The 53,947-nt window shown below is 67.3% G+C and carries 58 protein-coding genes, 1 pseudogene and 1 riboswitch (2 of these 60 only partly in view); of the genes and pseudogenes, 28 read left to right on the top strand and 31 right to left on the bottom strand.

The features are described from left to right. The 5 genes from ACFW0H_RS16020 to ACFW0H_RS16000 form a co-directional block, all read left to right on the top strand. Positions 1-565, top strand: the 3' portion of a protein-coding gene (locus ACFW0H_RS16020) for a CbtA family protein (RefSeq protein ID WP_422914878.1). 152 nt of this gene lie to the left of the window's left edge; only the last 565 of its 717 coding nucleotides appear in the window; the start codon falls outside the window, past its left edge; it ends in the stop codon at positions 563-565. After that, positions 562-972 (top strand): cobalamin biosynthesis protein, encoded by a 411-nt coding sequence (locus tag ACFW0H_RS16015; RefSeq protein ID WP_422914877.1) that lies wholly within the window; start codon positions 562-564, stop codon positions 970-972. Before ACFW0H_RS16020 ends, ACFW0H_RS16015 begins: the two co-directional genes overlap by 4 nt. Continuing rightward, positions 969-1,739, top strand: coding sequence for a precorrin-4 C(11)-methyltransferase (cobM, locus tag ACFW0H_RS16010; RefSeq protein ID WP_422914876.1), 771 nt, complete (start codon positions 969-971; stop codon positions 1,737-1,739). Before ACFW0H_RS16015 ends, cobM begins: the two co-directional genes overlap by 4 nt. Before the next feature lie 97 nt (positions 1,740-1,836). Further along, complete coding sequence (locus ACFW0H_RS16005; RefSeq protein WP_422914875.1) at positions 1,837-2,721, top strand: sugar nucleotide-binding protein; 885 nt, start codon at positions 1,837-1,839, stop codon at positions 2,719-2,721. Continuing rightward, the gene (locus ACFW0H_RS16000; protein ID WP_422914874.1) at positions 2,714-3,643 is read left to right on the top strand and encodes an NAD-dependent epimerase/dehydratase family protein; all 930 of its coding nucleotides are present in this window, start codon (positions 2,714-2,716) and stop codon (positions 3,641-3,643) included. The genes ACFW0H_RS16005 and ACFW0H_RS16000 overlap by 8 nt, the downstream gene beginning before the upstream one ends. A 193-nt stretch (positions 3,644-3,836) precedes the next feature. Here the strand turns inward: ACFW0H_RS16000 and ACFW0H_RS15995 are convergent, their stop codons facing one another. The 5 genes from ACFW0H_RS15995 to ACFW0H_RS15975 all read right to left on the bottom strand — a co-directional run bounded on the left by ACFW0H_RS15995 (position 3,837) and on the right by ACFW0H_RS15975 (position 7,758). Next, a complete protein-coding gene (locus ACFW0H_RS15995) occupies positions 3,837-4,508 on the bottom strand; it encodes an OmpW/AlkL family protein (protein ID WP_422914873.1) in 672 nt (223 codons plus the stop codon). Positions 4,509-4,648: 140 nt separating this feature from the next. Further along, positions 4,649-5,167: a DUF3299 domain-containing protein gene (locus tag ACFW0H_RS15990; protein WP_422914872.1), complete on the bottom strand. Its 519-nt coding sequence runs from the start codon at positions 5,165-5,167 to the stop codon at positions 4,649-4,651. A gap of 7 nt (positions 5,168-5,174) precedes the next feature. Continuing rightward, positions 5,175-6,437 (bottom strand): ABC transporter permease, encoded by a 1,263-nt coding sequence (locus ACFW0H_RS15985; RefSeq protein WP_422914871.1) that lies wholly within the window; start codon positions 6,435-6,437, stop codon positions 5,175-5,177. A gap of 1 nt (position 6,438) precedes the next feature. Continuing rightward, positions 6,439-7,146, bottom strand: a complete 708-nt coding sequence (locus ACFW0H_RS15980) for an ABC transporter ATP-binding protein (protein WP_422914870.1) — start codon at positions 7,144-7,146, stop codon at positions 6,439-6,441. Positions 7,147-7,185: 39 nt separating this feature from the next. Next, positions 7,186-7,758 carry a DUF2796 domain-containing protein gene (locus ACFW0H_RS15975; RefSeq protein ID WP_422914869.1) on the bottom strand — a complete coding sequence of 191 codons (573 nt, stop codon included), beginning with the start codon at positions 7,756-7,758 and terminating at the stop codon, positions 7,186-7,188. Positions 7,759-7,862: 104 nt separating this feature from the next. Here ACFW0H_RS15975 and ACFW0H_RS15970 point away from each other — a divergent pair, with 104 nt between their 5' ends. Continuing rightward, positions 7,863-8,210 carry a hypothetical protein gene (locus tag ACFW0H_RS15970; RefSeq protein ID WP_422914868.1) on the top strand — a complete coding sequence of 116 codons (348 nt, stop codon included), beginning with the start codon at positions 7,863-7,865 and terminating at the stop codon, positions 8,208-8,210. Between the two features lie 98 nt (positions 8,211-8,308). On the opposite strand, the gene trxA is transcribed toward ACFW0H_RS15970, so the two are convergent. The 3 genes from trxA to ACFW0H_RS15955 all read right to left on the bottom strand — a co-directional run bounded on the left by trxA (position 8,309) and on the right by ACFW0H_RS15955 (position 10,554). Next, complete coding sequence (trxA, locus tag ACFW0H_RS15965; RefSeq protein WP_422914867.1) at positions 8,309-9,178, bottom strand: thioredoxin; 870 nt, start codon at positions 9,176-9,178, stop codon at positions 8,309-8,311. Between the two features lie 300 nt (positions 9,179-9,478). Further along, entirely contained in the window at positions 9,479-10,132 is a 654-nt protein-coding gene (locus tag ACFW0H_RS15960) for a class I SAM-dependent methyltransferase (RefSeq protein WP_422914866.1), read from the bottom strand. After that, positions 10,129-10,554 (bottom strand): YbaY family lipoprotein, encoded by a 426-nt coding sequence (locus tag ACFW0H_RS15955; RefSeq protein ID WP_422914865.1) that lies wholly within the window; start codon positions 10,552-10,554, stop codon positions 10,129-10,131. The genes ACFW0H_RS15960 and ACFW0H_RS15955 overlap by 4 nt, the downstream gene beginning before the upstream one ends. Before the next feature lie 112 nt (positions 10,555-10,666). On the opposite strand from ACFW0H_RS15955, the gene nrdR reads away from it, so the two are divergent. From nrdR to ACFW0H_RS15895, 12 genes are all read left to right on the top strand, one after another. Beyond that, a complete protein-coding gene (gene nrdR, locus ACFW0H_RS15950; RefSeq protein WP_280291946.1) occupies positions 10,667-11,131 on the top strand; it encodes a transcriptional regulator NrdR in 465 nt (154 codons plus the stop codon). Further along, entirely contained in the window at positions 11,131-12,234 is a 1,104-nt protein-coding gene (ribD, locus tag ACFW0H_RS15945; RefSeq protein WP_422914864.1) for a bifunctional diaminohydroxyphosphoribosylaminopyrimidine deaminase/5-amino-6-(5-phosphoribosylamino)uracil reductase RibD, read from the top strand. Before nrdR ends, ribD begins: the two co-directional genes overlap by 1 nt. A gap of 90 nt (positions 12,235-12,324) precedes the next feature. Further along, a riboswitch (FMN riboswitch) is annotated at positions 12,325-12,474 on the top strand. 219 nt (positions 12,475-12,693) lie between these two features. Further along, positions 12,694-13,356 (top strand): riboflavin synthase, encoded by a 663-nt coding sequence (locus ACFW0H_RS15940; RefSeq protein WP_422914863.1) that lies wholly within the window; start codon positions 12,694-12,696, stop codon positions 13,354-13,356. 17 nt (positions 13,357-13,373) lie between these two features. Beyond that, positions 13,374-14,468 carry a bifunctional 3,4-dihydroxy-2-butanone-4-phosphate synthase/GTP cyclohydrolase II gene (ribBA, locus tag ACFW0H_RS15935; RefSeq protein WP_422914862.1) on the top strand — a complete coding sequence of 365 codons (1,095 nt, stop codon included), beginning with the start codon at positions 13,374-13,376 and terminating at the stop codon, positions 14,466-14,468. 61 nt (positions 14,469-14,529) lie between these two features. Further along, positions 14,530-15,006, top strand: coding sequence for a 6,7-dimethyl-8-ribityllumazine synthase (ribH, locus tag ACFW0H_RS15930; RefSeq protein WP_422914861.1), 477 nt, complete (start codon positions 14,530-14,532; stop codon positions 15,004-15,006). Then, complete coding sequence (gene nusB / locus ACFW0H_RS15925) at positions 15,003-15,476, top strand: transcription antitermination factor NusB (RefSeq protein WP_422914860.1); 474 nt, start codon at positions 15,003-15,005, stop codon at positions 15,474-15,476. The genes ribH and nusB overlap by 4 nt, the downstream gene beginning before the upstream one ends. Before the next feature lie 23 nt (positions 15,477-15,499). Further along, positions 15,500-16,468 (top strand): thiamine-phosphate kinase, encoded by a 969-nt coding sequence (gene thiL / locus ACFW0H_RS15920; RefSeq protein WP_422914859.1) that lies wholly within the window; start codon positions 15,500-15,502, stop codon positions 16,466-16,468. Further along, a complete protein-coding gene (locus tag ACFW0H_RS15915; RefSeq protein ID WP_422914858.1) occupies positions 16,461-16,961 on the top strand; it encodes a phosphatidylglycerophosphatase A family protein in 501 nt (166 codons plus the stop codon). Before thiL ends, ACFW0H_RS15915 begins: the two co-directional genes overlap by 8 nt. Positions 16,962-17,025: 64 nt before the next feature. Beyond that, positions 17,026-17,679: a retropepsin-like aspartic protease family protein gene (locus tag ACFW0H_RS15910; protein ID WP_422914857.1), complete on the top strand. Its 654-nt coding sequence runs from the start codon at positions 17,026-17,028 to the stop codon at positions 17,677-17,679. 108 nt (positions 17,680-17,787) lie between these two features. Continuing rightward, entirely contained in the window at positions 17,788-18,402 is a 615-nt protein-coding gene (gene ribA / locus ACFW0H_RS15905; protein WP_422914856.1) for a GTP cyclohydrolase II, read from the top strand. After that, the gene (locus ACFW0H_RS15900) at positions 18,399-18,818 is read left to right on the top strand and encodes an MFS transporter (protein WP_422914855.1); all 420 of its coding nucleotides are present in this window, start codon (positions 18,399-18,401) and stop codon (positions 18,816-18,818) included. Before ribA ends, ACFW0H_RS15900 begins: the two co-directional genes overlap by 4 nt. After that, complete coding sequence (locus tag ACFW0H_RS15895) at positions 18,818-19,615, top strand: cobalamin-binding protein (protein WP_422914854.1); 798 nt, start codon at positions 18,818-18,820, stop codon at positions 19,613-19,615. The genes ACFW0H_RS15900 and ACFW0H_RS15895 overlap by 1 nt, the downstream gene beginning before the upstream one ends. Before the next feature lie 265 nt (positions 19,616-19,880). Here ACFW0H_RS15895 and dxs read toward each other — a convergent pair whose 3' ends face one another. Both dxs and ACFW0H_RS15885 read right to left on the bottom strand, forming a co-directional pair. Continuing rightward, positions 19,881-21,776, bottom strand: a complete 1,896-nt coding sequence (gene dxs / locus ACFW0H_RS15890; protein WP_422914853.1) for a 1-deoxy-D-xylulose-5-phosphate synthase — start codon at positions 21,774-21,776, stop codon at positions 19,881-19,883. Positions 21,777-21,880: 104 nt separating this feature from the next. Further along, positions 21,881-25,150, bottom strand: coding sequence for an acetyl-CoA carboxylase family protein (locus ACFW0H_RS15885; protein WP_422914852.1), 3,270 nt, complete (start codon positions 25,148-25,150; stop codon positions 21,881-21,883). Positions 25,151-25,345: 195 nt separating this feature from the next. On the opposite strand from ACFW0H_RS15885, the gene ACFW0H_RS15880 reads away from it, so the two are divergent. Beyond that, positions 25,346-26,245, top strand: a complete 900-nt coding sequence (locus ACFW0H_RS15880; protein WP_422914851.1) for a phosphatase PAP2 family protein — start codon at positions 25,346-25,348, stop codon at positions 26,243-26,245. 20 nt (positions 26,246-26,265) lie between these two features. After that, a pseudogene (locus tag ACFW0H_RS15875) lies at positions 26,266-26,394 on the top strand (oxidoreductase); the annotation flags it as partial. A gap of 302 nt (positions 26,395-26,696) precedes the next feature. Here the strand turns inward: ACFW0H_RS15875 and ACFW0H_RS15870 are convergent. From ACFW0H_RS15870 to ACFW0H_RS15775, 20 genes are all read right to left on the bottom strand, one after another. Then, entirely contained in the window at positions 26,697-28,280 is a 1,584-nt protein-coding gene (locus tag ACFW0H_RS15870) for an aldehyde dehydrogenase (NADP(+)) (protein ID WP_422914850.1), read from the bottom strand. Then, entirely contained in the window at positions 28,277-29,668 is a 1,392-nt protein-coding gene (gene abaF / locus ACFW0H_RS15865) for a fosfomycin efflux MFS transporter AbaF (protein ID WP_422914849.1), read from the bottom strand. Before abaF ends, ACFW0H_RS15870 begins: the two co-directional genes overlap by 4 nt. A gap of 170 nt (positions 29,669-29,838) precedes the next feature. Continuing rightward, entirely contained in the window at positions 29,839-30,756 is a 918-nt protein-coding gene (locus ACFW0H_RS15860) for a dihydrodipicolinate synthase family protein (protein ID WP_422914848.1), read from the bottom strand. A gap of 126 nt (positions 30,757-30,882) precedes the next feature. Next, positions 30,883-31,932: a trans-3-hydroxy-L-proline dehydratase gene (locus ACFW0H_RS15855; RefSeq protein ID WP_422914847.1), complete on the bottom strand. Its 1,050-nt coding sequence runs from the start codon at positions 31,930-31,932 to the stop codon at positions 30,883-30,885. A 1-nt stretch (position 31,933) separates the two neighbouring features. Then, positions 31,934-32,656 (bottom strand): amino acid ABC transporter ATP-binding protein, encoded by a 723-nt coding sequence (locus tag ACFW0H_RS15850; RefSeq protein WP_044873976.1) that lies wholly within the window; start codon positions 32,654-32,656, stop codon positions 31,934-31,936. Further along, positions 32,649-33,299, bottom strand: a complete 651-nt coding sequence (locus tag ACFW0H_RS15845) for an amino acid ABC transporter permease (RefSeq protein ID WP_422914846.1) — start codon at positions 33,297-33,299, stop codon at positions 32,649-32,651. Before ACFW0H_RS15845 ends, ACFW0H_RS15850 begins: the two co-directional genes overlap by 8 nt. A 10-nt stretch (positions 33,300-33,309) precedes the next feature. Then, positions 33,310-33,975 carry an amino acid ABC transporter permease gene (locus tag ACFW0H_RS15840; protein ID WP_422914845.1) on the bottom strand — a complete coding sequence of 222 codons (666 nt, stop codon included), beginning with the start codon at positions 33,973-33,975 and terminating at the stop codon, positions 33,310-33,312. 46 nt (positions 33,976-34,021) lie between these two features. After that, a complete protein-coding gene (locus ACFW0H_RS15835; RefSeq protein ID WP_422914844.1) occupies positions 34,022-34,843 on the bottom strand; it encodes an ABC transporter substrate-binding protein in 822 nt (273 codons plus the stop codon). Between the two features lie 366 nt (positions 34,844-35,209). Further along, complete coding sequence (locus tag ACFW0H_RS15830) at positions 35,210-35,956, bottom strand: AraC family transcriptional regulator (protein ID WP_422914843.1); 747 nt, start codon at positions 35,954-35,956, stop codon at positions 35,210-35,212. A gap of 8 nt (positions 35,957-35,964) precedes the next feature. Next, positions 35,965-36,324 carry a helix-turn-helix domain-containing protein gene (locus ACFW0H_RS15825; RefSeq protein ID WP_422914842.1) on the bottom strand — a complete coding sequence of 120 codons (360 nt, stop codon included), beginning with the start codon at positions 36,322-36,324 and terminating at the stop codon, positions 35,965-35,967. Continuing rightward, a complete protein-coding gene (locus ACFW0H_RS15820; protein WP_422914841.1) occupies positions 36,314-36,625 on the bottom strand; it encodes a type II toxin-antitoxin system HigB family toxin in 312 nt (103 codons plus the stop codon). Before ACFW0H_RS15820 ends, ACFW0H_RS15825 begins: the two co-directional genes overlap by 11 nt. Positions 36,626-36,718: 93 nt before the next feature. Further along, a complete protein-coding gene (locus tag ACFW0H_RS15815; protein WP_422914840.1) occupies positions 36,719-37,966 on the bottom strand; it encodes an FAD-dependent oxidoreductase in 1,248 nt (415 codons plus the stop codon). After that, complete coding sequence (locus ACFW0H_RS15810) at positions 37,963-38,199, bottom strand: (2Fe-2S)-binding protein (RefSeq protein ID WP_422914839.1); 237 nt, start codon at positions 38,197-38,199, stop codon at positions 37,963-37,965. Before ACFW0H_RS15810 ends, ACFW0H_RS15815 begins: the two co-directional genes overlap by 4 nt. Next, positions 38,196-39,317 (bottom strand): NAD(P)/FAD-dependent oxidoreductase, encoded by a 1,122-nt coding sequence (locus tag ACFW0H_RS15805; protein WP_422914838.1) that lies wholly within the window; start codon positions 39,315-39,317, stop codon positions 38,196-38,198. The genes ACFW0H_RS15810 and ACFW0H_RS15805 overlap by 4 nt, the downstream gene beginning before the upstream one ends. Next, positions 39,314-40,249 (bottom strand): 4-hydroxyproline epimerase, encoded by a 936-nt coding sequence (locus ACFW0H_RS15800; protein ID WP_422914837.1) that lies wholly within the window; start codon positions 40,247-40,249, stop codon positions 39,314-39,316. Before ACFW0H_RS15800 ends, ACFW0H_RS15805 begins: the two co-directional genes overlap by 4 nt. 114 nt (positions 40,250-40,363) lie before the next feature. Then, positions 40,364-41,251 (bottom strand): (2E,6E)-farnesyl diphosphate synthase, encoded by an 888-nt coding sequence (gene ispA / locus ACFW0H_RS15795; RefSeq protein WP_422914836.1) that lies wholly within the window; start codon positions 41,249-41,251, stop codon positions 40,364-40,366. Continuing rightward, positions 41,248-41,490, bottom strand: a complete 243-nt coding sequence (locus ACFW0H_RS15790) for an exodeoxyribonuclease VII small subunit (RefSeq protein WP_422914835.1) — start codon at positions 41,488-41,490, stop codon at positions 41,248-41,250. The genes ispA and ACFW0H_RS15790 overlap by 4 nt, the downstream gene beginning before the upstream one ends. A 214-nt stretch (positions 41,491-41,704) precedes the next feature. Further along, complete coding sequence (locus tag ACFW0H_RS15785; protein ID WP_422914834.1) at positions 41,705-42,463, bottom strand: sulfite exporter TauE/SafE family protein; 759 nt, start codon at positions 42,461-42,463, stop codon at positions 41,705-41,707. 336 nt (positions 42,464-42,799) lie between these two features. Next, positions 42,800-43,234: a 3-isopropylmalate dehydratase gene (locus ACFW0H_RS15780; protein ID WP_422914833.1), complete on the bottom strand. Its 435-nt coding sequence runs from the start codon at positions 43,232-43,234 to the stop codon at positions 42,800-42,802. 95 nt (positions 43,235-43,329) lie between these two features. Next, on the bottom strand, positions 43,330-45,033 hold the full coding sequence (locus ACFW0H_RS15775) for a sigma 54-interacting transcriptional regulator (RefSeq protein WP_422914832.1): 1,704 nt from the start codon (positions 45,031-45,033) through the stop codon (positions 43,330-43,332). A gap of 383 nt (positions 45,034-45,416) precedes the next feature. On the opposite strand from ACFW0H_RS15775, the gene ACFW0H_RS15770 reads away from it, so the two are divergent. The 7 genes from ACFW0H_RS15770 to ACFW0H_RS15740 all read left to right on the top strand — a co-directional run bounded on the left by ACFW0H_RS15770 (position 45,417) and on the right by ACFW0H_RS15740 (position 50,998). After that, the gene (locus ACFW0H_RS15770) at positions 45,417-45,671 is read left to right on the top strand and encodes a phenol hydroxylase subunit (RefSeq protein ID WP_422914831.1); all 255 of its coding nucleotides are present in this window, start codon (positions 45,417-45,419) and stop codon (positions 45,669-45,671) included. Positions 45,672-45,724: 53 nt separating this feature from the next. Next, entirely contained in the window at positions 45,725-46,720 is a 996-nt protein-coding gene (locus ACFW0H_RS15765) for an aromatic/alkene monooxygenase hydroxylase subunit beta (protein ID WP_422914830.1), read from the top strand. Continuing rightward, on the top strand, positions 46,717-46,986 hold the full coding sequence (locus ACFW0H_RS15760) for an MmoB/DmpM family protein (protein WP_422914829.1): 270 nt from the start codon (positions 46,717-46,719) through the stop codon (positions 46,984-46,986). Before ACFW0H_RS15765 ends, ACFW0H_RS15760 begins: the two co-directional genes overlap by 4 nt. Before the next feature lie 35 nt (positions 46,987-47,021). Further along, positions 47,022-48,548, top strand: coding sequence for an aromatic/alkene/methane monooxygenase hydroxylase/oxygenase subunit alpha (locus ACFW0H_RS15755; RefSeq protein WP_422914828.1), 1,527 nt, complete (start codon positions 47,022-47,024; stop codon positions 48,546-48,548). Between the two features lie 56 nt (positions 48,549-48,604). Further along, a complete protein-coding gene (locus tag ACFW0H_RS15750; protein WP_422914827.1) occupies positions 48,605-48,964 on the top strand; it encodes a phenol hydroxylase subunit P4 in 360 nt (119 codons plus the stop codon). A gap of 10 nt (positions 48,965-48,974) precedes the next feature. Next, the gene (locus ACFW0H_RS15745) at positions 48,975-50,036 is read left to right on the top strand and encodes an NADH:ubiquinone reductase (Na(+)-transporting) subunit F (protein WP_422914826.1); all 1,062 of its coding nucleotides are present in this window, start codon (positions 48,975-48,977) and stop codon (positions 50,034-50,036) included. Between the two features lie 74 nt (positions 50,037-50,110). Beyond that, entirely contained in the window at positions 50,111-50,998 is an 888-nt protein-coding gene (locus ACFW0H_RS15740) for a SphA family protein (RefSeq protein WP_422914825.1), read from the top strand. A gap of 571 nt (positions 50,999-51,569) precedes the next feature. Here the strand turns inward: ACFW0H_RS15740 and ACFW0H_RS15735 are convergent. Continuing rightward, a complete protein-coding gene (locus tag ACFW0H_RS15735; RefSeq protein WP_422914824.1) occupies positions 51,570-52,508 on the bottom strand; it encodes a class I SAM-dependent methyltransferase in 939 nt (312 codons plus the stop codon). 573 nt (positions 52,509-53,081) lie between these two features. Here ACFW0H_RS15735 and ACFW0H_RS15730 point away from each other — a divergent pair. Next, positions 53,082-53,947, top strand: the 5' portion of a protein-coding gene (locus ACFW0H_RS15730; protein WP_422914823.1) for an ArnT family glycosyltransferase. It continues 394 nt past the right edge of the window; only the first 866 of its 1,260 coding nucleotides appear in the window; it begins with the start codon at positions 53,082-53,084; the stop codon falls past the right edge of the window.

The raw sequence follows: 53,947 nt of genomic DNA, 5'->3' as shown, positions 1-53,947 counted from the left end.
GGACCATGAGCACGGTGGCGCGGCCGTGGCCCATACCCATGAACACAGCGACGAGGCCTGGGCGCCGGAAGACGGCTGGCAGCGCACCCTGTCCACCGGCGGCAGCAACCTGGTGGTGGCGGTGGGCTTCGCCCTGATCCTCGCCGGGCTGTTCAGCCTGCGCGGTCCGACCCGCGCCTGGCAGGGCGCGCTCTGGGGCCTGGGCGGTTTCGCCACCTTCGCCCTGGCGCCGTCCCTGGGCCTGCCGCCGGAGCTGCCGGGCACCGCCGCTGCCGACCTGGCCCAGCGCCAGGCCTGGTGGATCGGCACCGCCTCCGCCACCGCCGTGGGCCTGGCGCTGGTCGCATTCGGCCGCCACTGGGCGCTGCGTGTCGTCGGCCTGGCGCTGCTGGTGATCCCCCATGTGGTGGGTGCGCCGCAGCCGGAGGTGCATTCCAGCCTGGCGCCTGAAGCCCTGGCCCGTGAGTTCATCGCCGCGTCGCTGATCACCAACGCGGCGTTCTGGGCCGTGCTGGGCTGGGCCGCCGCCTGGCTCTACCAGCGTCACCCCGCGCCTTCCGCTTGAGGCTGGTCGCCGGGCTGGGCTGCCGCCGCGATTGCCCGGCGGACGAGTTGCAAGGCCTGCTGTTGCAGTGCCTGGCCGAGGCCGGCGCCTCCCTCCACGAGCTGGTCGCCCTGGCCAGCAGTGAAGCGAAGTCTGCAGAGCCGGGGCTGAAGGCCCTGGCCGAGCGACTGGGCCTGTCGCTGCAACTCCTGCCTGTGGATATCCTCAGGACCTACGAAGAACGCCTGAACCGGCCGTCCGAGAAGGTTCGGGACGTCACCGGCAGTCCGGGTGTCGCCGAAGCCGCCGCCCTGGCCCGGGCCGAAGCCCTGTTCGGCGGCCGGGCCGTCCTGCTCATCGACAAACGCCGCAGCGCCAGCGCCACTTGCGCCCTGGCCTGCATCCACCACGAGGCTGAACGGCCATGACGGTCTATTTCATTGGCGCCGGACCTGGCGATCCGGAGCTCATTACGGTCAAGGGCCAGCGGTTGATCCGTTCCTGCCCGGTGATCCTCTATGCCGGCTCGCTGGTGCCCGAAGCCGTGCTGGCCGGGCATGGCGCGGAACAGGTGGTGAACACCGCCGAATTGGACCTGGAGCAAATCGTCGCCCTGCTGGCCGGAGCCCATGGTCGGGGGCAGGACGTGGCGCGGGTGCATTCCGGCGATCCGTCCCTCTATGGCGCCATTGGCGAGCAGATTCGTCACCTGCGTCGACTGGGGATTCCCTACGAAGTGGTGCCGGGGGTGACCGCCACCGCCGCCTGCGCCGCACTGCTGGGCTGCGAGCTGACCCTGCCGGAGGTGTCGCAGACGCTGATCCTCACCCGCTACGCCAGCAAGACCCGGATGCCGGAGGGCGAGGCCCTGGGCGATCTGGCGCGCCATCGCGCAACCATGGCCATTCACCTGGGGGTGAGCCAGTTGGCGAAGATAGTCGAGGAACTGCTGCCGCACTACGGCGCCGATTGCCCTATCGCCGTGATCCACCGTGCCAGCTGGCCGGACCAGGAGCAGGTCACCGGCACCCTGGGCGATATCCTGCCCAAGGTGGCGGCGCGGGATTTCCGCCGCACGGCGCTGATCCTGGTGGGCGAGGTGCTGGCGGCCGAAGGTTTCGCCGACTCATCCCTCTATCGCACGGATCACGCGCACCTCTACCGCCCGGGGAAGGCACAGCCGCCACGCGGCTAGTGACGTACGGCGGTGAAACCCGCAGAATGCGGCTCTTATGCGGCGGGCACAGGGCCCGCCCACTCCCTCTAACCGGCTTTAAGCGACCTCTTTCTCTATGCGAATGCGCTTGATGCTGTTGGGCGGCGGCAATTCACTCGGACAGGCGCTGATCCGCCTCGGCGCCGAGGAAGACATAGGTTTTCTCGCTCCGCGTCCGCCCGAACAGGGCTGGGACGCCGCCAGCCTGACCCAGTTGCTCGATGACACCCGGCCCGACGCCGTGGTCAACCTCGCCTATTACTTCGACTGGTTCCAGGCCGACGAAGTCAGCGACACCCGCCTGACGGCCCAGGAGCGCGGGGTGGAACGCCTCGCCGAGCTTTGCCAGCACCACGGTATCGTCCTGCTGCAACCCTCCAGCTACCGGGTCTTCGACGGCTCCCGCGCCACCGCCTACAGCGAGAAGGACGAGACCGTGCCGCTCAGCACGCGCGGCCAGGCCATCTGGCGCATGGAACAGAGCGTCCGCGCGACCTGTCCCAAGCATGTGCTGCTGCGCTTCGGCTGGTTGCTGGACGATAGCCGCGAGGGTTCCCTGGGGCGTTTCCTCAGCCGCGCCGAGCAGGCCGACGAGATCTGCCTGGCCGATGATCGCCGCGGCAACCCGACGCCGGTGGACGACGCCGCGCGGGTGTTGCTGGCAGTGCTCAAGCAGCTGGACTGCCAGGCACCGCTGTGGGGCACCTATCACTATGGCGGCCACGAGGCGACCACGCCCCTGGCCCTGGGCCAGGCCCTGCTCAGCGAGGCGCGCAGCCTGCACCCGCTGAAGGTGCAGGACGTCACGCCCCAGGCCCACGCCGCCCGCCCGGACGCTGCGGAAGAACCGCAGAACGCCGTGCTGGCCTGCAAGAAGATTCTCCATACCTTCGGTATCAAACCGCGTGCCTGGCGCGCGGCTCTGCCGAACTTGCTGGACCGATACTACCGCCATGGCTGATTCGCCAATCCTCATCACCGGCGGCGCCGGCTTCATCGGCTCGCACCTGGCCGACGCCCTGCTCGCCAGGGGGCATGCCGTACGGGTGCTGGACAATCTGTCCACCGGCAAGCGCGCCAACCTGGCGCTGGACAACCCGCAGCTGGAGCTGATCGAAGGCGATGTGGCCGATGCTGCACTGGTGGCGCGGTCCATGGCCGGCTGCAAGGCGGTGGCGCACCTGGCCGCCGTGGCCTCGGTGCAGGCTTCGGTGGACGATCCGGTGAGCACCCACCAGAGCAACTTCATCGGCACCCTGAACGTCTGCGAAGCCATGCGCGAGCACGGCGTAAAGCGCGTGCTGTTCGCGTCCAGCGCGGCGGTCTACGGCCAGAACGGCGAAGGGCAGGCCATCGATGAGGACACTCCCAAGGCTCCGCTGACGCCCTACGCGGTGGACAAGCTGGCCAGCGAGCAGTACCTGGATTTCTACCGCCGCCAGCACGGCCTGGAGCCGGCGGTGTTCCGTTTCTTCAATATCTTCGGCCCGCGCCAGGACCCGTCCTCGCCCTATTCCGGGGTGATCAGCATCTTCACCGAGCGGGCCCTGGCGGGCCGGCCGATCACGGTGTTCGGCGACGGCGAGCAGACCCGCGACTTCGTCTATGTCGGTGACCTGGTGCAGGTGCTGGTGCAGGCGCTGGAGGCGGAGTGGCTGGAAGCCGGCCCGGTGAACATCGGCCTCAATCAGGCCACCAGCCTCAAGCAACTGCTCGCTGCCATCGGCGACGTGCTGGGCGGCCTGCCACCGGTGACCCATGCCGAAGCGCGCGCCGGCGATATCCGCCACTCCCGGGCGAACAATGCGCGACTGCTGCTGCGTTATGACTTCCCACCGGCGACGCCGCTGCGCGAGGGTGTGGCGCGGCTGCTGGGGCGCTGAGCCGCGGGCTCATAAGGGACTGTCCTTGTAGGGGCGAATTCATTCGCCAAGCAGACCGCAGGTTTGCCTTTCGAGCTTGCAAGGGGCTGCTGCGCAGCCCTTGGCGAATGAATTCGCCCCTACAGTGATTGCGCTTCCCCCCGCCCACAGAAAAGGCGCCCGAAGGCGCCTTTTTGATGGGGAGTGTCCTGACTCAGAACTTGTAGCCGACGCCAACCATGTAGACCCACGGGTCCACATCCACGTCGACCTTCACCTTGCCCACGCCAGCCAGATCGGTGGTGGCGGTGGTGTCGATGTCGATGTACCAGACCGCGGCGTTGAGCAGGATGTTGTCGGTCAGCATGTAGTCCATGCCCACCTGCGCGGCCAGGCCCACGGAGTCGTCCAGATCCAGGTTGCTGAAGCCTTGGGCTTTGCGTTCGCTGGTCAGGTCTTCGTCGAAGAACAGGGTGTAGTTGATGCCTGCGCCGACGTAGGGCTGGAAGGCCGAGTTCGAGTCCATCGGGTAGTACTGCAGGCTCAGGGTCGGCGGCAGGTGCTTGATGTCGGCCAGCTTGCCGTCGAGGGCGCCCAGGCCTTTCACGCCGACTTCATGCTTGAAGGGGGTGGCGGCCAGCAGCTCCAGGCCGATGTGGTCGGTGAGCATGTAGGTGCCGGTCAGGCCCAGTTGGGTGTCGCTGTCCAGGGTGGCCTTGGTGCCGCCCACCTTGGCGCCGGCGATGGACAGGTTGGAGCTGTCTTCATTCGGGGCGACGGTGGCGGCGCCTGCGCGGACGATCACGTCGCCGGCCTTGTGGGCCTGGGCCAGGGGCGAGGCTATGGCGAGGGCGAGCAGGGAGGCGGTGAGAATATGCGTGCGCATGGATGGCTCCAATGAGTTCTAAATTTACTGTGCTGGAGCCAGTTTCTTTAATTAGGAAGCTTCGTATCTTGATCTAGAGCAATGTCGCCGTGGGTGGACACGAAAAGGCCCGGGAAGACCGGGCCTTGGTGCATCCAGGGTCAGCTGGACGGCGATTCGTAGGGGTAGATCTTGCTCGCCTCCATCTGGTAGCCGGCTTCGGCCAGCTCGCTGCTGCTGGCCTTCACCTCGAGCGGTCCCTCGATCCAGAAGGGCTCGTAGAGGGCATCCATCAGCACGCCCAGTTCACTCTTCACATGGACGATCTGGTTCGACGGCGGCGGCGGCACGTGGATGCAGGCGCCGAAGTAGGGCACCAGGAGGAACTCGGTGACGCGGCCTTCCTCGGTCACGTCCAGCGGCACTATGTAGCCGGGCAGCTTCACCTCCTGGCCATCCAGTTCCTTGACCACCGGTGCAGCCGGCGATTGCTGGCTGGCGGCCGGGCCGGCTTCGGCGCTGAGGGCGTCGGACAGTTGCGAGAGGTCGTGGATCGGTGCCGGCGGAGCAGGTGGCGGGGCGCCTTCGGGAATCATCTCGGCCCAGGTGAGTTCGCGTACCTCGCCGGCCCAGAGTGGGGTGCAAAGGGTCAGCAACAGGGCCAGCAGGATGCGCTTCATGGGAGTCTCACAGGCGAATGGACAGACCGTCGGCCAGCGATTGCCGGTAGGCGCGCCAGGCTGGCACCACACCCATCAGCAGGGCGGCGGCCAGAATAGCGCCGAGCAGCGCCCACTCATAGGGGCTCGGCACGGCCAGCGGCAGGTAGAGTCCGTAGGTTGCCTGCACATAGCCTTGGCTGAGGCCGATGCCGAGATACAGCAGGCCCACACCCAGCACCGCGCCGGCCAGCGCCAGGGCGAAGGCTTCCAGCACCAGCAGGCTGCCGATATGCCAGGGCCGCGCGCCCACCGAGCGGAGGATGGCCATCTCCCGGCGGCGCTCGTTGAGACTGGTGAGAATGGCGGTGAGCATGCCGATCAGCCCGGTGAGCACCACGAACAGGGAGACCACGAAGAGCGCCCTCTCCGCCGTGCCCATCAGGCTCCACAGCTCCTGCAGGGCCACGCCGGGGAGGATCGCCAGCAGCGGTTCACCACGGTATTCATTGATCTGCCGTTGCAGCGCGAAGGTGGCGATCTTGCTGTTCAGGCCGAGCATGAAGGCGGTGATGGCCCTGGGCTGCAAGTCCATGGCCCGGGCCTGGTCGGCGTTTACCTTGCCGGCCCCGCGCGCGGGTACGCCGTTCTGCCAGTCCACGTGCAGCGCTTCCATGCCGGCCAGGGAAATGTGCAGGGTGCGGTCCACCGGGGTGCCGGTGCGGGCGAGGATGCCGACCACGGTGAAGGGCTTGTCGTCATGTTGCACCAGGCTGACGGTGCTGACGCCGTGGGCCAGCACCAGCTTGTCCCCCAGCTTGTAGTGCAGGGCCTCGGCCACCTCGGCGCCCAGCACCAACTCGAACATGTCGGTGAAGGGCTTGCCTTCGGCCAGTTGCAGCGGCCGGCCGCGGCCATAGCGGTAGTGCTGGAAGTAGGCGGCGCTGGTGCCCAATACCCGGTAACCGCGATGGGAGTCGCCGAGGGAGATGGGGATGGCCCATTTCACCCGCTTGTCCTGGCTGATGGTTTCGAAGCTGTCCCAGCGGATGTTGTTGGTGGCATTGCCGATGCGGAATACCGAGTAGAGCAGCAGGTTCACCGAGCCGGAGCGCGCGCCGACGATCAGGTCGGTACCGCTGATGGTGTTGGCGAAGCTGGCGCGGGCCTCGGTGCGCACGCGTTCGACCGCCAGCAGCAGGCATACCGAAAGGGCAATGGCGAAGACGGTCAGCCACGCGGTGAAACGGCGGTTGGCGAGGCTGGCCAGGGCCAGGCGCAGCAGATACATCTCAATCCTCCTCGAGGCGCGCGGCGCGATTCAGCTCGGCCAGGGACAGGCTGCGGTCGAACAGCGGGGCCAGGCTCTGGTCGTGGCTGACGAACAGCAGGCTGGCGCCGGCCTCGCGGCATTCGGCGAAGAGCAGCTGGAGGAAGGCCTCGCGGGCATCGAAGTCCAGGGCCGAGGTGGGCTCGTCGGCGATCACCAGTTCTGGCTGGCCGATCAGCGCGCGGGCGGCGGCCACCCGCTGCTGCTGGCCGATGGACAGGGCGTCGGCCCGGCGTTGCAGCAGCTCTTCCTTCAGGCCTAGGTGGCGCAACAATGTGGCGGCGGCCGCATCGATGCTGCCGTGGCGCTGGCGCGCACGTTCGGCACGCAAGCGCGAGAAGCGGCAGGGCAGCTCGACGTTCTCGCGCACCGAGAGGAAGGGCAGCAGGTTGAACTGCTGGAAGATGTAGCCGGTGTGGTCGACGCGAAAGTGGTCGCGGGCGCTGGCCGAGAGGCTGGCCAGGTCCCGGCCGAGCAGGCGGATGCTGCCCCGGCCGGGCTTCTGCACGCCGCCGAGCAGGCCGAGCAGGGTGGTCTTGCCGCTGCCGCTGGGGCCCTTGAGGAACAGGCTTTCGCCCCGTTGCAGGCGGAATTCGGGAATGTCCAGCAGTTCCGGGTGACCGGGCCAGGCGAAGCCCAGCCCCTGGAGTTCGATCAGTGTCTGGCTCATGGGACTACGACCGGGTTGCCCCGGGCGGTTCTGGGGAAATTAGAAGCTCAGGCTGGCGTTGGTGGAGGTGAGTTCCGCGCCTTGCTGGCCCTGCGGGCCGATCAGTTGTACCTGAATTCTTTCGGTGGCGGGGAAGGTCTTGAACAGCTGGGTGAGGTCCAGGGCCTTCAGTGCTTCGGGGCTGGTGCACTCCAACTGGTAATGGGCATGCACCTCGCTGTGCTCGGGGTCATGGTCCTTGGCGCGCTGGTCATGCTGTTCGCTGCCGAACAGCGGGCTTTCTATCTCCTGGGAGGCCAGCGTGCAGCCGGCCGTGGCGGGAAGGGCGAAGAGTGCCAGGGGCTGTTCCAGCCGGGCGCGGGCGGCGGCGACCATGGCCCTGTCGGCGTCGCTCGTGGCTGCATGTTCGAAGCCCACCAGGTTCATCGCCGGGCTTTCCAGTTCCAGCTCCAGGGTCTTGCCATCCAGCGCGGCGTTCAGGCGCGCCACCCCATGCTCATGGGCGCCGAGGCTGCCGTGTTCCTCGTGCTCGTGGTCATGGGCGTGTTCCCCCGCCTCTGCGGCGGCCAGGGGCAGCAGGGCGAGCGGTAGGGCGAGCAGCAGGCGGCGCATGGGGATCTCCGGCATGGGTGAAAACTTTCGTTACGTTATAACAAATGTAGGCAGCCTGCCAGCGCCGTGGGAGCATTGCCCATTCGTTTCTGGAGGAGTTGGACATGTTGCGCATACGCGGACGGATCGGCGACTGGCCGGTAGACCTGACGGTGGAGATGGATGCCGAGGACTGGGACCGGTTGGCCAGCCGACTGACGCCCGAAGTGTCGGCCAAGGCCCCGGCCGCGGTATCGGCGCCGGCCGCGCCGCGCAGCGACGGGCTTTGGGAGACCGCCCAGCAGCTCCTGCGCGAGGCCGGGCAAATGGACGGGCCGCGCCTACTGGCCGAACTGGAAGCCCTGGCCGGCAGCATGGCGGCGGGCAAGCGCCTGCTGGTGCGCCTGCGCCACAGCGAGCAGGTGCATGTCGAGGTGCGGGAGGATGCACCGCTTTACATCTGGAAGGGCTGAGGAGCGATGCCTGAAGGCCGTATGCGTTGGGCTTCGTGCCTCAGCCCAACCTACATGTAGGTTGGTGCCGAGCCTGCGAGGCCCAACGGCCGGAGCGATCAATAGATCGCGTTGTACAGCTTGCGGCGGTAGGTGGCGACCAGCGGGTGGTCGTTGCCCAGCAGGTCGAACACCTGCAGCAGCGTCTTGTGGGGCAGGCCGTTTTCATAGCCGCGATTGCGCACGAACAGCTTGAGCAGGGCGTCCAGCGCCGGCTCGTACTGCTGGCGGGAGAGTTGCTGGATGGCCAGCTGGTAGACCGCTTCGTCGTCGCCGGCATCCTGCGCCAGGCGCGATTTCAGGTCGGCCACTTCCGGCAGGTCGGCGGCCTGGCGGAGGAAGGTCAGCTGGGCGCGGGCACCGGCCAGCGCCTGCTTGTGCTCGTCGCTCTTCACCGCATTGAGCACGGCTTCCGCCTCGCCCAACTCGCCGCGCTCGGCCAGGCAGCGGGCGTAGAGGATCAGCCCGGCGGCGTTGGTGTTGTCTTCGGTCAGCAGTTGCTTGAGCAGGGTCTCCGCCTCACTGATGCGGCCTTCGCTGAAGGCGGTCTGGGCGGCGTCCAGCAGGTTGCCCTGGGGCGTGGCGGGCATCTGCACATGGGGCTCGAGCATGGCGCGGATGGCCGATTCCGGCTGGGCACCGGCAAAGCCGTCCACCGGCTGGCCGTCCTTGAACAGCACCACGGTGGGCAGGCTACGGATGCCGAAGCGCATGACGATGTCCTGCTCGATGTCGCAGTTGACCTTGGCCAGCAGCAATTCGCCCTGATAGGACTCGGTGATTTGCGCCAGCAGCGGCATCAGCGCCTTGCAGGGGGCACACCAGTCGGCCCAGAAGTCCACCAGCACGGGCTTGTGGAAGGAGTTCTGAATCACCGCCTGTTCGAAATCGGCGCCGGTGGTATCGAAAATGTAGGGACTGTCGCTCATCTGGGCTCTCGAAAGCGCAAAAGGATGGGCGAATCATACGGCTGCCGGCGGCGGCCGCCTACCGGGGAACACGACATCTGCGCGAGCATCGGGCCTTCCCGCTACTCGGTCTGCTTTAGCTGTAGGGGCGAATTTATTCGCCAAGCGCCCCGCAGGGGCGCCCCGACTCCGAGCTGATCAGAGCGAATTCATTCGCCAACCGGGCCGAAGGTCCGGCCTCGGGAAACCATTCGGGAGCGCTGCGCGCTCCTTGGCGAATGAATTCGCCCCTACAAGGGAGGTTGCCCCGCAGCGGGATTCTCACCGAATCGCGTGATACAGGCTCACATTGCGGAATTCCGCCGGCTCGGCCAGGTCCGGCCAGGTGCAGGCGTCCAGCACCGCCAGGCGGGTGTAGAGCGGATGCTGGAAGTCGCGGACCCGCGAATCCGCCACCAGGGCCTGGCGGCCGCGGGTCAGGAAGTGGTCCAGCAACGGAAGGTTGGCGCGGTCGTAGAGTACGTCGGCGACGATGATCAGGTCGAAGCGGTCCTCTTCCTGGAAGAAGTCCGCCGAATAGCTCAGCTGCACGCCGTTCAACTCCGCGTTGGCGCGGCAGGCCTCCAGGGCCAGCGGGTCAAGGTCGCAGGCCACCACCTCGGCGGCGCCCGCCTTGGCCGCAGCGATGGCGGCAACACCCGAGCCGGCACCGAAGTCCAGCACGCGCTTGCCGGCCACCCACTCGGGTTTCTCGGCCAGCCAGCGTGCCAGGGCCAGGCCGCTGGCCCAGCAGAAGCACCAGTAGGGCGGCTCTTCGAGGATGCGCCGGGTTTCTTCCGGGCTGAAGGCGCGGTCCATGTTGTCGGCGTCGATCAGCCAGAGCTTGAGGTCGGTGCCGGGCAGGGTTGCCACCGTGAGGCTGGCGTCGCCCAGCAACTGGCTCAGGGCCTGCTGCAATTTATCCGGGGCCTTCATGGCGCGGGCACCATTTGCAGCGGGCCCAGGGATTGGCTTTCCGGCTGCAGGATGAGGCGCGGTTGCAGCTTGAGGATCAAGCGCCCGGAGAGACTGGCGCGGCCGCGCAACTCGACCCGTTCCCCACGGGGAAAGGCTTCCGGGTTGAACAGCAGGCGAAAGGGCAGGGGACCACCGTTGCCGTTCAGCACCAGGCTGGCGAGAAGGCGCTGAGGGCGATCGCGGGAGTCGATGGCGAGCAGGGCCAGCTCCACTTCGCTGCCGGCGGGGGGTGCCTGCAGCACGCCACTGATTTCGCGCAGATGGGCGGGCGTGGCCTCCACCTTGGGCTGTGGCGCCGGAGCGGACAGTTCCGGGGCGGGCTCTTCGCTGGCGCATGCCGCGAGCAGGGCGGCCAGGAGCAGGGGGAGAAGTGGGCGCATCTGGGCTTCCTGATCTCTATGCGCGGGCCTTATAGCGCAAAGCCGTCGGCTTGTCTTGCCCCGGGGATGCGCTACCATGGTCCACCTTTTCCATGGATGCCCCTCGAACGCCATGCACTGTCCCTTTTGCGGCGCCCACGACACCAAGGTCATTGATTCGCGGCTGGTCGCCGAGGGCGACCAGGTGCGCCGCCGTCGCGAGTGCCTGGCCTGCGAAGAGCGTTTCACCACCTTCGAGACCGCTGAACTGGTGATGCCCCGGCTGATCAAGCAGGATGGCAGCCGCCAGCCCTTCGACGAGGACAAGCTGCGCGCCGGCATGCAACGTGCGCTGGAGAAGCGCCCGGTGAGCATCGAGCGGCTGGAAGCGGCCATCGCCCATATCAAGCACAAGCTGCGCGCCACAGGCGAGCGCGAAGTGAAATCGCGGGTGCTGGGCGAGCTGGTGATGGCCGAGCTGCAGAAGCTCGACGAAGTCGCCTACATCCGCTTCGCTTCGGTCTACCGCCGCTTCCAGGACCTCAACGAATTCCGCGAGGAAATCGAACGCCTGGCCCGCGAGCCGTCGAAAGACTGATGGCCGGCAACGATCAGGCCCATATGGCCCGCGCCCTGGAGCTGGCGCGCAAAGGCATCTACTCCACCCATCCCAATCCGCGCGTCGGCTGCGTCATCGTCCGCGATGGCCAGGTCGTCGGCGAAGGCTGGCACGTCCGCGCCGGCGAGCCCCATGCCGAGGTCCATGCGTTGCGCCAGGCCGGCGAGCTGGCCCGTGGCGCCACCGCCTACGTCACCCTCGAGCCCTGCAGCCACCACGGCCGCACGCCGCCCTGCGCCGATGCGCTGGTGGCCGCAGGCGTGGGGCGCGTGGTGGCGGCCATGCAGGACCCCAACCCCCAGGTTGCCGGCCGGGGCCTGAAGCGCCTGGCGGATGCCGGTATCGCCGTGCAGAGCGGTGTGCTGGAGGCCGAGGCGCGGGCGCTCAATGAAGGCTTCATCAAGCGCATGGAGCAGGGCCTGCCGTTCGTGCGGGTCAAGCTGGCCATGAGCCTGGACGGTCGCACCGCCATGGCCAGCGGCGAGAGCCAGTGGATCACTGGCCCGGCAGCCCGCTCGGCGGTGCAGCGCCTGCGCGCGCGCGCCAGCGTGGTGCTGACCGGCGCCGACACCGTGCTCACCGATGCCGCCCGCCTCACCGTACGCGCGGACGAGCTGGGCCTGGACCCTGAACTCACCGCCCTGGCGGTCAGCCGCCCGCCGCTGCGCGTGTTGGTGGACGGCCGTCTGCGGGTGCCGCCGTCCGCGCCTTTCTTCCAGGCCGGCCCGGCGCTGGTGGCGACCGCCACGGCAAGCGCTCCGTACCCGGGCCACGAATCGCTGGCGCTGCCCGGCGCCGATGGCCATGTCGACCTGCGCCTGCTGTTGCAGGAGCTGGCCGCCCGGGGTGCCAACGAAGTGCTGGTGGAGGCCGGACCGCGTCTGGCCGGGGCCTTTGCCCGCGCCGGGCTGGTGGACGAATACCGCATCTTCATCGCCGCCAAGTTCCTCGGCTCCAGCGCCCGCCCGCTGCTGGACTGGCCGCTGGCGCGGATGGCCGAGGCCCCGGAATTGAAGATCGTCGACATGCGCGCCGTGGGCGACGACTGGCTGGTTACCGCCATTCCCCGTCCGACTGCCTGAAACCTCGCGCGCCGACCTGACGCGAACAGCCGATGCAAGTTCGCCATGACTGTGATAAAACGCCTGCCAGCCAGTTTCATTGACTGGCTGAAACGTTCTCAGGGCGGGGTGCAAGTCCCCACCGGCGGTGATTGCGTAGAACACGCATAGCCCGCGAGCGCCCGCCAGCGATGGCGGGGTCAGCAGACCCGGTGCGATCCCGGGGCCGACGGTAACAGTCCGGATGAAGAGAGAACGGGATTGCCTGCCTGGGCCGGGGTGCGTCCGCGCCTGCGCCCGCCAGATCCCTTTCGATCCGATACGCCCTGTTTTTCACGAAACAGGAGTTCCATCGATGTCACATGCAACAGTCCACTTCCTTCCGGCGCCGGCGGCTCGTCCGCGCGCGGGTGAAGGGAGGGCGCCTATAATGCGTCTTTCGCCGGTTCCGGCCGGTTCGCTGCAAGCTCTGGAGGTCCCATGTTCACCGGCATAATCGAAGCCATCGGCACCATCCGCGCGATCACGCCCAAGGGCGGCGACGTCCGCGTGCTGGTGGAAACCGGCAAGCTGGACCTCGCCGACGTCAAGCTGGGCGACAGCATTGCGGTCAACGGTGTCTGCCTCACCGCCGTGGAACTGCCGGGCAACGGCTTCTGGGCCGACGTCAGCCGCGAAACCCTGGCCCGCACCGCCTTCGATGACCTGAAGCCCGGCAGCCCGGTCAACCTGGAAAAGGCCCTGACCCCCACCAGCCGCCTGGGCGGCCACCTGGTCAGCGGCCATGTCGACGGCATCGGCGAGGTGGTAATGCGCGAGGACAACGCCCGCGCCGTGCAATTTCGCATCCGCGCGCCCCGCGACCTGGCGAAGTACATCGCCCTCAAGGGCTCGATCACGGTCGATGGCACCAGCCTGACGGTGAACGCGGTGAATGGCGCCGAATTCGAGCTGACCATCGTCCCGCACACCCTGGCCGAGACCATCATGGTCGACTACCGCCCCGGACGCCGGGTCAACCTGGAGGTCGACCTGCTGGCCCGTTACCTGGAGCGCCTGCTGCTCGGTGACAAGGCCGCCGAGCCCCAGTCCTCCGGCCTGACCGAAAGCTTCCTCGCCGAACACGGCTACCTCAAACACTGAATTCATAAGGAGGGCCCATGGCTCTCAACAGCATCGACGAACTGATCGAAGACATCCGCCAGGGCAAGATGGTCATCCTCATGGATGACGAGGACCGCGAGAACGAAGGCGACCTGATCATGGCCTCCGAGTGCGTGCAGGCCGAGCACATCAACTTCATGGCCAGGTTCGCCCGTGGCCTGATCTGCATGCCCATGACCCGCGAGCGCTGCGAGCTGCTCAAGCTGCCGCTGATGGCGCCGCGCAACGGTTCCGGCTTCGGCACCAAGTTCACCGTCTCCATCGAGGCGGCCGAAGGCGTGACCACCGGCATCTCCGCCGCCGACCGCGCGCGTACCGTGCAGGTGGCCGCCGCCAAGGGCGCCAAGGCCGAGGACATCGTCAGCCCCGGCCACATCTTCCCGCTGATGGCCCAGCCGGGCGGCGTGCTGGCCCGTGCCGGCCACACCGAGGCGGCCTGCGACCTGGCGCGCATGGCCGGCTTCGAGCCTTCCGGCGTGATCTGCGAAATCATGAACGACGACGGCACCATGTCCCGTCGCCCGGAGCTGGAGGCCTTCGCCGCCGAGCACGGGATCAAGATCGGCACCATCGCCGACCTCATCCACTACCGCCTGATCCACGAGCGCACCGTTGAGCGCATCGCCGAGCAGCCGCTGGACAGCGAACTGGGTCATTTCAACCTGGTGACCTACCGCGACGCCGTGGAAGGTGACGTGCACATGGCCCTGACCCTGGGCAAGATCTGCCCGGAAGAAGCGACCCTGGTGCGGGTGCACAACATGGACCCGCTGCGCGACCTGTTCATGGTCAACCAGGCCGGTCGCTGGAGCCTGCGCGCCGCCATGAAGGAAGTGGCCGCCGCCGGCAGCGGCGTGGTGCTGCTGCTGGGCAACCCGCTCACCGGCCCGCAGCTGCTGGCCCACCTGGAGCGCCAGCTCGGCCATGACACCAAGGTGACCAACCCGACCACCTACAGCACCGTCGGTGCCGGATCGCAGATTCTCCGCGACCTCGGGGTGCGCAAGATGCGCCTGATGAGCTCGCCGATGAAGTTCAACGCGATATCCGGTTTCGACCTGGAAGTTGTAGAATACCTGCCCGCTGAATGACCCGCAGGGCTCCGACCGTCAAGGCCGGGGCCCTCGCTCTTTAATTGACGAGAACTCGCCCATGTCCCTGAAGACCATCGAAGGTACCTTCATCGCCCCCAAAGGCAGCTATGCCCTGGTGGTCGGCCGTTTCAACAGCTTCGTCGTGGAAAGCCTGGTGAGCGGCGCCGTAGACGCCCTGGTCCGCCACGGTGTCAGCGAAAGCGACATCACCATCATCCGCGCTCCGGGCGCCTTTGAAATCCCGCTGGTGGCCCAGAAGGTCGCCCAGCAAGGCGAGTACTCCGCCATCATCGCCCTCGGCGCGGTCATTCGTGGCGGCACCCCGCACTTCGAATACGTTGCCGGCGAGTGCACCAAGGGCCTGGCCCAGGTCTCCATGGAATTCGGCGTACCGGTCGCCTTCGGCGTGCTGACCGTCGACTCCATCGAGCAGGCCATCGAGCGCTCCGGCACCAAGGCCGGCAACAAAGGCGCCGAAGCTGCCCTGTCCGCCCTGGAGATGGTCAGCCTGCTGGCTGCCCTGGAGGCCAAGTGAGCAACACAGAAGGTTCGGCGCCCAAGGCGCCGAAAGGCAAGATCGCAGCCCGTCGCCAGGCCCGCAGCCTGGCGATGCAGGCGCTCTACTCCTGGCACATCGCCGGTCAGCCGCTCAACGAAATCGAGGCGCAGTTCCGCGTCGACAACGATTTCAGCAGCGTCGACGGCGCCTACTTCCACGAGATCCTCCACGGCGTGCCGCGCCTGAAGACCGAGATCGACGAGGCCTTCCTGCCCTGCCTGGATCGCGCCCTCGAGGAAGTGGACCCGGTCGAGCTGGCGATCCTGCGCCTGTCCACCTACGAGCTGATGCAGCGGGTGGACGTGCCGTATCGCGTGGTGATCAACGAAGGCATCGAGCTGGCCAAGGTGTTCGGCGCCACCGACGGGCACAAGTTCGTCAACGGCGTACTGGACAAGCTGGCGCCGCGCCTGCGTGCCGCCGAAGTGCGCGGCGGCAAGCGCTGAGCGCAGCCCGCGTCCCTCAGTGAATGGGTGAGTTCGAGCTGATCCGCCGTTTCTTCGCCTCGGCCGCCTGCGCGGCCGGAGGCGAAGGCATTGCCCTTGGCATCGGCGATGACTGTGCCCTGCTGCAACTGCCGCCCGGCGAGCAGTTGGCGATCTCCACCGATACCCTGGTGGCCGGTGTGCATTTCCCGCAGGATGCCGACGCCTTTCTTCTCGGCCAGCGTGCCCTGGCGGTCTCCGCCAGCGACCTGGCCGCCATGGGCGCCGCGCCCGTCGCCTTCACGCTCGCCCTGACCCTGCCCGATGCCCGTGCCGACTGGCTGGAAGGCTTCGCCCGTGGTCTCTGCAACATGGCGCGGGGCTGTGGAATAGGCCTGGTGGGCGGCGATACCACCCGTGGTCCGCTGAGCCTGACCCTCACCGTCTTCGGCCGCCTGCCCGCGGGCCAGGCCCTGACCCGCGCCGGGGCGCGCCCTGGCGACCTGCTCTGCGTCGGCGGCAGCCTGGGCGATGGCGCCGGGGCGCTGCCGCTGGTGCTCGGCGAACGGCAGGACAGCAGCCCGGAGGCGCAATACCTGCTGCAGCGCTATTGGGCGCCAGAGCCGCAACTGGCGCTGGGCCAGGCCCTGCGCGGCCGCGCCACGGCGGCGCTGGATATTTCCGACGGTCTGCTGGCCGACTGCGGTCATATCGCCGCGGCCTCCGGTGCGGCGTTGCTGGTGGAAGCGGCGCGCTTGCCACTGTCGCCGGCCCTTTCGGGTCTCTATCCCAGGGAATTCGCGCTCAATTGTGCGCTGGCCGGTGGCGACGACTACCGCCTGGCCTTTACCCTGCCCGCCAGCGAGCTGGCCGCCGTCCAGGCCGCCTGGCCCGAGGTGGTGGTGATCGGCCGGGTCGAGGCGGGGCAGGGCGTGCACCTGCAGGACGCGGCCGGCGTCGAACAGCAGATGCCGACACAGGGTTATCAACATTTCGGGAGTCAAGGTGACTGATCACGAATCGGCCACGCCGCAGCCAATCCCCCATTCGGTGTGGAGCAACCCCTGGCATTTCATTGCCTTCGGCTTCGGCTCGGGCACGCTGCCCAAGGCGCCGGGCACCTGGGGTTCCCTGGTGGCGCTGCCCTTCATTCCGCTCTGGCAGATGCTGCCGGACTGGGGCTACTGGCTGATGCTGGGCCTGACCATGCTGTTCGGCTTCTGGCTGTGCGGCAAGGTCGCCGACGACCTGCGGGTCCACGATCACGAAGGCATCGTCTGGGACGAGATGGTCGGCATGTGGATCACCCTCTGGCTGGTGCCTGAGGGCTGGCAGTGGCTGCTGCTGGGCTTCCTCGTCTTCCGGGTGATGGACATCGCGAAGCCCTGGCCGATCCGCTGGATCGACCGTCATGTCCACGGCGGCGTGGGCATCATGCTGGATGACGTGCTGGCCGGGGTCTTCGCCTGGCTGGCGATGCAGCTCATCGTCTGGGGGCTGGCCTAGGCTATCGCCGGCGGCGGCCGCGCCGAAGCGGCCCCAAGCTTTCGACAAGGACCTGGAGAATCCCATGCTGCGCCCTGAACTGCGTACCGTCGCCTTCCTGCTGGCTCTCTGCCCGGCATTCGCGAGCGCGACCCAGGTGCAGGTGGTCGGCCTCTTCCCCGGTGCCGCGGTGCTCTATGTCGACGGCCAACGCAAGCTGGTGAAGGTGGGCCAGACCGGCCCTGGCGGTGTCCAGGTGATCAGCGCCGACAGCCGGGGCGCCACGCTGCGCGTGGATGGCGTGGAGCGCCGCTACGAGCTCTCGCGCGAATACAATCAGGCGGCCAGCCCGGGCGCGCCGCAGAAGGAGCGGTTGAGCATCGCCCGTGGCAACAACGGGCACTTCCAGGTAGCCGGTTCCATCGAGGGCCACCCGGTGCAGTTCCTGGTGGACACGGGTGCCACCAGCGTCGCGATGAACGAGCATCAGGCGCGCCGGCTGGGCATCGATTACCGGGTCAAGGGCTTGCCGATGAAGGCCAGCACCGCTGCCGGGACGGTCAATGCCTGGCGGGTGACCTTCGACCGGGTCAAGGTCGGTGGCATTGAGGTGCTCGGCGTGGAGGGAGCGGTGATCGAGGGCGAGGCGCCGGTGGAGGTGCTGCTGGGCATGAGCTTCCTCAACCGGGTGCGCTGGCGCGAGGAGCAGGGCGTTCTCTTGCTGGAGTCCAAGTTCTGAGCGGGCTCCCTTCGAGGCTTTCGATACTTATCCCCAACTATTCAATCTGACCTGCCGGTTAGCGCTACTGCTACAATGCCGGCCTTGCCAATATCCAGGAGCTCTACGGTGTCTGTCGTTTTCGTCGCCGCCTCCCAGCTGCCCACGCCATTCGGGGTGTTCACCATGCACGGCTTCCTCGATGAGGCCAGCGGCAAGGAGCACGTTGCCCTGACCCTGGGTGATGTCGCCAGCGGCGAACCCGTCCTGGGCCGCCTGCACTCCGAATGCCTCACCGGCGATGCCCTGTTCAGCCTGCGTTGCGACTGCGGCTTCCAGCTGGAAGCGGCCCTGCGCGCCATCGCCGAAGACGGTCGCGGCGTGCTGCTGTACCTGCGCCAGGAAGGACGCGGCATCGGCCTCTTGAACAAGATCCGCGCCTACGAGCTGCAGGACGCCGGCGCCGATACCGTCGAGGCCAACGAGCGCCTGGGCTTCGGTGCCGACCAGCGCGACTACGCCATGTGCCAGCCGATGCTGGAGCACTTGGGCATCCGCGCCGTGAAGCTGATGACCAACAATCCGCGCAAGGTCAATGCGCTGGAAAGCTACGGCCTCAATGTGGCCGAGCGCGTGCCGCTGCAGACCGGCCTGAACAAGCACAACCGCAAGTACCTGGCGACCAAGGCCGGCAAGCTCGGCCACATGCTCGGCAACCTGCACCAGGCGGAAGCCGAGTCGTGACCCGCAAGGAAGTCCGCCGCCGGCTGGCCATCGCCTGGTGGCGCCAGGTGGGTTACACCCTGGCGCCGCTCCTCGTGCTCGGCTACCTGTTCGGTGGCGGCGAGCCGGTGCTACCGGTATTGCAGATGCCGCTGTTCATCGTCGGCCTGACTTCCCTGTTCCTCACCTTGCCGCTGTTCTCCGCCTACAAGCGCGCCCTGGTGGCCACCGAGGCTGCCCTGGGCCGGGCCGAGGAGCCCGGTGCCTGGCAGGAGCTGGCGCGGCGCCGCGCCAGGGCCTTTCTCGCCGCCGGCCTGCCAGCCTGGATCGCCGCCCTGGCGGTGCCGTTCGGGCTGAACACGGTGGCCTTGATCCTCCTCGCCCTGAGCAGCCTGGTGCTGCTCTACCTCTACCGAATTCCCCGCCAGCTCGGCTGATGCGCCGGCTGCTCGCCTTTCTGCTGCTGTGCCTGGCGCTGCCCGCTGTGGCGCAGCTGCGGGTGGTCAGTCTGGCACCGTCCCTCAGTGAAACCATGCTCGACCTCGGCGCCGGCGACCTGCTGGTGGGGGTGCTCGACGGCGGCGAGCGGCCGGCAGCCCTGGCTGGGCTGCCGTCGGTGGGCCGCTACGGCCAGTTGCAGGCGGAAAGCCTGCTCAGCCTCAAGCCTGATCTGGTGCTGCTCTGGCCCGACAGCGTCGGCGCCGCCGGGCGCGAGCAGCTGAAGAAACTCTCGGTGCCCCAATTGGTGGTGGAGCCGCGGGACCTGGCGCAATTGGCGCAGTCCTTCATCGAGATCGGCGAGCGTGTGGGCCGCGCCGAACAGGGCCGGCAATTGGCCGCGCGCTTCGAGGCCGGGCTAGCGGAGCTGCGCCAGCGCCACCGGCGGGCGGTGCCGCTGAAGGTCTTCTACCAGGTGTGGGACGCGCCGCTTTATACCCTGGGTGGAAAGCAGATCGTCAGCGATGCCTTGCGCGTATGCGGTGCTGAAAATGTCTTTGCCGACCTTGCCCTGCCCGCGCCCCAGGTGGGCATCGAGGCCGTGCTGCAGCGCAATCCTGCGGTGATCCTGGTGAGCGAACCGGCCCAGGCGAACGCCTGGAAGGCCTGGCCGCAGCTCGAGGCGGTGAGCAAGGGCCAGGTCTGGCCGGTGCCGGACCGGGGGCTTGAGCGACCGAGCTTCCAGATGCTCGGCGCGACCGAAAAACTCTGCCGGCTGCTGGAAACCGCAAGGTAGCAATGACCTCCGCTTTCTTGAGTTGGCGTTGAGCGAGGCGATACCCATCGATGGGTTTCGTACCTCTACCCATCCTACGGTTTGGCTTCTGGTATGGGCCTGCCTTTGTAGGATGGGTCGGGCGGCGTTCCGCGAGCGGAGCGAAACCCATGCTGTGGGAGCGAAGATCAGCTTCGTAGGTTGGGCTGAGGCACGAAGCCCAACGGCGCGCCGCCGGGCGCTGCGATGACGTTGGGCCTCGCAGGCTCGGCGCCAACCTACGGGGTCATTTTTCCAGCAATGCCAACCGTGCGCGCACCGCCGCTTCGATGCCCTTGGCGTCCAGACCGCACTCGGCGAGCATTTCCGCCGGTTTGGCGTGCTCGACGTAGTAGTCCGGCAGGCCCAGGTGCAGCACCGGCTTGACCAGGTTCTCGCGGGCGAGGAACTCGCTGACGGCCGCACCGGCGCCGCCCATCACGCTGTTTTCCTCGATGGTCACCAGCAGTTCGTGGCTGTCGGCCAGTTCGCGCACCAGTGCTTCGTCCAGGGGTTTGACGAAGCGCATGTCGACCACCGTGGCATCCAGGCCTTCGGCCACTGGCAGGGCCTCGGCCAGCTGCACGCCGAACACCAGCATCGCCACTTTGCTGCCCTTGCGGCGTACCACGCCCTTGCCGATTTCCACCGGCGCCAGGCTCGGGTCGATGGGCGCGTTGGGGCCGCTGCCGCGGGGGTAGCGCACTGCCGCCGGTCCTTCGAACTGGTAGCCGGTGGTCAGCAGCAGGCGCAGCTCGTTCTCGTCGCTGGGGGTCATCACCAGCATGCCGGGGATGCAGCGCAGGTAGGACAGGTCGAAGCTGCCGGCGTGGGTCGGGCCGTCCTCGCCCACCAGGCCGGCGCGGTCGATGGCGAACAGCACATCGAGGTTCTGCACCGCCACGTCATGGATCAACTGGTCATAGCCGCGCTGGAGGAAGGTGGAGTAGATGGCCACCACCGGCTTGGCGCCGTCGCAGGCCATGCCGGCCGCCAGGGTCACGGCGTGCTGCTCGGCGATGGCCACATCGAAGTAGCGATCCGGGAAACGCTCGGCGAAGGCCACCAGATCGGAACCTTCCTTCATCGCCGGGGTGATACCCACCAGGCGCGGGTCCTGCCCGGCCATGTCGCACAGCCATTTGCCGAAGACGTTGGAGTACCTGGGGCCGGATGGCTTCTTCGGGGTGGCCGGGGCGTTGATCGGCTCCAGCTTGGTGATGGCGTGGTAGCCGATGGGGTCCGCCTCGGCCGGGGCGAAGCCCTTGCCTTTCTTGGTCACCACGTGGAGGAACTGCGGGCCCTTGAGGTCGCGCATGTTGCGCAGGGTGGCGACCAGCGTGGGCAGGTCGTGGCCGTCGATGGGGCCGATGTAGTTCCAGCCCAGTTCCTCGAACAGGGTGCCGGGTACCAGCATGCCCTTGGCATACTCCTCGGTGCGGCGGGCGATCTCCCAGGCCCCGGGCAGGCGCGACAGCACTTTCTTGCTGCCTTCGCGCATGCTCGCGTAGGTGCGGCTGGAGAGGATCTTCGCCAGGTAGTTGGACAGGCCACCGACATTGTGCGAGATCGACATGTCGTTGTCGTTGAGGATCACCAGCATGTCGGCCTGGACGTCCGAGGCGTGGTTGAGCGCTTCGAAGGCCATGCCGGCGGTCAGCGCGCCGTCACCGATCACGGCGATGGACTTGCGGCCGGAGCCCTGCATGCGGGCGGCGATGGCCATCCCCAGGGCCGCACTGATGGAGGTGCTGGAGTGGCCGACGCCGAAGGTGTCGTACTCGCTCTCCACGCGGCGCGGGAAGGCGGCGATGCCGTCCTTCTGGCGCAGGCTGCCCATCTGCTCGCGGCGTCCGGTGAGGATCTTGTGCGGGTAGGCCTGGTGGCCGACGTCCCAGACCAGCCGGTCGTCCGGCGTGTCGTAGACGTAGTGCAGGGCGATGGTCAGTTCCACCACGCCGAGGCCGGCGCCGAAGTGCCCGCCGGTCTTGCCGACGGTGTAGAGCAGGTACTGGCGCAGTTCGTCGGCCAGGGTTTCCAGCTCCGCGTCGCCGAGCCGGCGCAGCTCAGCCGGCGTTGTCGCGCGGTCGAGCAGGGGCGTGACGGGGCGTTCGCGGGGAATCTCGTGGAACGTCGTGGGCATCAGGCTAGTCGTTATGGGCAAAAAAAGATGGGGCAGTTTACCTGATGCGCCTTTCACTGCCCAAGATGTGGTGTCGGATGCTTCCTACATACCGGGCTGAGGGCCTACCAGGTATCCACGAAGCCTCGTCTCTTCCCTTCCCGCCTTACCGGCCTCGGCGCGGCGTTCAGCCCCCGCAGCAACCATGACCGCGTGTCCATCGGGTCGATAACCGCGTCGATCTCCAGGAAACTGGCCATATTGATCGCCTTGCCGTTCTGGTAGGCCTTGGCGACCATCTTCTGGAATAGCTTCTCGCGCTCCGTGGGGTCTTCCACGGCTGCCAGCTCCTTGGCGTAACCCAGGCGCACCGCGCCCTCCAGCCCCATGGCGCCGAATTCGCCGCTGGGCCAGGCGACGGTGAACAGCGGCGAATGGAAGCTGCCCGCCGCCATGGCCTGGGCGCCCAGGCCGTAACCCTTGCGCAGCACCACCGTGAAGAAGGGCACCGAGAGCCCGGCGGCGGCGACGAACATCCGCGAAACGTGGCGCACCGTGGCCTGCTTCTCCGACTCCGGCCCAACCATGAAGCCGGGGGTATCGCAGAGGGAAACCATGGGAATGTCGAAGGCATCGCACAGCTGCATGAAGCGCGCGGCCTTGTCGCCGGCCTGGGCGTCGATGGCGCCGCCCAGGTGCATGGGATTGTTGGCGATCAGGCCGAAGGCCTTGCCCTCGATACGGATGAAGGCGGTGATCAGGCCCGGCGCGAACTGCCGCCGCAACTCCAGCACCGAGCCCAGGTCGGCGAGGTTTTCGATCAGCGCGCGGATGTCGTAGACCCGCAGGCGGTTCTCCGGAATGGCGTGGCGCAGCAGGCGCTGGTCGGCGCACTGCCAATCCGCCAGGTCGCCCTGGAAGTAGGACAGGTACTGGCGCGCCACTCGCACCGCCTCGGCTTCGTCCTCCACCAGCACATCGATCACCCCATTGGGCGCCTGGACGCTGGTGGGGCCCACTTCCTCCGGGGCGAAGCGGCCCAGGCCGCCACCTTCGATCATCGCCGGGCCGGCCATGCCGATGCTGGCGTTGCCGGTGGCGATGATCACATCGCAGCAGCCGAGCAAAGCCGCATTGCCGGCGAAGCAGCGGCCGGACACCACCCCCACCAGCGGAACCAGGCCGGACAGCCGGGCCATGCCGACGAAGGTGTGGCAGTCCAGCCCGGCCACGCCGACGAAATCCGAATCCCCCGGCCGGCCGCCACCGCCCTCGGCGAACAGCACCAGGGGCAGGCGCCACTGTTCGGCGAGGCCCAGCATGCGGTCGGTCTTCTTGTGGTTCATCATCCCCTGGGTTCCGGCGAACACGGTGTAGTCATAGGCGATGGTCATGCAGCGGGCGGCTTCGCTGCCGAATCCTGCGGCGTTCACCGTGCCGATGCCGGCCACCAGGCCGTCGGCCGGGCTCTGTTCGATCAGCTCCTCCAGGGAGCGGCGACGGCGCTGGGCGGCCAGGGCCAGGGCGCCGTATTCGATGAAGCTGCCCTCATCCAGCAGGTCGTCGAGATTCTCGCGGGTGGTGCGCTGGCCGCTCCTGCGCCGCTTGGCGACCGCCTGCGGGCGCCGCTCATCCGTGGTGATGGCATGGCGCTCCAGCACTTCGGCGAGATCAAGGCGGATATGCGCGAGATCGAGGCTTTCCTCGCTCTGCTCGGCTCCGCCAACCACCTCGGCGGGCTCCAGGAACAGCAGCGGCGCGCCTTCGAACAGGCTGCCGCCGGGGGCCACCGCCAGGGCGCGGACGATGCCGCCCTGGCTGGCCTTGACCACGAACTCCATCTTCATCGCCTCCAGTACCGCCACCGGCTGGCCGGCGGCGACGGCATCGCCCACCTGCACATCGAGGCTCACCAGCACGCCCTGGCTGGGGGCGTTCAGCGGCACGCAGCCGGCCGGTGCGTCCACCTGACCGGTTCGGGCATTGGCGACGGTGTTCGCGCCGCTGACGAACAGATGCGGATGGGCCGCCTGCTGCGCCGCCAGCAGTTCGCCGATCTCTCGTTCGATGAAGCGGGTGTCCACGCCAGAGGCGAGTTCCGGCCGGCGCAGCAGGTTCTGCAGGAAATGGATATTGCTCGCCACCCCTTCCAGGCGGAATTCGCAGAGGGCGCGGTAGGCGCGGCGCAGGGCGGCGGGCAGGTCGTCACCCTGGACGATCAGCTTGGCCAGCAGCGAGTCGTAGCTGGGGCTGGTGGCATAACCGGCATAGCCATAGCTGTCGACGCGGATGCCCGGTCCGCTGGGGGGGTCGTAGGCGCTGATCAGGCCGCCGGAAGGACGGGCGTCGCCGTCGGCCTGCATGCTTTCCAGGTTGATCCGCAGCTGCACGGCGAAACCGCGCGGGGCGACGGGCTCCAGCAGGCCCAGTTCGGCCAGGCGGGCGCCTTCGGCCAGGCGCAGCTGCGCCTGTACCAGGTCGATGCCGGTCACGGCTTCGGTGATGCAGTGCTCCACCTGGATGCGTGGGTTGGCTTCCATGAACACGAAGTCGCCGCGCACGGCATCCACCAGGAACTCGAAGGTGCCGATGCCGCGGTAGCGGACTGCGGCCGCCAGGGTCAGCGCGGCGTCGAGGATGCGCCGGCGCAGGTCGGCGTCCAGCTCGGGCGCCGGGGCGATCTCGATCACCTTCTGGTGGCGGCGCTGCAGGCTGCAGTCCCGCTCCCAGAGGTGGGTGACCCGCTCCCCGTCGCCCAGCACCTGGACCTCGATATGCCGGGCGTTGTCGATCAATCGCTCGACATAGAGCTCGCCATTGCCGAACGCCGTGCGGGCCTCGGACTGGCAGCGTTCGAAGGCCGGCTCCAGTTCAGCCGCCTCGCGCACCGCGCGCATGCCGCGTCCGCCGCCGCCGGCCAGGGCCTTGAGCATGATCGGGCCGCTCTCCAGCAAGGTGCGCGCCTCCTCCAGGCTGGTGGCGCGGTTGCTGCCGGCGGCCAGGGGCAACCCGCAGCGAGCCGCCAGCTCGCGGGCGCGGGCCTTGTCGCCGAACAGCTCCAGGGCCTCGGCGCAAGGACCGACGAAATGGAGGCCGGCCGCCTCGCATTGCCGCGCGAAATCGGCGTTCTCGCTGAGGAAGCCATAGCCGGGGTGGACCGCGTCGCAGCCATGCTGGCGGGCGACTTCCACCAATTGCGCGGCATCCAGGTAGGCCGCCGCGCCACGGCCTTTCAATGGCACCGCAAGATCGGCCTTGCGCAGGTGCAGGGACTGGCCATCGTCCTCGGCATAGACCGCGACGCTCACGATGCCCAGTTCGGCGGCGGCACGGGCGATACGAATGGCGATCTCACCACGGTTGGCGATCAGCAGGGTCTTGATGGCTCTGTTCACGACGAGGGTCCTTGGCGTGGGGTCCAGAGATCTTAGGCAGTGCCGGCCAACCGCCGCAGCCAACTGTGCCGCGACGAATACCCGGCTCTCATGGCGGTTGATGATCCGGTGACATGCTTTGTCCGAATCGGCCCTTGTCGCCCCCGGTGCACTGCAGTATCTGTGGCGGCATTGCCGACACGCACAAGGACCTCCATGAACGAACTGCTGCACAGCCTGGACTGGGTGCTGCCCCTGCGCAGCGACGGGCTGACTCCGCTGATGCGCTTCTTCACCCTGCTGGGCTACGAGAAGTTCATCCTGTTCTTCCTGCCGCTCGGCTACTGGGCCTGGGACCGTGGCGTCTTCCTGCGCCTGCTGGTGCTGGTGGCCCTCACCGCGCTGCTCAACGCCTGGCTCAAGGACTACTGGCAGGACCCACGGCCGGACATCGCCCTGCGCATGGACCATGAAGTGGGCGACAGCTTCGGCCTGCCCAGCGGCCATGCACAGATCGCCGTGGTCATCTGGTTCTGGCTGGCGTGGGAGCTGCGTCGCGCCTGGGCCTGGCTGGTCAGCGGCGTGGTGGTGACGGGGATCATCTTCAGCCGCCTTTACCTTGGCGCCCACGACGTGGAAGACGTATTGGGTGGGTCACTGCTGGGTATCGCCACGCTGCTGCTGTTCGCCCAGGTGCGTCACTGGCACTGGTGGCGCGAGGCGCACGGCCTCTGGCACCTGGCGCTGATCCTGCTGGCGTTCAGCGCCGCCTGGTTGAGCTGGCCGGGTGTGGCGCCGAGTTACGTGCCGTTGCTGGCGGGGCTGATGTTCGGTGTGCTCTATGGCTATCGCCAGCTGGCCTTTTCCACGGAGGTCGCCACCTGGCGCCGCTTGCTGGCAGCAGCCATCGGTGCGGCGGCCTTTATCCTGCTGCAGAAGCTGCTCAAGCTGGCTGGCGCCGCGCTGCCCCTGGACCCGCAGCTTTGGCAGGGCCTGCGCGGTCTGGTGATGGGGCTTTTCGTGGCGGTGGCGATGCCCTGGCTGCTGATGCGGCTGGGGCTGCTGTCAGCCGTGCGCAAGCCTGCCACCGCGCCGCTGGCCGAAACGGCCACCTGAGGGGCGGCTGTGCCGAATTCGGTATCGTCGGTCAGGGCGCGCGCCTGCCGTCCCAGCGCCGCTACGAGGCGCGAGCGCGCAGTGAGGTGGCGGGGGTGACGATTCCGCGTGTGCTGTATGAGGAAATTCGCGCGCTGCAGGGGAAATGAGGGGCGGGGCGCCGCTACCGTGGCCGACAGAAAAGGTCGGCCAGGCTTGTCTAATTCGCACGGAATATCTGCGCCTGACTTGACCCGGCAAGGGCCTCAGAAACACTACGCGCCGACTGCCGCAGGGGATGGTGCGCATGGCGCACCCTACACGGAGGACGTGCCGGTCGGGTGCGCCGTGCGCACCGATTTCGTCGTCGCCGGCGAGCACAGAAGGCTCCCGGTCATCCGCGAAGAACCCAAAAAAAGCCCCGGCACGGCCGGGGCTAATCGGGAGTCCCTGCAACCTCGGCCGACACAACTCAGCCCAGGGCCTCCCGCGTGGTCACACCGTCCACCAGGCGGGCGATGCCCAGTGGGTTGGCGTTCTTCAGTGCATCAGGCAACAGCGCGTCGGGATAGTTCTGGTAGCACACCGGCCGCAGGAAGCGGGCGATGGCCAGGCTGCCGACGGAGGTGCCGCGCGCGTCCGAGGTGGCCGGGTAGGGGCCGCCGTGAACCATGGCGTCGCACACCTCCACGCCGGTCGGGTAGCCGTTGAGCAGCAGGCGCCCGGCATTGCGCTCCAACAGCGGAACCAGTTGCGCGGCCACTGCCAGATCCTCCGGCTCGGCGATCAGCGTCGCGGTGAGCTGGCCCTGCAGGCTGGCCAGGGCTTGTTGCAGCTGCGCCAGGTCGGCCACTTCCACCAGCACCGTGGCCGGTCCGAAGACTTCCTCCTGCAGCAACTCATCCCCTTCCAGCAGCAGGCGCGCATCGGCCTGGAACAGCTGCGGCCTGGCCTGGTTGCCCTGCTGCGACTGGCCGGCCAGGTGGCGGATGCCGGGATGGGCGTGCAGTCGCGCCAGGCCGTGTGCGTAGCTCGCCAGGGTGCCGGCATTGAGCATGGTCTGGGCCGCCTGATCGGCCATGCGCGCGGCGAAGCGCTCGACAAAGGTGCTGAACGCCGCTGAGCGGATGCCGATGACCAGGCCTGGATTGGTGCAGAACTGCCCACAACCCAGGGTCACCGAAGCGGCCAGTTCGCCGGCCAGCTGCTCGCCCCGTGCGGCGAGGGCCGCGGGCAGCAGGATCACCGGATTGATACTGCTCATCTCGGCGAACACCGGGATCGGCTGCTTGCGCGCGGCGGCCAGGTCGCAGAGGGCGCGGCCGCCCTTGAGCGAGCCGGTGAAGCCCACCGCCTGGATCGCCGGATGCCTGACCAGCCCCTCGCCCACGCCGCTGCCAAAGATCAGGTTGAACACGCCCGCCGGCATGCCGGTCTGCGTTGCCGCGCGGAGGATGGCGTCGGCCACCCATTCGGAGGTGGCCATGTGGCCGCTGTGGGCCTTGAACACCACCGGGCAGCCAGCGGCCAGGGCGGCGGCGGTATCGCCACCGGCGGTGGAGAAGGCCAGGGGGAAGTTGCTGGCGCCGAATACCGCCACCGGGCCGATACCCAGCTGGCACTGGCGCAGGTCCGGGCGCGGCAGCGGCTGGCGCTGGGGCAGGGCGCGGTCGATACGCGCGCCGTGGAAGTCGCCGCGGCGCAGCACGCCGGCGAACAGGCGCAGTTGGCCGCTGGTGCGGGCGCGTTCGCCCTGGATGCGGGCCGGCGGCAAGGCGGTTTCGCGGCAGACGGTGGCGATGAAGGCTTCGCCCAGGGCGTCCAGTTCGGTGGCGATGGCGTCGAGGAACTCGGCGCGACGCTCTGCCGACAGCGCGCGGAAGGCCGGGTAGGCCGCTTCAGCGGCGCGGGCGGCGGCGTCCACCTCGGCCGCGGTGGCCTGGTGGAAAACGCCGGGCAGCGGCTCGCCCGTCATGGCGTCGAGGCTGTGCAGAAGGGTATCGCCCGCGCCGCTGCGGGCGCCGCCTATGTAGTGGTGGCCAAGGGGTTGGTTCATGGGTTTCGGGTTCCTTGCAGGCCGGTCTTCGCGGCCGCTTCGGCGTCTACGGCATGCAGCGACTTGCCACGGGTTTCCCGGGCGAGGCCGACAGCAAGCACCGAGAGCGCGGAGGCGGCCACCAGGTACCAGGCGATGGGGGTGGAGGACTGGTATTGCTTGAGCAGGCTGACGGCGATCAGCGGCGCCAGGGAGCCGGCGAAGATCGGCGCCACCTGGTAGCAGAGCGAGAGTGCGGTGTAGCGCACATGGGTGGGGAACATCTCCGCCATCAGCGCCGAGTAGGGCGCGTAGGTCATGGACTGGATGGCCAGACCCAGGGTGATGGCGGCCATGATCAGCCAGTCGTTGCCGGTATCCATCATGGGGAAGCCGACGAAGCCCCAGAAACCGGTGAGCACCGCGCCGGTCAGGTACACCGGTTTGCGTCCGACCTTGTCGGAGAGGTGGCCCATCAGGGGAATGAGGAAGAAGTGCAGGAAATGCGCGCCGAACATCAGCAGCAGGATCTGCGAGGTGTCCTTGTGCACCACCAGGCCCAGGTAGGTGATGGAGAAGGTCACCACCGTGTAGTAGAGGATGTTCTCGGCGAAGCGTGCGCCCAGGCCTACCAGCACCGCGCGCCGGTGGTGCTTCAGCACCTCGACCACGCCCAGTTGCCGAGCTGCACGTGCCTGGTGGCGCGCCTGGGCCTGCTTGAAGATCGGCGCGTCGTCCACCCGGGTGCGCACCCAGTAGCCGATGGCGACCACCACCACCGAGAGCCAGAAGGCCACGCGCCAGCCCCAGGCGAGGAACTCCTCTTCGCTCAAGGTGGCCGAGAGCGCCAGCAGGGCCAGGGTCGCCAGCAGGTTGCCCAGCGGCACCCCGGCCTGGGGCCAACTGGCCCAGAAGCCACGGCGGTCGTCCGGGCTGTGCTCGGACACCAGCAGGATGGCGCCGCCCCATTCGCCGCCGAAGGCGAAGCCCTGGATCAGCCGCAGCAGTACCAGCAGGATGGGCGCGGCGTAGCCGATGCTGGCGAAGCCGGGCAGGCAGCCCATGAGGAAGGTGGTGATGCCCACTATCACCAGGCTGATCTGCAGCAGGTGCTTGCGCCCCAGCTTGTCGCCGAAGTGGCCGAACACCAGTCCGCCCAGGGGCCGGGCGAGGAAACCCACGGCGTAGAGGGCGAAGGCGGCGATGATGCCGTCGATGGCATTGCCGGTCTGCTGGAAGAACAGCTTGCCGAACACCAGCGCGGAAGCGGTGCCGTAGAGGAAGAATTCGTACCACTCGGCCACGGTGCCGGCCATGGCGGCGGCGACCACGCGCTTGAGGCCGGCGGTAGCGGTGCGGGTTTCGTGGGACGGTAGATCCTGGGCGGACGCATTAGTTGTTGTGGTCATGGCGGATTCCGGTGGTCCAGGGGGAAGGGCGAGCGCGGTGATGCCGTTGCTCGCCGGTGAGACCGATCCCCTCACCCCAGCCCTCTCCCCAGAGGGGCGAGGGGGCTGTCAGTGCCGGCTGAGGGCGATGCGTCAGCCGGCACGAACGCTTGGGTGAGGGAAGTCAGCCGTTACAGACCCACATCCGGCAGCTGCGGACGGTTGGCCAGGGCCTTGGCCATGATGCGTTCGACGTGTTCGCGGTCGGCACCCTGCAGGGCCAGGCGCGGCGGGCGGGTGAGGGCGCTGCCGCGGCCGGCGATCTCTTCACAGAGCTTGATGCACTGCACCAGGTCCGGGCGGGCGTCGAGGTGGAGGATCGGCATCAGCCATTCGTAGATCGGCATGGCTTCGGCGAAGCGACCGGCCTTGGCCAGGCGGAAGATGGTCTCGCCTTCCTTGGGGAACACGTTGGACATGCCGGAGATCCAGCCCTGGGCGCCGACGGCGATGCTTTCCAGGACCACGTCGTCGAGGCCGGCGAAGAGGATGAAGCGGTCGCCCACTTCGTTACGCACGTCGATGAAGCGGCGGGTGTCGCCGGAGCTGTCCTTGAAGCAGACGATGTTCTCGCAGTCGGCCAGGGAGATGAGGATCTCCGGGGTGACGTCGTTCTTGTAGATGGGCGGGTTGTTGTAAACCATCACCGGCAGGTCGGTGCCGCGCGCCACGCTGCGGAAATGCTCGGCGGTTTCATGGGGCTTGGAGGAGTAGACCAGCGCCGGCATCACCATGATGCCGTCGACGCCGACCTGCTCCACGGCCCTGGCGACCTTGGCGGCGCCGGCGCTGGTGAACTCGGCGATGCCGCAGATCACCGGCACGCGGCCGCCGGAAGCGTCCTTGGCGACTTCGGTGACGGCCATCTTCTCCTCGATGGTCAGCGAGGTGTTCTCGCCGACGCTGCCGCACACCACCAGGCCGGACACGCCGTCGCGCACCAGGTTGGAGATGACCTTGTGGGTCTCGTCCAGGTTCACCGAGAAATCGCTGTTGAATTGGGTGGTGACTGCGGGGAATACACCGCTCCAGTTGACCTTCTTGCTCATGGGTAACTCCGTTTTTTTACGTGGGGTTCGGCCCGCCAGCGCAAGAGGCGGCGAGCCGAATCCGTTCGCGCCCGCCGAGGCGGGCGCTGTGGTGGAGCAGGGGTTCGTTGTGCCGCGTGGGGCGCGCTATTTCCTGTCGCTGCTCACCCGGTCGCGCGGCCAGGTATCGGAGAGCCGATAGCCGCCTGGCCAGGGGTCGCTGGGGTCGAGCAGGTGCTGGTGAGTGCCGGTGATCCAGGCGCGCCCGCTGATGCTGGGGATGATCGCCGGGCGCCCGGCGACCTCGGTCAGCGCTTCAATCCGGCAGTGGAACTGCGAGCCGATGATGGAGCGGCCGATGAAGGCTTCACCCAGCTCCAGCTGGCCCTTGGCGTGCAGCACCGCCATGCGCGCCGAGCAGCCGGTGCCGCAGGGCGAGCGGTCGATCTTGCCGGGGCGGATGACCACGGCGTTGGCCGCACCGGCGACGCCCTGTTCGCGCTTGACGGGGGCGGCGATCTGGCAGAAGGAAATGTGGTCCCAATCCGGGTTGAGCGGGTGGACGAAGCCCAGCTGCTCGTTCGCCGCGTGGGTGATCTTCAGGCCGGTGGCCACCAGGTCGGCGGCCTCGTCGGCGGTCAGGGCGAAGCCCAGTTTCCTGGCATCGGCGATGACAAAGCTGTCGCCGCCATAGGCGGTATCCACCCGCAGCGAGCCGATGCCTTCCACTTCGATCCAGGCGTCGAGCTTGTCGGCGAAGGAGGGCACATTGCGCACGGTCACCCGCTCGGCCTTGCCGTCGCGGCAGTCTGCGGTGACTTCGATCAGCCCGCCCGGCGCCTCCAGCACCAGGTGGGTCTGCGGCTCGGTCATCGGCAGGATGCCGCTGTCCAGCAACACGGTGGAGACGCACAACGAGTTGGACCCGGACATGGGCGGGGTGTCCGCCGGCTCCATGATGATCCAGGCCATCTGCGCCCTCGGGTCCTTGGCCGGCACCAGCAGGTTGACGTGGCGGAACACGCCGCCGCGCGGTTCGTTGAGGACGAAGTTGCGCAGGGTTTCATCCTGGGCGATCCAGCGCGATTGCTCCCAGAGGGTGGCGCCGGGGGGCGGCGCGACGCCGCCGACTATGACATCGCCCACTTCGCCTTCGGCGTGGCAACTGACCACGTGGATGATCTTCGAGCTGCGCATGTCAATTCACCGATTTCAGGAAGTCAGCGGTTTCGGGAAGCTGTGGCGCGCCGATCACCTGCTCCGGCGAGCCGATTTCATGAATGCGGCCATTGCGGAAGAACGCCACGCGGTCCGACACATCGCGGGCGAAGCGGATTTCGTGGGTCACCAGCACCATGGTCATGCCTTCGGCGGCGAGCATGCGCATGGTGTCCAGCACTTCGCCCACCAGTTGCGGGTCCAGTGCCGAGGTGGCCTCGTCGAACAGCATGTAGTCCGGCGACATGGCCAGCGCGCGGGCGATCGCCATGCGTTGCTGCTGGCCGCCGGAGAGTTTGTTGGGGAAGACCTTGAGCTTGTCGCCGAGGCCGACGTGGGTCAGCTGGCGCACGGCGACTTCCTCGGCCTCCTCGCGGCTCTTTCCGAGCACCTTGCGTGGGGCCAGCATCACGTTCTCCAGCACGGTCAGGTGCGGGAAGGCGTTCCACTGCTGAAAGACGATGCCGATCTTCTGCCGCAGCTTGTTCAGGTCGGTGCCCTTGGCGTGGACCTCCGTGCCGTCGACGCGGATCTGCCCGCCCTGGATCGGCTCCAGGCCATTGATGCACATCAGCAGGGTCGACTTGCCGGAACCGGAGCCACCGATGATCGAAACCACCTCGCCCTTGTTCACCGTCAGGCTGACGCCCTTGACCACGTCCAGCGCGCCAAAGGATTTGTGCACGTTGTCGATCTCAATCATTTTCCTGCCACCTTTTTTCCAGCTGGGCGCCCAGGCGGGCGATTACCAGGCTCATGACGAAGTAGATGAGGCCGGCGATGCCGAGCACGAACAGTGGCTCCTGCAGCCGGGTGACGATGGTTTGCGAGGCGCGCAACAACTCGACGATGCCGATCCAGAGCACCAGCGAGGTGTCCTTCATGACGGCCAGGGTCAGGTTGATCCAGCCGGGGAAGGCGACGCGCGTGGCCATGGGCAGGACGATGTGCAGCAGGTCCTGGGTATGGCTCATGCCCAGTGAGCGGGCGGCGCGGCGGGTCGACTGCGGCACCGCCAGCACGCCGCCACGGACGATCTCCGCGCAGTAGGCGGTGGCGTAGGTGCCGAGCACCACGCAGGCCACGGTGAAGGCGGACCAGTCCAGCTCGATGATGGTCTTGAAGGCATTGAGCAGGACGAACTGGATCAGCAGCGGCACGCTGCGGAACACGTCCAGCACCCAGGCCAGCGGCAGGCTGGCGCGCGGCAGCAGGGCGCGAACCAGGCCGCAGAGAATGCCCAGCAACGTGCCGATGAGCATCGCCCAGGCGGTCAGCGTGAGGGTGGTCCAGGCACCCTGGAGGAGGAACTGCATGTCGTTCCAGGTAAAGCTCGAGCTATACATGCCGGGCTCCTCAGTAGCGGAACAGGCGCCAGGCCATCAGCCGCGCCCCGAGGACGATCAGCTTGGCGAGGGCGAAGTAGAGGACGGCGGCCAGGGCGAAGTACTCGAAGGTGCGGAAGGTCTTCACGTTCAGCGCCTGGGTCACTCCGGTGAGGTCGCTGGTCATGCCCACCACCACGCCCAGTGAGGTCATCAGCAGCGCCCAGACCATCTGGTTGGTCAGCGGGTAGAACACCACCCGCAAAAGCTGCGGGATCACCACCAGGCGATAGGCCTGGAAGGCGCCCATGCCCAGGGAGCGGGCCGCACGCATCTGCGTATGGGGCACGGCATTGAGTCCGCCGCGGAAGGTTTCGGCCAGGTAGCCGGCGTTGTTGAAGGTGATGCCGGCCAGCAAGGCTGTCCACGACCCCATGTGCAAGCCGAAGGCGCCCAGGCCGAAGTACAGGATGTAGACCTGGAACAGCGCCGGGGTATTGCGCGCAATGGAGACCCAGGCCATGGCCACCGCCTTGACCGGGCGGCTGGCGGATTGCTGGCCGAGGGCGAGGCCGATGGCGATGGCCGTGCCGAGCAGCATCGACAGCACGGCGATCTCCAGGGTCACCAGTGCGCCACCAAGCATTTCCGGCAGGGCGAGGAAGGCTGAACGCCAGTGGAAGGTGTAATCGAACATCCGAAACTCCTCTCTGGAGCCGGGCCGGAGGCCCGGCTCCTCACGCTTAGCGGTAGACGCCGTTGGCGGTCAGCACCGGAGCGTCGCCGCCGACCCACTGGGTGAAGAGTTCCTGGTAGCGGCCGGAGCGCACTTGGTGATTGACGAACAGGTTGAGGTAGTTGAGCAGGCCGTACTCGCTGCGCTTGGCACCCAGGGAGACGTAATCGATGTCATACGGCGCGGTGCCGGCGATGGTCAGGCCCTTGTACTTGCCGGACTTGATCAGCGAGGACGCGACGGTGGAGGTCACGGTGGTGGCGTCGATCTGCCCCTGGCTCAGGGCAAGCACGGCGTCGGCCAGCGACTGGTAGGCGTGGAAGGCGCCCTTGTTGTCTCCCCACTGCTTGACGTCTTTCTCCAGGGCAATGGCTTCGTAGGTGCCGGCCGGCCCGCCAACGGAGCGGCCCTTGAGTTCGTCGTAGTTCTTGATGCCGGCGTTATCGCGGGTCAGCACGACCATCTGGAAGGCGAAGTAGGGAATGGTCAGGCCGACCGTCTTGGCGCGTTCCAGGGTGTCGGAAGTCGAGGCGACGATCACGTCGGCACGGCCGGAAACCAGCGCGGGAATGCGGTCGGGGAAGGGGGTTTCGACCACTTCGGCCTCCACGCCCAGGGTTTTAGCGAGGTCCTTGCAATAGTCGACATCGAAGCCTGCCGGGGCATTGTTCCCGTCGCGGAAGCCCATGGGCGGAAAGTCCAGGGTGACGGCGCAGCGCAGCTTTCCGGATTCGATGATGTCGTCGAGCTTGTCGGCCTGGGCGTTGATCGCCAGGGTGGAACTCAGTGCAGCGGAGAGTGCTATGGCAATGGCTTTCTTGTTGTTCATATGGGCCTCGATGCTGATTTGAGGGCCTGGCGACGGGGCCGGGCCAGGACGTTGCGTACCTGCGGAAATGGGATTTCGGCGCTGTTCCTGCTGTGGATTCGACAGGTGAAGATTCGCGCCGCAGGGCCCTGGGCGGCTTGATGGAATTCCGCCGGGGTCATGACGAAATCGGCATAGTCAGGTCGAAGGCAGCAGCGCGACGCGGGTCATCTAGCTGTGGCCAGGCGGCCCTTTCGCGAATGAGTTCGCTCCCACGGGGAGGCCCGCCGTAGGGTGCGCTGTGCGCACCGGGTACGGACTGCTGTCAGGCGAGAACGTCATCGGATACCGCAGTGCCAATGGCTTCGCCCCTCACCGGGAGGGCGGTCAGGCGCGGCAGCTGTCGCGGTACTGGCTGGGGGAGAGGCCGGTGAGGGCCTTGAACTGGCGACTGAAGGCGCTGTGGTCGGTGTAGCCGCAGGACAGCGCGATCTCGGTGATGGGCAGTTCGCCCGCGAGCAGTTGCGAAGCGGCACCCAGGCGCGCCTTGTGGATCATCTGCCGCGGGGTGAGCTGGAAGATGCGCTTGCAGTGACGCTCCAGCTGCGCCACCGAAAGCCCGGCGATGGCGGTCAGCTCGCCAAGGGTGATGGGCTGCGCATAGTGCTCGCGGATATGGGCGTCCACCGCTGCGAGCTTCTGGTAGGCCGGGTGGCTGGACTGCGGCGCCTGCAGGTCGTAGGAAATGCCGGCCATGCCGATCACCCGCTGCTGCTCGTCGCGCAGGGCGAGCTTGTGGGTCAGGCACCAGCCGGGCTGGCGGCCGGGGTAGAGGTGCAACTCCAGCTGATCGCTCAAGGGCTCGCCGCCTTCCAGCACCCGGCGGTCCTGCTCGGTGTAGTGCGGCCCGAAGCGGGTGGGGAAGACATCTTCGGCCGTGTGTCCCAGCAACTCGTCCTTGTTCTTCACACCGCAGCGCTGCGCCAGGGTCTGGTTCACCAGCACATAGCGCGCCTGTGGGTCCTTGATGAAGAACACCACGCCGGGCATGGCGTCGAGCAACGGGGCGATCTGCTCGAGGCTGTCGAGCAGCGTAGGCAGGTTGCGGGCGGTGGGAAGGTGTTCGAGCTTCATGGTGTCGTTCAGGCCACGCCCGCGAGGAGGCTGTCGTAAGGGATGTTCAGGCCATCGTGCAGCCGCTTGATCATGCGTAGGCTCAATGGGCGCTTGCGGTTGAGCACTTCCGAGACGCGCCCGCTGGGGCCGATGAAGGGCTCCAGGTCCTTTGCCGTCAGGCCTTGCTGGTCCATGCGGAACTTGATCGCCTCGATGGGATCGGCCGGCATGATCGGATAGTGGCGGTTCTCGTAGACCTCGATCAGGGTGGTCAGTACTTCCGCTTCGTCCGCCTCCGGGCTGCCCGCTGGGGCCTGGAAAATGGACTCCAGGCGCTTGAAGGCTTCGCGCAGGTCCTGATCGTTACGGATTGGCTTAATAGTCATTGACGGTCTCCACATCGATCCTGTCGTACTGCTCATGGGCGCCGACGAACTTCACCCAGGCGATCCCGGCCTGGTACTGCATTTCCACCACCAGGCGGTACTTGTTGCCGCCTATGTTGAAAACCACCCGGTTGTTACCGCAGAAACTGGCAGTGCGGTATTGCGCCTTGATGTCATGCGGCGAGCGCCAGTTGGCTCTCAAGGCCTCGTCGTGCCAGCTCTGTAGCGGTCCTTGCGCATCTGCATGGGCCGGGTGCTGCTCCCAGAATCGACGCAGGGTGCTTTTGGCGATGATCCTCATCCTAACAGCTCTCTCCCAAAACGGGAGGATGCTGAGGGTGGTACCCGCTCCGCACAAGGGAGAAACCTGTCGGAGTTTTCTGAATGACTTCGATTAATCTTCGCTTCGCTCCAGGCACAGCAACGTTTCGATTCGCGCCGGCGACAACGGCGGTCGTGGCGCCGGTGGCTCCCAGCCGAACAGGAACTGGCTGGCAGCGCCGCATACGCGACCCTGGCAGGCGCCCATGCCGCAGCGGCTGTGCAGCTTGGCGTCGGTCCAGCCGGTGCTGGTGTCGAGGGCGGCGTAGGGTACGTCCTCGCAGCGGCAGACCAGGGTGTCCGGGGTCGCCAGTTGGCGCAGGCGTGGATTCAGTTCGAAGCTCTGTGCCAGCAGCTTGGCGAAGGCTTGCCAGCGGCGCCGCCGGGGCCAGAGCTGGCGGGCCAGGTCGAGGCGGCCGGTCGCGGCATGGCCGGCGATGGCGCCTTCCACCAGGGCCAGTTCGCTGCCACCGAAACCGGTGCATTCGCCGGCGGCGAAATGGTCGGTCAGGCTGCAGGCCTGCCAGTCGTCCACGGCGATGGCCTGCTGCTCGATGCGGCAACCCAGGGCCTGGCCCAGCTGGGTATTGGGGATCAGGCCGAAGCCGCAGGCAAGACGGTCGCAAGGGATCTCCACCACTTCATCACCCTGTTGCAGCCGCACCCCTTCCAGGCGATCGCGGCCCAGCGCCGCCAGTACATGGCTGGAGGGGCGGTAGCCGTGATCGAACAGGCCGATGGCCTGCAGGGCCTTGCCCGGCCAGCGCGGCAGGCGGGCGGTGAAGCCGGCCAGGGTCGCCAGCGTGGCCTGCTCCGCGATGCGCAGGACACTGGCGCCGGCGCTTCGGGCGGTGGCGGCGCTGGCCAGCAGCAGCGGGCCGCTGCCGGCCACCACGACGCGCTCGCCCGCCACCGGCAGGCCGCCCTTGATCAAGGCCTGCAAGCCGCCGGCACCGGTGACGCCGGGAAGGGTCCAGCCGGGGAAAGGCAGTAGCAGTTCGCGGGCGCCGGTGCAGAGGATCAGCTTGTCGTACTCGATCACCCAGCCACGCTCGGCATCCTCCACCAGCAGCCGCTTGTGGCCGGCGACGGCCACCACGCGGGTGCCGTAGAAGACCTGGATGTTGTCCTGTTCCGCCAGGGACCGGCGCTGTTTCCGGGCGATCTCGGGCAGGTGCGCCTGCGGGCCGTCGCGCCAGATCTGCCCGCCGGGGGCGGGGTTATCGTCCAGCACGGCGATGCGGGCGCCGCTGGGAGCGGCCGCCAGGGCGGCGGCCATGCCGGCGGGGCCGGCGCCAATGATGAGCAGGTCTAGCGTCATGGCCGGGTCTCCACCTGCATGCCGTCGCGGCAGAGGGTCTGGCAGGCCAGGCGGCGCTGGCCGTCGATGCTGACCCGGCATTCCTGGCAGATGCCCATGCCGCACAGGGGCGCCCGCCGCTGGCCGCTGACCGAGGTGCGGCTGCAGCCGTCGCCACCCATTGCCAAGGCGGCTGCGACGGTGGTGCCTTCGGCCAGCCGCAGGCGGCGGCCATCGAGGGTGAGTTCGATCATCCTTGCGCTCCGACGGGGTGGGCGGTTCGACTGAAACGCTGCAGGGCGTAGCTCTCGCCGACCAGGGGCAAGCGCTCGTCAAGCAGTCCGGCCACCAGCAGGCGCGCGGTGGCCGGTGCGGTGGTGACGCCCAGGCCCTCGTGGCCGACGGCGAGCCAGAGGCCGGGTTGTTCCGGGTGTTCGCCGATGATGGGGAGGCCATCCGGGGTGGCGGCACGGAAGCCGGTCCAGCTGCGGATGGCGTTGAGTCCGGCCAGACCGGGCAGGTAGTCCAGGGCGCGGGCAAGCATACGGGCCAGCACCGGCCCTTCCACCTGTGGGTCGAGGCTGTCGAACTGCCGCGAGGAACCCAGCAGGATCTGTCCGGTGGGGCGTGGCTGGGCATTGAAGGCTACCGAGGTGCCTTCGCTGGCGTGGGCGCTGCTGACGTAGCCCAGCTCCACCAGTTGGTGGTGGAGGGTGCCGGGGTAACGATCGGTGATCAGCAGGTGGCCCTTCTTCGGACGGATCGGCAGGCCGGGGCAGAGACGGGTGGCCTGGATGCCGTTGGCCAGCACCACGGCGTCCGCGCTCAATCTGCGGCCGTCTTCCAGGCGGACGCGGTTGCCTTCCACCTCCACCACCTGGGCGTGTTCCAGGGTGATGGCGCTGCCGCCATCGTGCAGGAGCCAGCGCGCGGCGTTGGGGGCGTAGAGGATGGCGTCGCCCCCCACCTTGAGTGCCCCCAGCAGCCCGTGGTGCAAGGCCGGTTCCGCAGCCTTCAGCCGGGTGGCGTCGAGCATCTCGCAGGTGACACCCTGTTCCCGCAGGCGGGCGGCCTTGCGTTCGGCCTCGGCCATTTCCGCTTCGTTGGCGGCCAGCCAGAGGGTTCCGCAATTGCGGTAGGCGCAGCCGTCGTCCATCCGTGGCGTCAGCTCGCGCCAGAGCGCCAGGGACCAGGCACTCAGGGCCAGTTCCGCGGGGTTGTCGTCCATGGCCACCAGGTGGCCCATGCCGGCGCCGGTGGCACCGCCCAGTTGGCTGTCCAGCACCCGCACACGCAACCCGCGTCGAGCCAGTTCGTGGGCGCAGGCGGCGCCGACGATGCCGGCGCCGATGACGATGACCTCTGCCTTCACAGGCGGATGCCCCAGGCGAAGGGATCGTCGCTGTCCAGCAGCAGGGTGGCTTCCGCACTGATATGGGCGCGACCACGGATGGTGGGGATGATCCGGCCGCCGTCCTGCCACTGGAAGCTGCCTTCGAACTCGCTGCCGATCACGCTTGCCTGGCGCCAGGTCTGGCCTTCGCCCAGCTTGCCGTCGGCGGCCAGGCAGGCCAGTTTGGCGCTGGTGCCGGTCCCGCAGGGAGAGCGGTCGTAGGCCTTGCCGGGGCAGAGCACGAAGTTGCGGCTGTCGGCCCGTGGGTCGTCGGCGAAGAGCTCGATGTGGTCGATCTCGCCGCCGTCTTCGCCACGGATGCCCTGGTCTTCCAGGGCTTGCTTCACGGCGCAGGTGTAGGCGGTGAGGGTGTCGAGGTTATCGCTGGCGACGCGCTGGCCATGGTCGGCGATGAGGAAGAACCAGTTACCGCCCCAGGCGATGTCGCCGACCACCTGGCCGATGCCGGGCACCTCCAGGTGGACGTCCTTGCGGTAACGGTAGGCCGGGACATTGCGCACGCTGACCGAGCGATCCTCGTGCAGCGTCGCCTCCACCGTGCCGACCGGCGTTTCGATGCGGTGGACGCCTGGCTGGATGCGCCCCATGTGGGCCAGCGAGGCGACCAGGCCGATGGTCCCGTGGCCACACATGCCGAGGTATCCGGTGTTGTTGAAAAAGATGACTCCGGCACAGGCCTGTGGGTCCTGCGGTTCGCAGAGCAGGGCGCCCACCAGCACGTCGCTGCCGCGCGGCTCGAGTACGGCGGCGGCGCGCCAGGCGTCGAATCGTTCGGCGAGAAGCCGCCGGCGCTCCGCCATGCTCCCCTGGCCAAGGCTCGGGAAACCCTCGATTACCAGGCGGGTGGGTTCGCCGCCAGTGTGCGAATCGATGACGCGGATGCTCTTCATGGACGCCTGCCTCTGCTGTGGAAAATTCCAGGCAAGGGTGGCGCCGCGGGGGCGTTGGCGGCTTGAGGGATTTCTGCCGGGCCTGTGACGAAATCGGCACAGGCCCGGATGCCGTCAGTTGCGCCGTTCGACGATGTAGCGGGCCAGCGCGCGCAGCGGTTCGGCGGCATCGCCGAAGCCGGCGACGGCCTGCAGGGCCTGGTCGCGCAGTTGCAGGGCGTAGGCCTTGGCGTTGTCCAGGCCGAGCAGGGCGGGGTAGGTGGGTTTGTCGTGGGCCTGGTCCTTGCCCTGGGTCTTGCCCAGGGTGGCGGTATCGCTTTCCACGTCGAGAATGTCGTCCTGCACCTGGAAGGCCAGGCCGATGGCGCGGGCGTAGATCCGCAGCGCGGCCAGGGCGGCGGCGTCGGCATGGCCGCTGGCCAGGGCGCCGAGGCGTACGCTGGCTTCGATCAGGGCGCCGGTCTTGTGCCGGTGCATGGTTTCCAGGGCCTGCTGGTCGAGTTTGATGCCCACCGAGCCGAGGTCGATGGCCTGGCCACCGACCATGCCGGCGGGGCCGGCGGCCTGGCCGAGGCTGGCGACCATTGCCAGGCGCGTTTCGGCGTCGTGGGGGTTGCGCTCCCCATCGGCCAGCACTTCGAAGGCCAGCGCCTGCAGGCCGTCGCCGGCGAGGATGGCGGTGGCCTCGTCGAAGGCGATATGGGTGGTGGGCTGGCCGCGGCGCAGGTCGTCGTCGTCCATGGCCGGCAGGTCGTCATGGACCAGGGAATAGGCGTGGATCAACTCCACCGCGCAGGCCGCGCCATCGGCACGGGCCAGGTCACCGCCCAAGGCTTCGCAGGCGGCGTAGACCAGCAGCGGACGCACCCGTTTGCCACCGTTCACCACGCTGTAGCGCATGGCCTGGTAGAGGCGTTCCAGCGGTGCCAGCGGGGCGTCGAACAGCGCGGCGAGGGCGGCGTCCACCCGCTGCTGGCAGCGGGTCTGGTAGTCGGAAATCATGCTTGTTCGTCCGCGTCGAAGGGCGCTTCTTCCAATTGGCCGTCGCGCTCCAGCAGGATCTGCACCTTCTGCTCGGCCTGGTTCAGCGCGGCCTGGCATTCGCGGGTCAGGCGGATGCCCTGCTCGAAGGCGCTGAGGGAGTCCTCGAGCGACAGTTCGCCGCTTTCCAGGCGTTCCACCAGGGCCTGCAGATCGGCGAGGGACTGTTCGAAATCGGGGGTGGCTTTCTTGCGGGCCATGCTGCTGTCTCGCGGAGGTCGAATCGGGCGCGACACTAGCAGAGCCGCACCCTGTGGGCAAATGAAGGGGGCGGATGGTTGCAGCGGGCTGGGCGGGGGACCTGTAGGGGCGAATTCATTCGCCAAGCAGGCCGAAGGGCTGCCAAATGGGGCGTTGGGGAACGCTACGCGTTCCTTGGCGAATGAATTCGCCCCTACAAAAGACCGATCGGATTCAGGTGGTGAGGAAGTAATACGCCGTCATCCCCGCGCCCACCGCGATCACCAGCCAGCGCAACCAGCGGGTCGGCAGGCGCCGGGCCAGGGCGCCGCCGGCATAGCCACCGCAGCTGGCGGCGGCGAGCAGCACCGCCAGTTCGCTCCAGCTCACCCGCCCGGCCACCACGAAGGTGACCACCGCCACGCTGTAGATGGTGCTGGAGAGCAGGTTCTTCAGCGCGTTGGCGCGCAGCAACGGATGGCCCTCGATGGAGAAGGCCGCCAGTTGCAGGATGCCCATGCCGGCGCCGAAGTAGCCGCCGTAGATGGCCACCAGGCTATGGGAGAGGTGGCTGCCGAGGCCATGGGGCGGCAATTCGCCGGCGGTGCGCTGGCGGTTGATCAGCTTGCTCAGCCAGGGGCTGGCGGCGAACAGCAGGGTGGCGGCCAGCAGCAGCCAGGGAATCAGCCGGCGAAAGATCTCGTCGCCGCCGGCCAGCAGCAACAGGCCGCCGCCAAGGCCACCCAGCAGTGACATCACTATCAGCGGAATCACGTAGCGCCCCAGCGGCCGCAACTGCTCCCGCGCCGCCCAGCTCGCCGCCAGGCTGGCGGGCCACAGCGCCACCGCATTGGTGGCGTTGGCGGTCACCGGTGGCAAGCCACTGGCCAGCAAGGCGGGAAAGGAGAAGAAGGTGCCGCCGCCGGCGAGGGCGTTCATGCCGCCGGCGGCGAAGCCGGCGAGCAGCAGCAGGATGATGTCGTGAAGGCTCATGGTCGGGCGTGCAAAAGCCTGCAGGTTACCCTCGGGGGTGAGCGGTGGCAAAGGCGCGCCAGACGGTGGTCCGCCTGATCGCGCGCCGACCAGTGAGCCGAATCGCTGATGGGCGGGGAGGCCGCATCTCGGCGGCCGCAGTATGCTTTCGTCAACCGTATGGGGCGGGGGCAGTAAGTGCAGGGAAGCCCACACCACAGCCTTTCCAGGCAGTAACAGCGGAAGACTGAGCAAGGAGGGATTCACGCGTTAGCGTCAGGCCGGAACCGGGTTCAGCAGTCCCGCTTCCGGCCTCTTTCATTGCGTCTTCGTCACAGGTTGGGGGGGCCGTCGCGTTTACTCGGCCTTCGGCTCGTCGGCGAGCAGGGCGAAACCTTCGCGGTTGTCGCTGACGATGCGGAAGTGCTGGCTCCGGCCCGACTCCACGTGGGCCGCCTTCTCGCGGCGCAGGCTGCCCTTGGAACAGAGGGTGTCATCCAACTCGTCGATGCCGATCCCGACGATGCGATCCCCCGGTGGCACCTGGAAGCTGGCCTCTTCGCCGATGCCGATGCGCGCCGCCAGTTGCCGGTCCACATGCACGGCGATGTAGCAACCGCTGCCCATGCCGCCCATGTCGCGGCTCACCACGATCCGGCCGCCGCCTTCCACCGGCTCCTGGAAGGCCAGCAGGCGGTCGGCGGGTACCTGGGTGATGTGCTCCGGGGCGGAGCGGTAGGACGAGCAGCCGGCGAGCAGGAGCAGGGAGACAGCGGCACATGTCAGGCGCATGAAAGCCCTCCTTGGGCGAGTCGATCGAGGGGTGCTGCTGGAACTCTAGTGGATGGGGTGGGGATTGCCATGGGCGAGGGCCCCGCCCCCTGTCTTCAGGTGCGGTCGGCGGCATCCTCCGCCGGCAGCTTTTTCAGCCGGTAGGCGAGGGCGGGGCGCGTCATGCCGAGCAGGCGCGCGGCTTCGGAGACGTTGTTCTGGGCGCGCTTCATCGCCCTCTGCATCATCGCTTCCTCCACGGCATCGAGGCTCAGGCCGCTGTCGATCAGGCGCTCCACCCAGTCGGGGTCGGTGCTGGGCGCGGCTTCCACCAGGGCGCCGTCGCTGGACAGGCCGATGCTGCCCGCTTCATGGGACATATGCGGGAAGAGCGCATCGGCGCTGATGCTCTGGTTGGCGTCGGTGATGATCACGCCGCGCTCGATCAGGTTTTCCAGCTCACGGATATTGCCCGGCCAGTCGTAGCGCATGCAGGCCTCCAGGGCCCTGTCGGAGAGGCCCAGCGTGCTCTTGCCGTAGGCCGTGTGCAGGCGCGAGAGGAAGTGCTCCACCAGCAGCGGGATATCCTCCTTGCGTTCGCGCAGGGAGGGGATGAACACCGGGTAGACGTTCAGGCGGTAGTAGAGGTCGGCGCGGAAACGGCCGTCCTTCACCGCCTTGGCCAGGTCCTCGTGGGTGGCGGCCACCACGCGCACATCGACCTTGCGGGTCTGGGAATCACCCACCCGCTCCAGCTCCTCTTCCTGCAGCACGCGCAGCAGGCTGGCCTGGGCGCGGGGGGTGAGTTCCACCACTTCATCGAGGAACAGGGTGCCGCCGTTGGCGCGCTCGAAGCGTCCCATGCGCGACTGCTGGGCGCCGGTGTAGGCGCCGCGTTCGACGCCGAACAGCTCCGCCTCGATCAGGTCCGGCGGGATGGCCGCGCAGTTCAGCGCCACGAAGGGCTCGCCGGCGCGTTCGCTGCGCAGGTGCAGGCTGCGCGCGATGACTTCCTTGCCGACGCCGGTTTCCCCCAGCAGCAGTACCGACGCCTTGCCCGGCGCGGCCTTGTCGATCAGGGTGCAGGCCTTGCGGTAGAGCGGCGCCTTGCCGATGCCGTAGTACTGTCCGGCGTCCTGCTGCAGGCGCTGGCGCAGGTTCGCCACCTGCACCTGCAGGGCCTGGAGTTCTTCGATGATGGGGTCGCTCTGGAAGTAACGAAGGAATTCGTCGGCGTCCTCCCAGTCCTCCACCGGCTTGCCGATGATGCGGCAGCGCGCGTCGCCGCAGCCGCGGCAGCTGACTTCCTTGTAGAGCACCTGGCGGCCGAGGAAGAACGACGAATAGCTGATGGCATAGCCGAGCAGGGTCCAGCACACCGGCTGGTCCAGTTGCAGGCCTTCGGCCTGACAGTTTTCCACCTCGTAGGAGTTCTGCCACTCGAGGTCGGCGTAGAACTGGCCGTTCTCGATATCGATGTTCATCTCCAGCGGGTTGACCTTGACCATGCCCTTGAGCGAGTGCAGTTGCGGGCCGGTGAGGAACATCTCCACCGCGTCGGCATCCGGGCGCAGCTTGCGCGCGAGTTCGGCGTCCTTCAGGCCGGACTGGTAGCCCAGGCGCAGGAACAGGCCCTTGGCCCGCTCGACCCCGAGCATCTCGATCAGCTCGCGACGGAAGGAGCCCATGGCGGCGGACTGGAGCAGCAGCATGCGCTGCTCGTCGAGCCAGATCTTGCCCTCGTTGCCGAGGAAGCGGACCCGGTCGGTCAGGTCCTTGAGGGTCGGGTGATGCTCCGACGCCTTGTAATCCACTTTCATCGTGTTGCACCCCAGATTGTTCTTGTGCGGGGAGGCCGGCGAACCACCGCTCAGGCGGGCGGTCGGGAGGGGTTCGCCGGGCGGCCGAAACAGGCAAGGCGTGGCCGCGTTGTTTTTTCTAAGCGGCCTGAAAGCCGCTGAAAAGTCAATTGCTCCTCTCGCCGGGTCGGGACGATTGGCCATTTGCTCAATGCGTTTTTTGCAATTGATCAAATGGTTAAAAGGCGCTGGCTTCAGGGCATCGATGGAACCGCGCGGGAATTGCCGGGGGTGTAATAAAAATCCATTTAAAACAATAAGTTGATGTTTCTTTGAAGAGGTCATGAGGCTCCTGGCACAGCCGTTGCTCAAGCCTTGGCAACCCGCCCATGGAGTTGCCTTGCATGAGCCAGCCACAGTCCTTCGACCAACTGCCGCGCTACGTCCGGGTGCGCAGTGAACCCGACGCCGCCTTCGTCGAGTTCGACTTCGCCATCGGCTATCCGGACCTCTTCGTCGAACTGGTCCTGCCGCAGGCGGCCTTCGCCAGCTTCTGCGAGCAGAACCGGGTCCGGCACATGGATGCGCAGATGGCCGATGCCATCGACGCCGACATGGAGAAGTGGCGCTACGGCGAAAGCCGTGGCCAGGCCGACTGACCCCCGGCCACGCGCGTCGATCCCCTCACAACAACAAGTACAGGACGCCCTGCATGAGTATCGAGATCAAGACGGCGACGGCCGAGCCGATCCGCCAGACCTTCAGCCACACCCGCCGCCGTTTCGGCGACAAGCCAGCCAGCCGCTACCAGGAGGCCAGCTTCGACATCGAGGCCGCCACCAACTTCCACTACCGCCCGCTGTGGCAGCCGGACAAGCTGCTCAACGATGCCACCCGCACCGCCGTGCGCATGGCCGACTGGTACGCCGTCAGCGATCCGCGCCAGTTCTACTACGGCGCCTACGTGCAGACCCGCGCCAGGATGCAGGAGAACGCCGAGCACGATTACGCCTTCTGCGAGAAGCGCAACCTGCTGGCGGGCCTCGACGCCGCCAGCCGCGAGCGGATCGCCCGCCTGCTGCTGCCCCTGCGCCACGCCGAGCTCGGCGCCAACATGAACAACAGCGGCATCGCCGCCGACGGCTTCGGCACCAGCCTGACCCAGCTGCACATGTTCCAGGCCATGGACCGCTTAGGCATCGCCCAGTACCTGTCGCGCATCGGCCTGATGCTCGACGACGGCGGCACCGACCTGCTCGCCGAGGCCAAGCGCCAATGGCTGGAAGACCCGGCCTGGCAGGGCCTGCGCCGCTACGTGGAAGACACCTTGGTGGTGCGCGACTGGTTCGAGCTGACCCTGGCGCAGAACCTGGTCAGTGACGGCCTGCTCTACCCGCTGATGTTCCACAAGTTCGACGACCAGCTCTGCGCCCAGGGCGCCGGCCAGGTGGGGATGCTCACCGAGTTCATGCGCCTGTGGTTCGCCGAGACCCAGCGCTGGGTCGATGCCATGGTCAAGACCGTGGGGACCGAGAGCATTGATAACCGCCAGCTGGTGGAGGGCTGGGTCGCCCACTGGCAGGCCCGCGCCCTGGAGGCCCTGGTACCGCTCGCCGAGATCGGCGCAGGCCAAGATGCCCTCGACACCGTGGCCGGCGAGTTCGCCGCCCGCCTGAAGAAACTCGGCCTTGCAGGAGCCGCGCAATGACCTCTCTCGTCTACATCGCCTTCCAGGACAACGACAACGCCCGCTACATCGTCGACGCCATCACCCAGGACAATCCCCACGCCGAGATCCAGCACCAGCCGGCGATGATCCGCGTCCAGGCCGAAGGCCGGCTGGAAATCAACCGCGCCACGGTGGAGGAAAAGCTCGGCCGTGAATGGGATGTGCAGGAAATGCTGATCGACGTCATCACCCTCGGCGGCAACGTCGAGGAAGACGAAGACCGCTTCGCCCTGCACTGGAACTGAACCCGCCCATAACGACAAGAATCGGGAGAGCCGCCATGGCCGCCAAACGCCTGAACCAGAAAGACAAGTACCGCTGCCTGACCCGCGACCTGGCCTGGGAGCCGAGCTACCAGAGCAAGGACGACATCTACCCCTACGAGCGCTTCGAGGGCATCAAGATCACCGACTGGGACAAGTGGGAGGACCCCTTCCGCCTGACCATGGATGCCTACTGGAAGTACCAGGCCGAGAAGGAGAAGAAGCTCTACGCCATCTTCGACGCCTTCGCCCAGAACAACGGCCATACCAACCTGTCCGACGCGCGCTACGTCAACGCGCTGAAGCTGTTCCTCTGCGGCGTGACCCCGCTGGAGTACCAGGCCTACCAAGGGTTTGCCCGTGTCGGCCGGCACTTCGGCGGCGCCGGGGCGCGGGTCGCCTGCCAGATGCAGGCGATCGACGAGCTGCGCCACGTGCAGACCCAGGTCCACGCCATGAGCCACTACAACAAGCACTTCAACGGCCTGCATGACTTCGCCCACATGCACGACCGGGTGTGGTTCCTCTCGGTGCCCAAGTCCTTCTTCGAGGACGCACGCACCGCCGGCCCCTTCGAGTTCCTCACGGCGATTTCCTTCAGCTTCGAGTACGTGCTGACCAACCTGCTGTTCGTGCCCTTCATGTCCGGTGCCGCCTACAACGGCGACATGGCCACCGTCACCTTCGGCTTCTCGGCGCAGTCCGACGAGGCGCGGCACATGACCCTGGGCCTGGAAGTGATCAAGTTCCTGCTGGAGCAGCACGAGGACAACGTGCCGATCATCCAGCGCTGGATCGACAAGTGGTTCTGGCGCGGCTACCGCCTGCTGACCCTGGTGGGGATGATGATGGACTACATGCTGCCGAATAAGGTCATGTCCTGGGCCGAGGCCTGGGAGGTGTACTACGAACAGGCCGGCGGTGCGCTGTTCAAGGACCTGGAACGCTACGGCATCCGCCCGCCCAAGTACGTCGAGCAGACCACCATCGGCAAAGAGCACATCAGCCACCAGGCCTGGTCGATCTTCTACCAGTACAGCCAGGCCACCAACTTCCACACCTGGATGCCGACCGACGAGGAACTGGATTGGCTCTCGGCCAAGTACCCGGACACCTTCGACCGCATCTACCGCCCGCGCTACGAGCACTGGCGCGAGATGCAGGCCCGTGGCGAGCGCTTCTACAACAACGCGCTGCCGATGCTCTGTCAGGTCTGCCAGATCCCGCTGTCCTTCACCGAGCCGGACGCCGACACGACCCTCAGCCACCGCAGCGTGGTGCACGGCGGCGAGCGCTTCCATTTCTGCTCCGACGGCTGCTGCGACATCTTCCAGTACGAGCCGGAGAAATACGTCCAGGCCTGGCTGCCGGTGCACCAGATCCTTCAGGGCAACTGCGGTGGTGGCGACGTCGAGAGCGTGGTGCGCGACTACTACAACATCGCCTTCGGCCAGGACAACTTCGACTACCAGGACTCGCCCGAGCACCAGCGCTGGCGCCAGTGGCAGGGCGACAAGCCCGCCGATCTCGCCAAGGCCGGTTGATTCCTGCGGCGGGCGTCGCGCCCGCCTTCCACCCCCATTACAAGAAGGACAGCGTCATGCCCGTGACCGCCATCGGCGCCTACTCGGCGCAATCCCTGGACCGCCAGGAAAACTTCAACGGCCTGCAACTGGTGTACCTCTGCTGGGAACGCCACCTGATGTTCTGCGCGCCCTTCACCTTGCCGCTGCCGCCGGACATGCCCTTTGGCGACTTCATCGAGCAGGTGGTGAAACCCTCCATCGCCCCGCACCCGGACGCGGCGAAGGTGGACTTCGCCCAGGTCATCTGGCGCCTCGATGACGCCGACTTCACCCCTGACTGGCAGGCGGGTCTCGCCGCCAACGGCATCGGCCACAAGAGCCTGCTGCACCTGTCCACCCCCGGCCTGGATGGCCTCAACGGCAGCTTCAACTGAGGAGGTCGCCATGAGCTACCAGGTCACTATCGAACCCACCGGCGAGCAGATCGAAGTGGAGGAGGGCCAGACCATCCTCCAGGCCGCCTTGCGCCAGGGCGTCTGGCTGCCCTTCGCCTGCGGCCATGGCACTTGCGCCACCTGCAAGCTGCAGGTGCTGGAAGGGGAGGTGGACGTCGGCGCCGCCTCGCCCTTCGCCCTGATGGACATGGAGCGCGACGAGGGCAAGGTACTGGCCTGCTGCGCCATCCCGCAGAGCGACCTGGTGATCGAGGCCGATATCGACGTCGACCCGGACTTCGCCGGCCATGCGGTGCAGGACTATCGCGCCGAGGTGCTCGCCCTGGAGGACCTCTCGCCCACCATCAAGGGCCTGCGCCTGAAGCTGGACCGGCCCATGGACTTCCAGGCCGGGCAGTACATCAACCTGCAGATTCCCGGCATCGAGGGCACCCGCGCCTTCTCCCTGGCCAACCCGCCGAGCCGCCCGAATGAAGTCGAGCTGCATGTGCGCCTGGTGGAGGGCGGCCAGGCCACCGGGTTCATCCACAACGCGCTGAAGGTGGGCGATGCGCTGGAGCTGTCCGGCCCCTACGGCCAGTTCTTCGTGCGCGCTTCGCAGCCGGGTGACCTGATCTTCATCGCCGGCGGCTCGGGGCTGTCCAGCCCGCAGGCGATGATCCTCGACCTGCTGGAGCAGGGCGATACGCGGCGCATGACTTTGTTCCAGGGCGCGCGCACCCGCGCCGAACTCTACAACCGCGAGCTGTTCGAGCGCCTGGCCGCCGAGTACGAGAACTTCACCTATGTGCCGTCGCTCAGCCAGGCCGCCGAAGACACCGAGTGGAGCGGATTCCGCGGCTACGTGCACGACGCGGCGAAGCAGCATTTCGACGGCCGTTTCGCCGGGCACAAGGCTTACCTCTGCGGCCCGCCACCGATGATCGACGCCGCCATCACCGCCCTGATGCAGGGCCGGCTGTTCGAGCGCGACATCTTCATGGAGCGCTTCCTCACCGCCGCCGATGGCGCCGGCGAGAGCAATCGCTCAGCCCTGTTCAAACGCATCTGACCCGATTTGCCCGCCGCTCCGCGCCCTGCGCGCGGACGGCGGCTCACGCCCATAAAAACAACAAGGTAATGCCGATGAGCGCCAAACTGCGTGTCCTGTCCTGCTGCATCCTCGCCACCCTCGGCCCTGTCGCCCACGCCACCGAAGGCGGCGGCTCCACCTATCCCATGGGCGCCGAGAACTACATGTCCGGCGCCATGCCGCCGCCCGGCCTCTACGGCCAGGTGTTCTCCACCCACTACGAGGCCGACACCCTGCGCGGCAACGATGGCGACAGCCTGCCGGTGGATTTTCGCGTGCGCGCCAACGTCGTCGCACCCCGCCTGATCTGGGTCACCGAACAACAGGTGTTCGGCGGCAACCTGGCCTTCGCCGCCCTGGTGCCCTTCGTCGACCTGAAGGTGGAAGTGAACGGCCAGTCCCAGCACAAGAAGGGCCTGGGCGACATCATCTTCGGCCCGGCCCTGGGCTTTCACCACAGCGACAAGCTGCACAGCATCCTCGCCCTGGATTTCATCGCGCCCACCGGGGAGTACGACCGGGGTGACCTGGCCAATATCGGGCGCAACTACTGGACGGTGGAACCGGTGCTGGCCATCTCCCACGTCGACCCCGCCGGCCTCAATGCCAGCGTCAAGCTGATGTACGACTTCAACCTGGAAAACTCCGCCACCGACTACCGCTCCGGCCAGGAATTCCACTTCGACTACGCCGTGGGCTGGGGCCTGGGCAATGGCTGGGTGCTGGGCGTAGGCGGCTACTTCTACCGCCAGACCACCGACGACCGCCAGCACGGCGAGACCATCGACGACAACAAGGGCCGCGCCTTCTCCATCGGCCCGTCGATCATGTACAGCAACAAGGATGGCTGGTTCCTCACCGCCAAATGGGAACAGGAAACCGGCGTGCGCAATCGAGCGGAAGGGGATGCCTACTGGCTGAAACTGACGGTGCCGTTCTAGGCCGAACGCCATAAGGCAGGACTGCGTCCTGCTTGGCGAATGAATTCGCCCCCACAGGGTGCGTGCCCCGGGGCAGGATCGTGCCGGCGCGAGTCACCCCTCTCCCTCCGGGAGAGGGGCCGGGGGAGAGGGAGGTTGTGCCCCGTGCGGTCTCATTTGTACCCGGCGTACGTGAGGCAACGACGTAGGATGGGTGGAGCTTGCGATACCCATCAGCCCTGTCCGCATGGGTATCGCTCCGCTCCACCCATCCTACGAACTACCTGGCGTACGTGAGGCAGGCCTGCTTCGCAAATGAATTCGCCCCCACAGGGTGCGTGCCCGGGGCAGGGCCGTGCCGGCGCGAGTCACCCCTCTCCCTCCGGGAGAGGGGGCGGGGGAGAGGGAGGTTGTGCCCCGTGCGGTCTCATTGGTACCCGGCGTACGTGAGGCAGGCCTGCGGCCTGCTTCGCGAATGAATTCGCCCCCACAGGGTGCGTGCCCGGGGCAGGGCCGTGCCGGCGCGAGTCACCCCTCTCCCTCTGGGAGAGGGGCCGGGGGTGAGGGTGGTTGTGCCCCGCGCGGTCTTCGACTACCCCCGCCGAAACACCAAGGCCTTCAACCCCGCATCCGGATCGATATCGGCGAATTCCGGCGGATTCTCCAGCCGCTCCACGTAGCGCAGCTCCGGCGCTTCGGCGGTCATCCCCTGGATCAGGAAATCCGGCCCAATCCCTGGATCATTCACACAGGCCAGCACCACCCCATGTTCGCTCAGCAGCTCCGGCATGCGACGGAGGATCTTCTGGTAATCGCGGGTCAGGGCGAAGCTGCCTTTCTGGAACGACGGCGGATCGATGATCACCAGGTCATAGGGCCCGCCCTTCTTCACCTTGCCCCAGGACTTGAACAGTTCATGGCCGAGGAAACCCACGCGGCTGAGGTCATGGCCGTTGAGGCGGTGGTTGTCGCGCCCCCGGGAAAGGGCCGAGCTGGCCATGTCCAGGTTCACCACATGCTCGGCGCCGCCTTCGATGGCTGCCACCGAGAAGCCGCAGGTGTAGGCGAACAGATTGAGCACCCGCTTGCCTTGCGAGTTGGCACGGACCCAGTCGCGGCCGTAGCGCATATCGAGGAACAGGCCGTTGTTCTGCTTCTTGCCCAGGTCCAGCTTGAAACGCAGCCCGCCCTCGGTGACCACGCATTCGTCCACCGCTTCGCCCCAGAGCAGATCCATGGTGCTGTCCAGCAGATAGCGATGCTGCAGCAGCAGGCTCCGCGCGTCGCTGCGCTGCCACACGGGCGACTCCACCAAACGGGCGAGCATCGCCTTCAGCCCAGCGAGCTCGTCTTCGCCCGGCTCGCGAAACAGCGACACCAGCACCACTCCTTGCAGCCAGTCGGTCGTGACCTGCTCCAGCCCCGGCCAGCGCCGCCCACGGCCATGGAAGATGCGGCGGGTTTCATCCGGCAGGTTTTCCAGGGCGGCGGTCAGTTGCTGTTCCAGGGTGGCGATGGCATCGATATTCATGGCGGGTCGTTCGCGAGAAGCGGGGCGGCATTCTAACCCGAGCAATCGGTCGGGATACCGGAACACGGCGTTCGGCTGTTGGCCGGTATGTGCGCAAACGCAAGGGATGATGGATGTCTCATCCGTCCCCTCCAGTCAACGAATTATTCACAAGTGCCTGACGGTACTTTCACGGCCTCTCTCCTAGGCTGGCCCCCGTCTCTCGATATCCCGGAGCGGGCCGATTGCCTTGCGCCAGTCTACCTGGCCAGTCACGCAGGCCTTCAACGGCTCAATGCAGTGGCGACAGCGATCCATCTACCGACATCAAAAGCGGCGACGCTCTCGCAGAGGAGTTCCCGCAATAGTCGGGAGCGTACACAGGTGATTGGCGAGCCTCAGTAGCGCCGCACGACAAGGAGAATTCCATCCATGCAAACGGAAACGGAACTGGAGCGCTGGTTCTGGGGAGTGGTACTCATCACACTGCTGCTGCTCCTGTGCCTCTGGGGCAATGGCGACATTCAATTTCTCAGCGTCAACGAAGCCAGGCGTGCCGTTACCGTCCGCGAGATGTACGAGGCGGGTGACTGGATGATCCCGTACATGAACGGGGATCTGTACCTGGCAAAGCCGCCGCTCTTCTATTGGCTGGCCTTGCTGCCGGTAGAGCTTTCAGGAGGCGTATCCGAGTGGGCGATGCGCCTGCCCTCGGCGCTCTTTGCCCTGGCGGTACTTTGCGGCGTTTACCTGGCGGGCACCCGGATCGGTGGCCGGCGGCTTGGCATCTTCGCGTGCCTGTTCCTGGCCGCCAATGCGGGCTTCGGTATCTTCGCGCGCCGCGCCGAGATCGAAATGACCCTGACCGGTTTCTGCTTTCTCGCGTTGCTGGCGGCCTGGTTCTACCTGTTTCATGACGGACGGCGTCGCTGGATATTGCTCAGCTATGCGCTGCTGGGTTGCAGTCTGCTGACCAAGGGGCCGGTCAGTCTGCTGCTGGTGACAGCGCCGGTGCTGGCGTTCGCCATGCTCCAGCGTTCTGCGCGGGCAAAGGTCTTTCTCTGCGACGGTCTGGGTTGGCTGATCGCCCTGTCCATCGGTGCCTTCTGGTATTGCGCGGTGACCCTGCAGCAAGGTGTGGGCATCTGGGCATCCATCTTCCAGCAGGACATCGTCAACAAGGTCGGCGGCAGCAACGGGGAGCCCTGGTACGCCTATCTCGGCTTCCTGGCGGGGGATTTCTTCCCGTTCTGGCTGATCCTCTTCGTGCGTCCACGGCAACTGTGGGGGAGCATTCGCGAAAACAGCCAACTGACGCTGATGGCTTGTGCCGTGCTCATCCCGCTGGTGATCTTTTCGGCCTTCAATGACAAGCACGCCAAGTACCTGCTGCCGATCTACCCGGCGCTTGCATTGCTGCTGGCCTGGCACTGGGTGGCTGTGCTCGATGCCTGGCAGGG

The sequence above is a fragment of the Metapseudomonas cellulosilytica genome, from assembly GCF_049334135.1.
Classification (GTDB): Bacteria; Pseudomonadota; Gammaproteobacteria; order Pseudomonadales; family Pseudomonadaceae; genus Metapseudomonas.
The sequence above is the reverse complement of the archived record's forward strand: the minus strand, read 5'-3'. Positions and strand labels throughout refer to the sequence as shown.

Coding starts and splice junctions, on each gene's coding strand:
- ACFW0H_RS15990 (WP_422914872.1), bottom strand. CDS start 5,167: ATGAAGCGCATCCTGCTGGCCCTGTTGCTGACCCTTTGCACCCCACTC.
- ACFW0H_RS15815 (WP_422914840.1), bottom strand. CDS start 37,966: ATGACGCTAGACCTGCTCATCATTGGCGCCGGCCCCGCCGGCATGGCC.
- ACFW0H_RS15810 (WP_422914839.1), bottom strand. CDS start 38,199: ATGATCGAACTCACCCTCGATGGCCGCCGCCTGCGGCTGGCCGAAGGC.
- ACFW0H_RS15985 (WP_422914871.1), bottom strand. CDS start 6,437: ATGTATCTGCTGCGCCTGGCCCTGGCCAGCCTCGCCAACCGCCGTTTC.
- ACFW0H_RS15980 (WP_422914870.1), bottom strand. CDS start 7,146: ATGAGCCAGACACTGATCGAACTCCAGGGGCTGGGCTTCGCCTGGCCC.
- ACFW0H_RS15880 (WP_422914851.1), top strand. CDS start 25,346: ATGAACGAACTGCTGCACAGCCTGGACTGGGTGCTGCCCCTGCGCAGC.
- ACFW0H_RS15970 (WP_422914868.1), top strand. CDS start 7,863: ATGTTGCGCATACGCGGACGGATCGGCGACTGGCCGGTAGACCTGACG.
- ACFW0H_RS15760 (WP_422914829.1), top strand. CDS start 46,717: ATGACCTCTCTCGTCTACATCGCCTTCCAGGACAACGACAACGCCCGC.
- nrdR (WP_280291946.1), top strand. CDS start 10,667: ATGCACTGTCCCTTTTGCGGCGCCCACGACACCAAGGTCATTGATTCG.
- ACFW0H_RS15850 (WP_044873976.1), bottom strand. CDS start 32,656: ATGATTGAGATCGACAACGTGCACAAATCCTTTGGCGCGCTGGACGTG.
- ACFW0H_RS15870 (WP_422914850.1), bottom strand. CDS start 28,280: ATGAACCAACCCCTTGGCCACCACTACATAGGCGGCGCCCGCAGCGGC.
- ACFW0H_RS15995 (WP_422914873.1), bottom strand. CDS start 4,508: ATGCGCACGCATATTCTCACCGCCTCCCTGCTCGCCCTCGCCATAGCC.
- ACFW0H_RS15955 (WP_422914865.1), bottom strand. CDS start 10,554: ATGCGCCCACTTCTCCCCCTGCTCCTGGCCGCCCTGCTCGCGGCATGC.
- trxA (WP_422914867.1), bottom strand. CDS start 9,178: ATGAGCGACAGTCCCTACATTTTCGATACCACCGGCGCCGATTTCGAA.
- ACFW0H_RS15800 (WP_422914837.1), bottom strand. CDS start 40,249: ATGAAGAGCATCCGCGTCATCGATTCGCACACTGGCGGCGAACCCACC.
- ACFW0H_RS15740 (WP_422914825.1), top strand. CDS start 50,111: ATGAGCGCCAAACTGCGTGTCCTGTCCTGCTGCATCCTCGCCACCCTC.
- ACFW0H_RS15975 (WP_422914869.1), bottom strand. CDS start 7,758: ATGCGCCGCCTGCTGCTCGCCCTACCGCTCGCCCTGCTGCCCCTGGCC.
- ispA (WP_422914836.1), bottom strand. CDS start 41,251: ATGATTTCCGACTACCAGACCCGCTGCCAGCAGCGGGTGGACGCCGCC.
- ACFW0H_RS15765 (WP_422914830.1), top strand. CDS start 45,725: ATGAGTATCGAGATCAAGACGGCGACGGCCGAGCCGATCCGCCAGACC.
- ACFW0H_RS15750 (WP_422914827.1), top strand. CDS start 48,605: ATGCCCGTGACCGCCATCGGCGCCTACTCGGCGCAATCCCTGGACCGC.
- ACFW0H_RS15860 (WP_422914848.1), bottom strand. CDS start 30,756: ATGAGCAAGAAGGTCAACTGGAGCGGTGTATTCCCCGCAGTCACCACC.
- ribBA (WP_422914862.1), top strand. CDS start 13,374: ATGGCTCTCAACAGCATCGACGAACTGATCGAAGACATCCGCCAGGGC.
- thiL (WP_422914859.1), top strand. CDS start 15,500: ATGGGTGAGTTCGAGCTGATCCGCCGTTTCTTCGCCTCGGCCGCCTGC.
- ACFW0H_RS15845 (WP_422914846.1), bottom strand. CDS start 33,299: ATGTATAGCTCGAGCTTTACCTGGAACGACATGCAGTTCCTCCTCCAG.
- ACFW0H_RS15960 (WP_422914866.1), bottom strand. CDS start 10,132: ATGAAGGCCCCGGATAAATTGCAGCAGGCCCTGAGCCAGTTGCTGGGC.
- ACFW0H_RS15835 (WP_422914844.1), bottom strand. CDS start 34,843: ATGAACAACAAGAAAGCCATTGCCATAGCACTCTCCGCTGCACTGAGT.
- ACFW0H_RS15895 (WP_422914854.1), top strand. CDS start 18,818: ATGCGCCGGCTGCTCGCCTTTCTGCTGCTGTGCCTGGCGCTGCCCGCT.
- ribD (WP_422914864.1), top strand. CDS start 11,131: ATGGCCGGCAACGATCAGGCCCATATGGCCCGCGCCCTGGAGCTGGCG.
- ACFW0H_RS15830 (WP_422914843.1), bottom strand. CDS start 35,956: ATGAAGCTCGAACACCTTCCCACCGCCCGCAACCTGCCTACGCTGCTC.
- ACFW0H_RS16000 (WP_422914874.1), top strand. CDS start 2,714: ATGGCTGATTCGCCAATCCTCATCACCGGCGGCGCCGGCTTCATCGGC.
- ACFW0H_RS15855 (WP_422914847.1), bottom strand. CDS start 31,932: ATGCGCAGCTCGAAGATCATCCACGTGGTCAGTTGCCACGCCGAAGGC.
- cobM (WP_422914876.1), top strand. CDS start 969: ATGACGGTCTATTTCATTGGCGCCGGACCTGGCGATCCGGAGCTCATT.
- ACFW0H_RS15910 (WP_422914857.1), top strand. CDS start 17,026: ATGCTGCGCCCTGAACTGCGTACCGTCGCCTTCCTGCTGGCTCTCTGC.
- ACFW0H_RS15745 (WP_422914826.1), top strand. CDS start 48,975: ATGAGCTACCAGGTCACTATCGAACCCACCGGCGAGCAGATCGAAGTG.
- ACFW0H_RS15820 (WP_422914841.1), bottom strand. CDS start 36,625: ATGAGGATCATCGCCAAAAGCACCCTGCGTCGATTCTGGGAGCAGCAC.
- ACFW0H_RS15755 (WP_422914828.1), top strand. CDS start 47,022: ATGGCCGCCAAACGCCTGAACCAGAAAGACAAGTACCGCTGCCTGACC.
- ACFW0H_RS15940 (WP_422914863.1), top strand. CDS start 12,694: ATGTTCACCGGCATAATCGAAGCCATCGGCACCATCCGCGCGATCACG.
- ACFW0H_RS15790 (WP_422914835.1), bottom strand. CDS start 41,490: ATGGCCCGCAAGAAAGCCACCCCCGATTTCGAACAGTCCCTCGCCGAT.
- ACFW0H_RS15770 (WP_422914831.1), top strand. CDS start 45,417: ATGAGCCAGCCACAGTCCTTCGACCAACTGCCGCGCTACGTCCGGGTG.
- ACFW0H_RS15775 (WP_422914832.1), bottom strand. CDS start 45,033: ATGAAAGTGGATTACAAGGCGTCGGAGCATCACCCGACCCTCAAGGAC.
- ACFW0H_RS15785 (WP_422914834.1), bottom strand. CDS start 42,463: ATGAGCCTTCACGACATCATCCTGCTGCTGCTCGCCGGCTTCGCCGCC.
- ACFW0H_RS16005 (WP_422914875.1), top strand. CDS start 1,837: ATGCGAATGCGCTTGATGCTGTTGGGCGGCGGCAATTCACTCGGACAG.
- ACFW0H_RS15825 (WP_422914842.1), bottom strand. CDS start 36,324: ATGACTATTAAGCCAATCCGTAACGATCAGGACCTGCGCGAAGCCTTC.
- ACFW0H_RS15780 (WP_422914833.1), bottom strand. CDS start 43,234: ATGCGCCTGACATGTGCCGCTGTCTCCCTGCTCCTGCTCGCCGGCTGC.
- abaF (WP_422914849.1), bottom strand. CDS start 29,668: ATGACCACAACAACTAATGCGTCCGCCCAGGATCTACCGTCCCACGAA.
- ACFW0H_RS15735 (WP_422914824.1), bottom strand. CDS start 52,508: ATGAATATCGATGCCATCGCCACCCTGGAACAGCAACTGACCGCCGCC.
- dxs (WP_422914853.1), bottom strand. CDS start 21,776: ATGCCCACGACGTTCCACGAGATTCCCCGCGAACGCCCCGTCACGCCC.
- ribH (WP_422914861.1), top strand. CDS start 14,530: ATGTCCCTGAAGACCATCGAAGGTACCTTCATCGCCCCCAAAGGCAGC.
- ACFW0H_RS15840 (WP_422914845.1), bottom strand. CDS start 33,975: ATGTTCGATTACACCTTCCACTGGCGTTCAGCCTTCCTCGCCCTGCCG.